Here is a 41,707-nt window from a genome sequence, read left to right on the forward strand (position 1 = left end):
ACGACTCGTCACCGAACCGCACCGCGGTCCGATCACCAAACCGCGCAGCAGCATCATCGAACCACGCCGACAACGTCGAATCCACACCACGATCGATCTGACCAGCACTGAAGCGGGACAGCAGGTTTCGTTCTCCATCGACCAAGATGTCAACGTCACCCACCGCTACTGTGGGATCAGCAGTCACCGCACGGAAGGTCCGTACCAGCCGATCACCGAATTCCACAACGGTCGACTCGTCGAACAGATCCGTCGCATACGTCAAAGAGGCGGACATTCCGGCGGGTGCGCCGGCCTCGTCGGTTCGTTCGGTCAGGGTCAACTGGAGGTCGAATTTCGCCAACGCAAGATCGGCACTTTCGATCGACACTTCGAGGTCGCCCAGTTCGAGCGTTGTCTGTTCGTGGTTCTGGAATGTCAATGCCACCTGGAACAGCGGATGACGAGCCTGCGAACGAACCGGATCGAGAACCTCCACCACACGCTCGAACGGAACATCCGCATGCGCAAACGCCCCCAGATCCACCTCACGCGCCGACGCCAACAGATCCTTGAACGACATCGACGGATCAACCTCGGTACGCAACACCAAAGTGTTGACGAACATACCGATCAGATTGTCGAGCTGCGCCTCACCGCGACCCGCGATCGGTGTACCGATCGCGATGTCGGTCGTTGCGGACAAACGAGAAAGTACGACGGCGAGCGCTGCGTGAACAACCATGAACGGTGTCGAGTTACTGCTGTGCGCAATCGAATTGACAGCTTCGTGCAGGGTGGCGTCGATATCGAACTCGACCTCGGCTCCGCGCCCTGAAGCGACCTCGGGACGCGGACGATCGGCAGGCAGATCCAACTGCTCCGGAAGATCCGCCAACGCATCCGACCAGAACGCAATCTGCTGCGCGATCACGGACCGCGGATCCTCCTCGGACCCGAGAACCTCACGCTGCCACAACGAGTAATCGGCATACTGCACCGGCAACGGCGTCCAAGCCGGCACCGACGCTCGTGTACGTGCTTCGTAGGCAACCATCACGTCACGGGTCAACGGACCCATCGAGAAACCGTCGGTCGAGATGTGATGCACGACAAACACCAGGACGTATTCGCTGTCGCCGACTTTGAAGAGCTTGGCGCGCAGCGGGACTTCGGACGTCACGTCGAAGCCGACCGTCGCCAGCTCGGCGACGCCCGCAGCCAGGCGACCTTCCGTGATCGACACGGGGCTGAGATCGACGACAACGTCTTGGACGTCGAGGACGTCCTGATATCCGACGCCGTCGACGTCGGGATACACAGTTCGCAGTGATTCGTGTCGGCCCACGACATCGATCACGGCGGCGTCAAGAGCTGCCACATCGAGGGCGCCCGAAATCCTGATCGCTGCCGGGACGTTGTTCACTGCCGACGCGGGTTCGAACCTGTTCAGGAACCACATGCGCTGCTGCGCCAACGAAAGTGGGATCCGAGCTGGCCGGGGCTGCTGCACCAGTGGGGCGGTGGCGCCCGAACCGGCGTGCAGCTCGAGCCGGACGGCGAGTGACTGCACGGTCGACGCTTCGAAGAGCGCACGAACCGGAACGCTTGTGTCGAGCGCCTCTCCCAGCCGAGCGGCGACACGGGTCGCGATCAACGAGTTGCCGCCGAGTTCGAAGAAATCGTCGTCGCGGCCAACCTGTGCGACTCCGAGAACTTCGGAGAACACCTGCGCGACAGTCTCTTCGACGGTCGTGATCGGCGCCCGGTACACCTTGGACTCGAACACGGGCGAGGGCAAAGCCTTGATGTCCGTCTTGCCCGCGGTGGTCAACGGAATCGAATCGAGTACCAGTACCGAGTCGGGGACCATGTAGCCGGTCAGGAACGTCGACACCGACTCGATGACCTGTGCGGGATCCACCTCGGCGCCGGCCTGCGGCACGACGTATGCAACGAGACGATCTCCGAAGTGATCGTCGGAGCGAACAAGAGCAACAGCTTGCGCAACTCCCGTGCAACGGGTCAGCGCGGCTTCGATCTCGCCGAGTTCGATACGGAACCCACGGATCTTGACCTGGAAGTCACTGCGGCCCACGTACTCCACCGCGCCACCGTCGATCCACCGGACCACGTCACCCGTACGGTACAACCGCTCACCCGGCGCTCCGAAAGGGTCTGCGACAAATCGACCCGCCGTCAATGCCGGCTGTCCCAGGTATCCACGAGCGACCTGAACACCCGACACGTACAACTCACCCGCGACACCAACCGGAACGGGCTGCAAGCGGCCGTCCAGTATCCGCGCGGCCATACCCCGAATCGGGCCGCCGATGTTCATGCGATCAAACGCGGTCAGCGCATCACTGATGTTCGAGGCGACCGTCGACTCCGTCGGACCGTACGCGTTGAAGAACCCACGCACACCGCCATCCGGAAGCGGCACCGCCCACTTGGCCACGAGAGACCGCGAACTGGCTTCGCCACCCACGACAACCACCCGCAACGCGTCAAGTCCGCTCGGATCCACCGATGCCAAAGCAGCAGGCGTGACAAACGCATGCGTCACGCCCTCCGACCGCAAGATCTCGGCCAATTCCGCGCCGCCGTACACCGTCGTCGGCGCAATCACCATCGTCGACGCCGCGCCGAATGCCATCAGCAACTCGAGAACCGAAGCGTCGAAACTCGGCGAGGCGAAATGCAGCGTCCGAGCATCCGCGGTTAGCGAATAACGCTCGACCTGCTCGGCACAGAAGTTCGCCACACCGGCGTTGGTGACCACAACGCCCTTGGGCAGACCCGTGGTACCGGAGGTGTAGATGACGTACGCAGGCTGCCGCTCGTCGATCGCGCCGCGTCGATCGGAGTCGCTCACCGGCGCGCAAGATTCGGCCACACACGCCGCGACTGTCGTCTCGTCGTCGAGAACAATCCACGTCAATGCCGACGGCAATCCCGCCTCGACGGCACTGAGCGTAAGACCCAGCACCGCACCGGAATCGGTGATCATGTGGGCGATACGGTCAACCGGATACGTCGGGTCGACCGGTACGAATGCCGCACCGGTTTTCGCCACGGCCCACAGAGCGAGAACCGAATCGGCCGAACGCGGAATCGCGATTGCGACCCGATCCTCCGGCCCGACGCCCTTCGCAATCAGAACACGAGCGAGTCGCGCCGACCGCTCGTCGAGCTCGCGGTAGCTGATCGACTCGCCGCCGAATCGGATCGCGTCCGCCGACGGATCCGAAGCGGCCGCTTCGGTGAGTATCTCGACCAGAGTTCCCGAGACCGACTGGCCTCCACGAACATCGACCAGCGCACCCCGCTCGGCCGCATCGAGAATATCGATGTCACCGACGACAATCGAAGGAACCGACACAACAGTCTCGAGGATACGAACCAGACGGCGAGCAAATCCCTCGACCGTCGAAACGTCGAACAGATCTGCAGCAAACGTGAATTCGGCCGAGAGCCCTTGCTGGATCCCGTCTTCGCCGATCGACTCGGTTACTGCCAGTTCGAGGTCGAACTTTGCAGTGGTTGTGTCGATTTCGGCGGCCTTGATCGCCAGTCCCGGCAGTTCCAATGCCGTTTGCGCGAGATTCTGCAAGGACAGGACAACCTGGAACAGCGGATGTCGGGCCTGCGACCGGGCCGGAGCCAGGACGTCCACCAACCGCTCGAAGGGCACATCCGAGTGAGCGAAGGCTCCGAGCGCCGAATCACTCGCCGCGGCGAGCAGATCCGTGAATGCCCGGGCCTGGTCGACCTCGGTGCGCAGCACAAGCGTGTTGACGAACATGCCGACGAGATCGTCGAGCGCCTCGTCGCCGCGACCGGCAACGGGAGTGCCAACGGCGATGTCCGACGTCCCGCTCAGTCGGGCCATCAGAACGGCAAGCGCCGAGTGCAGTGCCATGAAGAGCGTTGCGTTGTTCTCACGTGCCAGCGCGTCCAGTCGACGATGCACATCCCCGGAGATCTCGAACGCGAATCGTTCGCCGCGCATCGAGGCCACGTCGGGCCGAGGCCGGTCCGACGGAAGCTCGATCACATCCGGTAGGTCAGCCAGAGTCTCGGTCCAGTAGGAGATCTGCTGCGAGATCAGTGATTTCGGGTCGTCTTCGAACCCCAAAACCTCGCGCTGCCACAACGAATAGTCGGCGTATTGCACAGCCAACGGCTGCCACGCCGGCGCAATCCCGTCCTTGCGTGCCGAGTAGGCAATCATGACGTCGCGAGCCAGTGGCGCCATCGACCAACCGTCAGCGGCAATGTGATGAACAACGATCGCGAGGGTGTGCTCGGTGTCGCTGACCGTCAACAGGCAGACACGGATCGGCACGTCGACGGTGACGTCGATCGCCGAGGATCCGATTGCAGCGACTCGACTCTCGAGCTCGTCCGAATCCGAGACCGCTTCGACGGTCAATCCGACGAAAGCCTCTGAAAGCGACAGAATCGACTGCTTCGGTCCGGAAGCCCCGTCGGGGTAAACGGTTCGGAGAACTTCGTGCCGAGCCAACACGTCCTCGAGCGCCATTTCCATCGCGGCCGTGTCGAGATGGCCAGTCAGGTGCAGTGCGAAAGTGATGTTGTAAGCAGCGGAGTCGGTATCGAAACGGTTCAGGAACCACATGCGCTGCTGCGCCAACGACAGCGGAATTTCCACTGGACGCGTCTGCGCGACGAGGGCCTTCTGCCCGCCGCTACCCGCGTGCGACTCGATATGTGCAGCGAGCGCCTCGACCGTGGAAACGTCGAAAAGCGTCCGCACCGGCACGGTGGTGTCGAGCGCCCGTCCCAACCTCGAGGTGACCTGGGTGGCCACCAGGGAGTTGCCACCGAGTGCGAAGAAGTCGTCGTCGAGCCCGACTCGTTCAACACCGAGAACGTCCGCAATCACCTGCGCGACAATCTCTTCCACCGGTGTGGTGGGCGCACGGAACTCGCGGACCTCGAACGTGGGAACTGGAAGTGCGCGGCGATCCAACTTGCCGTTGGAGGTGAGCGGGATTTCCTGCACGATCATGAACGCGGAAGGAATCATGTACTCGGGAAGCTTCTCCGAGACGGCAGACGTGAGCACCTCGGTACTGACGGACGTGTCACCGTCTGCGACGACGTACGCGACCAGTTGATCGCCGAGTCGTTCGTCGTTGTGCATCAAGACGACGGCTTGCACGACCGACTCGAGCGACACGAGCGCGGCTTCGATCTCACCCAATTCGATACGCAGCCCACGCAGTTTCACCTGGAAGTCGCTGCGCCCGACGTACTCCAACTGCCCCAGATCATTCCACCGAACGAGATCGCCTGTGCGGTACATCCTGGAGCCAGGGTCGCCGAACAGATTTGCGACGAACCGTTCTGCTGTCACGTCGAACCGACCACCGTAGCCGCGCCCGACACCAACACCTGCAACGTACAGCTCGCCGATCAGTCCTGCCGGCACCGGATGCAGACGAGAATCGAGTACAAACAAGTCGATGTTCGGAATTGGCGTACCGATAGGCACACCGGCACTGTGCTCGGATGTCGCAGACAGTGCAGATACAACATCCGAAGCCTCAGTGGGCCCGTAGCTGTTGACGATTCGCACTCCCGCCCGCATCAGATGCGAAAGCCTGGAGAGTTGGATCGGCTCGCCGCCGAGGAAGGCTACATCCAGTTGCGTGAGCACCCCATCTGCATCTGCGTCGGAAAGTGCGACAAAGGCGCTCGGCGACATATTCGCGACACGGATGCCAGCTGTTTCGACGATTTCCAGAATTGCGTGCGGGTCGAAACCATCTCCACTCAAATGAAGCGGTACTCCACTACCGAGCGCTGCCCATATGTTCTTCTGTGTGAGGTCGAAGCTCGGTGAGGACGCAACGAGGATCGGTCCGGCTTCGGGCAGCTCCGACCGGTACCACGCGACAGTGTTCTCGATACCTCGCATCGGTACCATCGTCGGTTTGGGACGTCCCGTCGAGCCGGACGTCGAAATCACATATCCGAGATGATCTTTCGCACCCGCGATAAGCCAGGGGTCGTCATGCCGCTGAACGCCGGCCTCCGGTGGAAGGTCAGACTTCACAACGAGTACCGGGATGTCGAGGTCGATGACGTCGACGGTCACGACACACACCGCATCGGTGTCTTCCAGAATCGACTGGGTGCGCTCCTGCGGGAAGGCCGGGTCGATGGGTGCGTACGCGGCTCCGACCTTCCATACACCCAGCATCGCCACTACCCATTGCCACGACCTGGGAACGGTCAACGCCACTACGTCGCCGGGACACACACCGGTCGCTGTCAATTCCAAGGCGAGGAGACCGGACCGTGTGTCCAATTCCTCGTAGGTCAGTGTTCGATCGTCATCCGACACCGCGACGGCGTTCGGCTGAGCGTCTGCTGCCCGGTAGAAGGCCGACAAGATCGACAACTGTGGAGCGCCACTGCGCGTTCCCGCCGACCAGTCGAGCACTCTTGCCGATTCGTCTTTCCCGAACACGGCGATATCGCCGACCTTGGTGTTTTGATCGTCAACGACGGCATTCAGTACGCGGATAAAGCGCTCCGCGAACTTCACCATTGTCGAAGCATCGAAGAGATCGGTCGCGTACGTAAGCGTCGCGTCCAGGCCTTCGAAGTCCGTTGCGCCCTCTTGCCCTTCGGACACCATCAACTCGATGTCGAACTTCGCGATCGGCACCTCGAGTTCTGCGGCCACGGCCTTCACGCCGGAGAACTCGAGCTCACGCCGTCCACTGATCTCCGCGGTCAACGCAACCTGGAACAGAGGGTGACGAGCGCGTGACCGCGGCGGATTAAGAGCCTCTACCAGGCGCTCGAAGGGAACATCCGCATGTGCGTACGCAGACAAGCCCGAATCACGAACTCGCTGAATCAGATTGGCGAACGATTCATCAGGATCGACCTCGGTGCGAAGCACCAGGGTGTTCACGAACATACCGATCACGTCGTTGAGTGCTTGATCGTTTCGCCCACCGATCGGGGCACCGATCGCGATGTCGGAGGTACCACTGATCCGGCTCAGCAGCGTTGCATATGCCGCCTGCAACACCATGAACAGCGAGACGCTCCTCGAGCGCGCCAACTCGTTCAACTTGCGCGTCGTGCGTTCGCTGATCTGAAAATGGTGCTTGGCACCATGATTGGACGCGATGGCAGGACGAGGTCGGTCGGTCGGCAGATCCAACTGATCCGGCAAATCGGCAAGTGCCCGGCGCCAGAAGTTGATCTGGCGAGACGACTCCGAGCGCGGGTCTTCGTCGGATCCCAGTGCTTCGCGCTGCCACAGGGCGTAATCGGCATACTGAATCGGCAGCGGCGTCCACGCCGGCGCCGACTTCTCACTTCGCGCCGAGTATGCGACGAGAAGATCACGTGCGAGCGGACGGAACGACAGTCCGTCCGCAGCGATGTGATGGAGAACCATCACCAGGACGTAGTCCGTCGGAGACACCTCGAAGAGGGCGACCCGTACCGGGATTTCGAGCGTAACGTCGAAGCCGCGGGACGCCACGTCGAACAGGGCAGCCTCGAGATGCGAATTTCGAATCTTGACGGGCTTCAACTCCACCGCTGCACGGTCTACCGGCAGAACCAGCTGTTGCGCAGTTCCGTCGACATCAGGGTAAATCGTCCGCAAGGACTCGTGCCGCGCGAGAAGGTCCATCACCGCGGCATGCAGAGCGGACGGGTCCACCGAACCAGTGAGCCGGACCGTGAACGGAAGGTTGTACGCGGGCGTCGTCGGATCGAGACGGTTGATGAACCACATGCGCTGCTGCGCAAGCGAAAGCGGGACAACGTCAGGCCGAGGCTTTGCGATCAGCGGGGTGAGCTGCCTGGCGTTACCCGCCACTGACTCGGCACGGGCCGCCAAGGTAGCGACCGTGGTGGACTCGAAAAGCTCTCGAACGCCGAGTTGCACTCCCAGTGCCGAGCCGACACGAGTCACCAATTGTGTTGCAACCAGGGAGTTTCCACCTAGTTCGAAGAAGTCGTCGTCGATACCGACGCGCTCGACTCCGAGCACGTCGGCAAACACGTCCGCAACGATGCGTTCGATTTCGGTGCGGGGCTCGCGGTACTGCTTCGCACTAGCGAACACCGGCTCGGGTAGCCCGGAACGATCCAATTTGCCACTCGTGTTGAGCGGCAACGCATCGAGCACCATCAGCGCGGCCGGAACCATGTACGACGGGAGGCTTCGACCGGCAAACTCACTGAGGACCGCAGCATCGATGTTTCGGCCTGGGCCCGGCACGACGTAACCGACCAGTTGATCACCGGTCGGGGTAACGGTCACCAAGACGACAGCTTGGGAAACGTCAGGGTGAGCCAGAAGGACGGTCTCGATCTCGCCGAGTTCGATGCGCTGCCCACGGAACTTCACCTGGAAGTCGGTGCGCCCGATGTAGTCGAGATTTCCGTCCTCACGGCGTCGGACGAGATCGCCGGTGCGGTACATGCGCTCGCCGGCTGTGCCGTACGGATTGGCTACGAACCGATCCGAGCTCAGATCAGGGCGACCCACGTACCCGCGCGCGAGTTGGACGCCGGCGAGGTAGAGCTCGCCCGGCTGACCGATGGGCGTCGGGCGAAGTTGCCCGTCCAGTACGTGTGCCTGGGTGTTCCACTGCGGCATGCCGATCGGCACGGAGGTAGTGTCCGAGGGCACGGCTTCGTAGTACGTGACCGACACTGCGGCTTCAGTCGGACCGTAGAGGTTGTGCAGTCCGGCCCCACAGAGTTCACGAAAGGCCGAAGACGTCTCGGGCGGGAGTGCCTCGCCGATGACGAACACGTGGCGCAACGAATTACAAGATCCGGCAGGTGCATTCGCTGTGAACAGCGTGAGCATGGATGGCACGAAGTCGGTGATCGTGACGCCGAGTTCGGCAATCTTGTTTGCCACGTAGATCGGATCCCGATGGCCGTCCGGAGTCGCGACTACCAGCGTGGCGCCGACCTGCAACGGCATGAAGAATCCCCACAGCGACACGTCGAAAGTCGTAGCGGTCTTCTGCAGGTAGATATCCGATGCAGAAAGCCCGTACTCGGCGTTCATCCACTGAAGCTGATTGTTGATCGCTGCGTGAGTGACTGCGACACCCTTGGGTCGACCGGTCGAACCCGAGGTGTAGATCACGTACGCAGTGTTCGAGAAATGCAAGGGAGACAAGCGATCTGCGTTGACGATCGGCCTGCTGTCGAGCTGTCCGTAGTCGAGAGTGTCGATTTCGATCACCCGCGTACCCTCGGGCAGATCCACGTCGTCTCGAGCAGTGGTCACAACACACGTGGGCTGCGCCGACTCGAGGATGTAGGCGGTGCGGTCGGCGGGATGGTCGGGATCCACCGGCACCCAGGCTCCGCCAGCCTTGGCAATCGCGTACAGACCGACCATCAGGTCCAAAGACCTGCGAATCGACAACCCCACAAGCGATTCGGGCCCAACACCCATCCCGATGAGCTGACGGGCCAAACCGTTTGCGCGGGCATCGAATTCGGCGTACGTCAGGCTGTCGCCTTCGAAAACCACAGCGGTGGCTTTGGGAGTCCGCGCAACCTGTCCCTCGAATGCTTCGGTAATGGTCTGCGAGGCAACCTGGAAGCCGGTGCGGTTCCACAAAGCGACCTTGTTCCGCTCCTCGTCGGTTGCGACAGGGAGATCCCATACTTTGCGGCTCGTTTCGGCCGAGACGAACTTCTCGAGGAACTCCACGAACCGTGAGTGATTTCGCTGGGCGTCAGCGGGCGCGTACAGATTGGGATTCGACTCGAAATCGATGTGCGTGCGGGTATCGCCGACGCTCTGGTAGAGGTTGACACCGAGGTCTTCGATCAAACCCGTGGACAGGATGTGAAGCTCGCCGACGAGGGGCCCGAACGCCAACTCGGTGGAAAACATCATGATGTTGATCCAGGGACCGAAGAATCCGGCCCGGCCCGGCCCGTCACCGCCGCGGACCATGTCCTCGTGTCGGTACCGCTGGTGGCGCAACGCGCCGGACATTTCGTTCCTGACGTCGTCAAGAAGATCCTGGACGGTGGTAGCCGCAGTGACGGTCAGTCGCAGCGGAACGACGTTGGAGACCATGCCACCGGATCGGCGCAGCACGGCTGTCGTTCGACCGGAAACGGGCAGACTCAGCGACACGTCCTCTCGTCCGGTCATCTGAGCGAGGTACGCCGCAAAAGCCGCGACGACCGTTCCGGCAACCGTGGTCTTCTCCACGCGCTCGAGGAACCGCCCGAGCAGCGCCTCGACGTGGTTGGACAGCGCGGCGCTGTCGATCCGACTGACCGGAGCCGGCGCGGCACTTCGACCCGCGAGGCTCGAGATCTCGTCGAGATTCTCGATCTTGTCGGCCCAGTACTTGCGATCGGTCTCGAAACGACTCGACTGGCGGTACTTGTTGTCCACCTCGTAGACGTTCCAGAGATCGGAGGCCTCGCTCGGCTCCGGTTCGCGACCCTCCACACGCGCCGAGTACAACTCCGCCACACGAGTGACGAACGTCGATGCACCGAAGCCGTCGAGAATTGTGTGGTGGACCCGCGTGTACCAGTAGTAGCGGTTCTCGCCGAGACGCAGGATCGTGGCAGAGATCAGTCGGTCCGTGAGCATGTCGATCGGCCGACTGCGATCTGCTCGCATCCACTGCATCGCCGCGTCGTGTGAGTCGTCCTCACTCCGAAGGTCGACGTAGCCGACCGAATCATCAAGTGTGGGGTCGATGATCTGGTACGGCTGAGCGTCGATCTCAAAGATCCGGACGAAGGCCGACCCGATTTCGCGGCCGGCGTCGGCACACGCCTGACGAAGCACGTCGAGCGCCAGCGCTCCACGGAGTTCTACGTACTGCGCGATGTTCACCGGAACAGAGGGATCGAGATGCTGAGCGAACCACATGCCGAGCTGCGCTGCAGAGAGTGGGAATGCGCCTGATTGCTGAACGTCCTCCGGCGAGCTGCCGACCTCCGGCTTGCCGCTCCCCAATTCTCCGTTATTCAGCGAATTCACGCCCACAGCCTCTCTTCCACACCATTGCGCACCCGCCTGAATCGAAGTCCAATTCACAGCAAGTACCGATCCCGTTCGCCCGCAGCGAGCCAGAACCACCCATTATCTCTGATGCGTCAAAGCCACAGCAAAGCAACACCACGCATATCGGGCGGCCCGGTCCGGATTGTTACAATGTCCACGATCACAGACGCAGCGCGGACTCCGCGGTTTTGCTACCCCCAATGCATTAGATGCAAACCAACCGGCCCCCACGCGCAACTGAACCGCAGCCTGCCGAACTGGCCCGGCCGACGGCCCAGAGTCCGAGACAGGCGATCTCGTTCCGATCCCCGAAAACTCTACAGGCTCGCCACTTGCCACCAGTCCCGGCGGTATCTCGTGACAATCGCACCGCCGAAGCGACAAAGCGACCCTGTGGGCAATCGCGGCGGCAATTCAAGTCTTCCACTGTTTCCTGCACACACCGTCCTGCACACAAATCGGAAAGCGGCCTTAGCGACATGCGTCAATAGTGCCGCGCGTAGTCAGTACATATATGCGCCCGTCGATGCCGGCGTCGCGTATACCCCTGCGTGATTGCGCGCTAAGGGTCCGCCGTGGCTAGCCTCCGATTAGGGTCCTCCAAATGAGATCCCAACGGATCTCCGCTATCGTGGGCTGGACACTCATTAACTGGATGACAGATACTGGAAGGTGAATCAATATCCCGAAATACTGTCGCATTAACCCAACAGATGCGTACTACGTCTACAGTCGACATCCTGACATCTATAGCCTGCAGGTCTTCGATTGCGATGACGGCGGTAATGCGCCATCAGCGAGGCAAATTCGCGAGCATCTCGCACAGCGAATAAACAGAATTCCCATTCTTGGAGAACATCTCGAAGACGATCCCGCAAAATTAGACTACCCTTACAGGGTCGCCGACTCCAATGGCATCGATTCGCATATTAACGAAGTCTTCGTCCACGGGAAAACGTTGAGTGAGTGCATGCGCGATTTTTCCCAACTAATGGAGACTCGGCTGGATCCGTATAAGAGCTTGTGGCAGGTTCACGTGCTGCGCGAAATCGTGGATGTACCAGGATCTCGCGGGCCTGCAACCGCATTGGTTTTCCAGTTTTCGCACTGTGCCACCGACGGACTTGGATCAGTCGACCTGGTTCGTGGACTGCTGGCATCGACTCAAACTGTTTGTGAACCCGCGCCCGATGACTTGGCTTCCCGCCCGCGCCTCCGCCACTCGATGTTCGGAGCGGTCCGGGGCTCTTACAACTTGCTGCGACTTGCTTCGCTCACAGCAGGCAACTACGTCCGGTCAAGGACATCGAAGGCCGCCGAAACAATAGAGTTGCCGATCCCTGGATTTCTCGCGGGTCCATCGCTCGGGAGACCAATGTCGCGAACATTTCCACTGGCCCTCGCCGATCTTCGAGTACCTGGTTTCACAGTCACGGAAACTCTCGCAACCGCGGTCTCCCTCGCAATCGAGCGCTATGCAAAGGCCTTCGAACTACCCATTGCGGCATACCGATGCAATGTCCCGGTCGCGCTTCCCCCACGTGCCACCAGCCGTGATCTCAATCGGATCTCCCCCTGTGCGATCGATCTCCACCTGCTTACTGAAGATTTGACGCTTCGAGCGAGCTCGATCAGTCAAGAGCTGAAGGACGGAAAGCAGGCCGCAACTAGCACCGCCGCGGAGAAATTCAGATCATTTGTGGACCAAGTGCCTGCGCCGGCTCTTCGCATCTTCACTCGGATTGAAGCGCGAAAGCTCGAGGTCCCTTGTGAACGAGTTGGTGTGCACACGAAGCTGGCCAGCTATCGCGCGGGTCCAGCAGATACAACTCTTGCCGGCGCACCGGTACTGTTTGCCGGTTCGTTGCCGTCGATAGGTTTCAACATTCGACTTGCTCACAACGCAATTGGGTTGGGGGACACAGTTGGCTTTTCTATAACCGCAGCACCCGAGGCGATTCCTGATATCGAATTCTACGAGAAGACCGTCAGATCATCGATCGTTGACGTAGTCACAGCGCTGCGCCTGGGTGTGTCATCTGACAGCAGCCAAGACGAGTATGGCCGTACAAACCCGGTATGAACGACCATATACTTCGACTGAATCCCGCTCCCTTACCTCTGGTCGGCTAATCGGGTAGGGCCACACCAGTCACACTCTTCAGGTGTTCACTGGTGACACCTGGAGCCAGCTCTACAAGCTCCAGCCCGTCCGCGGTGACGTCCAGCACCGCGAGGTCGGTGATGATCCGGTTGACGACGCCCTGACCGGTGAGCGGCAAGGTGCACGCCTCGACGATCTTGGGGTTACCGTCGCGATCGGTGTGCTCCATCACCACAATGACACGTCGGGCTCCGTGGACGAGGTCCATCGCTCCGCCCATGCCCTTCACCATCCTGCCTGGCACCATCCAATTGGCGAGGTCGCCGGTCTTCGACACCTGCATACCGCCGAGCACCGCGGTGTCGATGTGACCGCCGCGGATCATGCCGAACGAGAGGGCGGAGTCGAAGTAAGCAGCACCCGGGTTGACGGTTACGGTTTCCTTACCGGCGTTGATGAGGTCGGCATCGACCTGATCGTCGGTGGGGTACGGTCCGGTGCCGAGGATGCCGTTCTCACTGTGGAGAACTACCTTGACGCACTCCGGCAGGTAACTGGGGATCAGCGTCGGCAGGCCGATACCGAGGTTGACGTACTCCCCTGGCCGCATCTCGGCAGCAGCGCGAGCGGCCATCTCGTGGCGAGTCCAACCGATACGGGTTTCCTCTGAGCTGCTCACTTGGTGCCTCCTGAGACGGTCCGCTTCTCGATCCGCTTCTCCTGTGGGCCCGTATGCACGACGCGCGCGACGAACACTCCAGGTAGGTGCACGTGCGCGGGGTCGATGTCGCCCGGCTCGACGAGGTTCTCCACCTGTGCGATGGTGATCCGTCCCGCCATGGCGGCAAGCGGGTTGAAGTTCATCGCCGTCTTGTTGAAGACGAGATTGCCTTCGGTGTCGCCGTAGTCCGCGTGCACGAGCGCGAAGTCAGCGGTGATCGCCTCTTCCAATACATACGTGCGGCCACCGAACACTGCCGTCGCCTTCGGCGGAGACGCCACGGCAATCGAACCGTCGGGGTTGTATCGCCACGGCAAGCCGCCCTCGGCGATCGGTGTGCCGACCCCGGCAGGGGTGTAGAACGCCGGAATGCCGGTGCCGCCTGCTCGCAACCGCTCGGCCAGGGTCCCCTGCGGCGTCAACTCCACCTCGAGTTCACCGGCGAGATACTGGCGGGCGAACTCCTTGTTCTCCCCCACGTACGACGCCGTCACCCTGGCGATCCGGTGCGCGCCGAGCAGGATGCCGAGACCGTAGTCGTCGACACCGCAGTTGTTGGAGAACACCTCGAGATCGGTGGCATCGCCGTCGGCGATCGCCGCGATCAGCGCGTCGGGAATACCGCACAGCCCGAAGCCGCCCACTGCGAGCCTGGATCCGCTCGCGATGTCGGCAACTGCCTCAGCTGCCGTATTCACGACTTTGCTCATCCGTTAGTTCTCCTTCTGATGAAAGACTCCGGCTCGGTGAAGAAGCTTCTCGGCGTGACGGAGAACGGGAGCGTCGACCATCTTGCCCTCGAACGCGAACACACCACGTTCAGTAGACACCGCGGCAAGCACTCGTGTGGCCCAGTCGATCTCTTTTTCCGAAGGCGCGAAGGCTCCGCGAATGACCTCGACCTGACTCGGGTGGATCGCAACCTTCACGTCGAAGCCGACTGCGACGGCGTCAGCGGACTCGACGCCGAGGCCGACGAGGTCCTTGATGTCGAGGTAGACGGAATCGACAGCCAACCGGCCGTAGCTCTTCGCAGCGAGGAGGGACGTAGAGCGAACGTGCTTGGCAACGTCGCGGTACGAACCGTTCGGGTGCCTGCTCGAATTACCGCCGAGACCTGCCACAAGATCCTCGGCACCCCACATGACACCGATGGCGTTCGCAGCAAGCGCGATGTCGGCCACGGCGAGGGCTCCTCGCGGGGACTCGACGAGCGCAACCACGTCCGCCGGTGCGAGCGAGAGGACGTCCTCGGCCGATTCACACTTGGACAGCATGAGACGCGAATAGTGTGTGCCGTCCAGCGCGATCAGATCGAGTTCGTGATCAGGTGTACCGACCGGATTGACGCGCACGACCGTCCGCTCCGGATCGAGAGGCGTGTCGATCAGGGCCGCACGCGCAGCTTCCTTGTCGGCCGGAGCCACACCGTCTTCGAGATCGAGGATCACGACGTCGGCGACAGCGGCGGCCTTCGCGTAACGCTCGGGTCGATCCGCCGGGCAGAACAGCCACGCCGGCCCCGGCGGCGTCCACGTCATGAGGACACCTCGGCCGGGCGGAGCTGCACCAAGGTCTTGCGCGTGGCGAGTGCCACGACGTCACCGTGCTGGTTGCGTCCGGTGTGCACGAGCGTCACGATGCCTTCGCCCGGACGGCTCTTCGACTCACGCTTGTCCGCGATGAGCGTCTCGGCGTACAGGGTGTCGCCGTGAAAGAGCGGCTTCGGGAAGCTGATCTCGGAGAAACCGAGATTGGCGACGATGGTGCCCTGCGTCAACTGCGCGACCGAGAGGCCAACGATTGTCGAGAGGGTGAACATCGAATTGACGAGCCGCACACCGAATTGAGTGTCCTCGCTGTACGCCGCATCAAGATGCAGCGCCTGCGTGTTCATCGTCAGAGTCGTGAACAGGACGTTGTCAGCCTCGGTCACCGTTCGACCTGGCCGGTGCTCGTAGATCGCGCCGACCTCGAACTCCTCGAACCAGAGTCCGCGCTGAGTGATCTTCTTGGGGTTCGTCACAACCCTGCCTCACGAGCGATGAGCATCAACTGCACCTCGGTGGTTCCCTCTCCGATTTCGAGGATCTTGCTGTCACGGTAGTGACGCGCGACGGCGTACTCGTTCATGAAGCCGTATCCGCCGTGGATCTGGGTGGCGTCGCGAGCGTTGTCCATGGCAGCTTCGGAGGAGATGAGCTTGGCGATGGATGCCTGCTTCTTGAACGGCTTGCCCGACAACATGAGTGCGGCCGCGTCGTAGTACGCGGTACGTGCGACGTGTGCACGAGCCTCCATACGCGCGATCTTGAAAGCGATGGCCTGGTTGTGTCCGATGGGGCGACCGAACGCCTCGCGCTCCTTCGCGTACTTGATCGACTCGTCGACGCAGCCCTGGGCGGCACCGACGCTCAACGCGGAAATGGCGATGCGGCCTTCATCGAGGATGCGCAGGAAGTTTGCGTAGCCGCGGCCGCGCTCACCGAGCAGATTTTCTTCGGGGACACGAACATCGGCGAATGTAAGGGGATGGGTGTCGGACGCGTTCCAGCCGACCTTGTTGTATGCCGGTTCGGCCGTGAAGCCGGGCGTCGTGGTCGGCACGAGGATCGTCGAGATCTCCTTCTTCCCGCCGTCCTTGACACCCGTGACCGCGGTGACCGTCACCAGCTTGGTGATGTCGGTGCCCGAGTTGGTGATGAACTGCTTGTTGCCGTTGATGATCCACTCACCGCTGTCGAACTTCGCGGTGGTCTTGGTTCCGCCGGCGTCACTACCCGCACCGGGTTCGGTCAGGCCGAAGGCAGCCAAGGACTTACCGCTGGTGAGCTGCGGAAGCCACTCTTGCTTCTGTGCCTCGTTACCGAAACGGTAGATCGGCATGGCACCAAGGGACACACCGGCTTCGAGAGTGATCGCGACGCTCTGGTCGACCTTGCCCAGCTCTTCGAGCGCCAGGCAGAGTGCGAAGTAGTCGCCACCCATTCCGCCGTACTCCTCGGGGAAGGGCAGGCCGAACAGTCCCATGTCCGCCATCCCGGCAACTACCTCGTACGGGAAGGTGTGGTTGGCGTCGTGCTCGGCAGCAACCGGTGCCACGGCGGTCTTGGCAAAGTCGGCGACGGTCTTGGCGAGCTGCTGGTATTCGTCCGGAAGCGCTCCGGTGGCAAGGTAATCGGACATCAGGCGTCTTCCTTCTGCGTCGTGTTCTCGGTCTTTACTTCTGCAGTCTCTTCGTCTTGGGCAGGTACCACGCGGGCCAGAACCTGATCCACCATCACCTGATCGCCCTGACGGACAAGCACTTCCACGATCCCGTCGATCGGGGACGTCAAGGAGTGCTCCATCTTCATGGCCTCGACCACGACGAGTGGTTGTCCCGCGCTCACTGCTGCGCCGTTCTCGACGTTGACTGCGATGACGGCACCGGGCATGGGGCTGGCGATTTCGGCGTCGCCGGCGTGCTTGTCCTCACCGCGAACGCTGACCTCGGCGACCTCGCGCACGTGCCAGGTTCCGCCGCCTGCCAGCCACAAACCACCGTCGGTCTCGGCGACGACAAACGTGCGTCGGCGTCCGTCGATCACTACCGCCAGTTCGGATCCCGTCAGGGTCGCGCTGAATGCTCGCGGCTGTGAGCCTTCGACCTCGACCTTCGCCTCGGCCGGAACGCCGACGATCGCAACGTGCGCCGTTCGGGTGCCGGCGGAGAGCCTGATGCTGGTCGGAGCGGGGATTCCGACGCGCCATCCGCTCGGGACGTCCCAGGGATCAACGGATTCCGAAGTTGTCCACCGCGAGAGCCAGCGATAGGCCGCGGCAGCAATGAGAACCTCGTCGGACGCGTCGGCCGCAACGAAGTCTTCGACGCGACGATCGAGGAGACCGGTGTCGAGGTTGCCCGCGATCACATCCGGATCGGCGAGGAGGAATCGTGCGAATTCGATGTTGGTCACGACTCCGAGCACTGCGGTGTCACCGAGTGCGCGATCGAGCTTGCGCAGTGCGCCTGCACGATCGGGAGCGTGGGCGATGACCTTGCTGAGCATCGGGTCGTAGTCACTGCCGACGACGGTGCCCGCGAGCAGTCCGGAATCGACGCGCACGCCGGAACCTGACGGCTCGACCAGATCGACGACGCGGCCGCCGGTCGGCAGGAACCCACGGCCCGGATCCTCCGCGTACACACGAGCTTCGATAGCGTGCCCGGTCAGTGTGATGTCGCTCTGGGAGAAGGCCAACTTCTCCCCTGCTGCCACACGAACCTGCCATTCGACCAGATCCAGCCCGGTCACCATTTCGGTGACGGGGTGCTCGACCTGCAGGCGGGTGTTCATCTCCATGAAGAAGAACTCGTCCGGCTTGTCGGCGGAGACGATGAACTCGACAGTGCCGGCGCCTGTGTAATCGACGCTTCGAGCGGTGTTGCACGCTGCCGCGCCGATCCGGTCACGGGTCACCTGATCGAGCAGCGGCGACGGAGCCTCTTCGATGACCTTCTGGTGACGCCGCTGCAGGCTACATTCGCGCTCACCGAGGTGAACGACGTTGCCGTGCTGGTCGGCGAGAACCTGGACCTCGATGTGCCGGGGCCGCAGTACGAATCGCTCGAGGAACAGGGTGTCGTCGCCGAACGACGACGCGGCCTCACGGCGGGCACTGCGAAGAGCCTCGGCCAGATTGGCCGGGTCCTCGACCAGGCGCATTCCCTTGCCGCCGCCACCCGCCGAAGGCTTGACCAACACCGGGTAGCCGATGTCCTCGGCCGCTGCGATCAGTTCTTCGTCGGTCAGATTCGGGCGAGCGATACCCGGGACCACCGGCACGTCGAACGCGGCAACCGCATTCTTCGCGGTGATCTTGTCGCCCATCACCTCGATGGCCCGCTCGGAGGGGCCGAGGAAGGCGATTCCGGCGGCCGCGCAAGCAGCCGAGAACGCCGAGTTCTCCGACAGGAAGCCGTAACCGGGGTGAATACCCTGAGCACCGGTGGACTTGGCAGCGTCGATCACCTTGTCGATGACGAGGTAGCTTTCACGCGCCGCGGCCGGTCCGATGTTGACGGCAGTGTCCGCCTCGCGGACGTGGCGAGCATTCGCATCGGCGTCGCTGTAGACGGCGACGCTGCGAATTCCCAACTCACGCAGCGTGCGGATCACGCGAACCGCGATCTCACCGCGGTTAGCCACGAGAACAGTATCGATAGTGCGCAACTCAGTCATTTCGCTCACATCCGGAAGACGCCGTAGGAGACCGGCTCGATCGGCGCGTTCGCGCACACCGAGAGAGCCAGGCCGAGAACAGTTCTGGTATCTGCGGGGTCGATGACACCGTCATCCCACAGCCGCGCAGTGGAGTAGTACGGATTTCCCTGAGCCTCGTACTGCTCGCGGATCGGCGCCTTGAAGGACTCTTCGTCCTCGGCCGACCACGGATTACCCGCGCTGTCGAGCTGGTCACTACGAACGGTCGAGAGCACCGACGCGGCCTGCTCGCCGCCCATGACCGAGATGCGCGCGTTCGGCCACATCCACAGGAAGCGAGGCGAATACGCGCGTCCACACATGGAGTAGTTGCCGGCGCCGTAAGAGCCGCCGATGACAACCGTCAGCTTCGGAACTCGGGCACACGCAACTGCCGTGACCATCTTGGCGCCGTGCTTGGCGATGCCACCGGCCTCGTAGTCGCGTCCCACCATGAAGCCCGCGATGTTCTGCAGGAACAGCAGCGGCACACTGCGCTTGTCGCACAGTTCGATGAAATGTGCTCCCTTCATCGCGGATTCGCCGAAGAGAACGCCGTTGTTGGCGATGATGCCGACCGGATGTCCCTCGATGTGGGCGAAACCGGTGACGAGCGTCTTGCCATATTCAGCCTTGAACTCCTGGAATGCGCCACCGTCAACGAGCTTGGTGATCACCTCGTGCACGTCGTACGGAGTACGGGGATCGGTCGGAACGACGTCGTAGAGCTCGCTCTGGTCGGCAACGGGCGGAACCGTGGAGATGACATCCCACGGGCGCTCGGAGCGGGGGCCGAGTGTGGCAATGATGTTGCGCACGATCCGAAGTGCGTCGCGGTCGTCCTCGGCCAGGTGGTCGGTGACGCCGGAAACCTTGGAGTGCAGGTCGCCGCCGCCGAGTTCTTCGGCCGTCACGATCTCGCCGGTAGCAGCCTTCACGAGCGGCGGGCCGCCGAGGAAGATGGTGCCCTGGTTGCGGACGATCACTGCTTCGTCGCTCATCGCGGGCACGTAGGCGCCGCCCGCGGTGCACGAACCGAGAACTGCGGCGATCTGGGGAATCCCCTTGGCGCTCATGGTCGCCTGGTTGTAGAAGATCCGGCCGAAGTGCTCACGGTCCGGGAAGACCTCGTCCTGGCGCGGCAGGAAGGCGCCGCCGGAGTCGACGAGGTAAATGCAGGGAAGGTTGTTCTGCAGCGCAACTTCCTGCGCGCGCAGATGCTTCTTCACCGTCATCGGGTAGTAGGTGCCGCCCTTGACCGTCGCGTCGTTGGCAACGATGACGCACTCACGACCCGACACACGGCCGATACCGGTGATGACGCCGGCGCCGGGGCATTCGTCGTCGTACAGGCCGTTGGCCGCCAGTGGGGACAACTCGAGGAACGGACTGCCCTGGTCGAGCAGCGAGTCGACGCGATCTCGCGGCAGCAGTTTCCCTCTGCTCACGTGGCGCTCGCGAGAGCGCTCGTTGCCACCCAGCGCTGCTTGCGCCAGTTTCTTCTTCAGTTCGTCCACCAGAACGGTGTGATCGGACCGGTAGCCCGATCCTTGCGTGATTCCACTGGGAGTCATCCCGCCGCCTTCGCCATGAGTTAATGCTCGATAACTGAAACTAGATTAACTATGATTAACTGAGTTGTCCAGAACACAAGCGAAGAAAGATCGAGAGAATGACCTCTGAGCAGGTAGCAGCTCCGACGCGACGCGATCAGATGAAGGCCGACCGTCGACGTCAGCTCTTGGACGCCGCCGCACGGTTGATCGCCGAACGCGGATTCGTGAGTGTGCGACTCGAAGACCTCGGCGCGGCCGTCGGTATCAGCGGCCCGGCCGTGTACCGGCATTTCCCCAACAAGGATGCCGTCCTCGTGGAACTTCTCGTCGGCATCAGCACACGCCTGCACGAAGGCGGTTCTGCGGCAGCGGAGGCAGCGGACTCACCGAGCGCTGCTCTCGACGCATTGGTGGAGTTCCACCTCGACTTCGCACTGGGCGAGCCAGACCTGATCCGCATCCAGGACCGCGACCTCGAAAGCCTGCCGGCCGACGCGCGTCGACAGGTACGCCAGACGCAGCGCAAATACGTCGAGGTGTGGGTCGGGGTGCTCGAGCAACTCGATCCCCAACTCGATCAGGCGGACGCACGAATCAAAGCGCATGCAACTTTCGGTCTGATCAACTCGACCCCTCACAGCGCCAACCCAGCTTCGCCGGCACGCGCACGTCGCGTCCTGCGGGATATGACACTGGCCGCACTGCGCACCCACTGAAACCGGACACGGCACAATCGGTGGCAGACTGGTTACACCAGCTAACAGATGAGGGTGCCGAACGTGGAAGACAGCAGTGGGGTCAGCAGGGCCGATTTCGCCGAGCTGCGGACCGAGTTCTCCCGCTTCATGATGTTGTACCAATTCGGAATCTCCGAACTGATGACCAAAGTGAACATCCTCAAGGACGAGTTCACGCACATCAATCAGTACAGCCCCATCGAACACGTGACGTCACGGGTCAAGTCGCCGGACAGCATCCTGCGCAAGGCTCAACGACTGAACATCCCGCTCACGATCGACGACATCTCGAAGAACATCTTCGACATCGCCGGAGTACTCATCACCTGCAGTTTCATTTCCGACACGTACCGCATAGCCGAGATGCTCACCAGCCAGACGGACCTTCGGGTGATCGAGCGCGAGGACTACATCGCCGATCCGAAACCCAACGGCTACAAGAGCTTGCACTTGATCGTCGAGGTGCCGGTTTTCATGAGCGACCGCGTCCGGCACGTTCCGATCGAACTCCAGATCCGCACCATCGCGATGGATTTCTGGGCGAGCCTCGAACACAAGATCTACTACAAGTACAACCGCGAGGTTCCCGTCGAACTCCTCGACGAACTCACCGAGGCTGCGGCCGCGGCACACCGTCTGGACGTGAAGATGGAACGCCTCAACGACGAGTTCGCGAAGATCAAAGCGCTACCGCATCCTGACGACGAAATCCTCGAGCAGGATCTGCCGGCACAGTTCCTCGAGGCCTTGCATCTTCAGCGACGGGCGCTCTGAATTTGCGCGCCCCTCCCCTGAGCGAACGCGCCTTTCGGCGCATCTGAGGCGACGAGAGTGCCGTTCGCTCACAACTGGGGTCGGACAACTAGGGCAAACCAAAAGTGCGCCCTCCCGAACTTCGGGAGGGCGCACTTCTCGAATTGCGTTGGCTTGCTATTTCTTGCCAGTGACGGCGCTGTAGCCGATCGAGAGCACGGCCGCCGCGGCGATGCTGATGATCCAGCGGATCCAGTCGATTCCACCCGTGTCGCCCTTGTCCGAGATCGCTCCCCAGACCCAGTACCCGATAAGCGCTCCGGCGATACCCAGCACGACGGTCACGATCATGCCGTACTGCTGCTTACCTGGCAGTACGAGACGAGCCAGGATTCCGATGACTGCGCCGAAAATGATGGTTCCGATAATTTGCCCCATGACAGCCCCTCTCACACGTCGTGCATGCACGCGGACGGAAGATCACCGCTCAGGGAAACAATAACCACCGTCACACACAACTGTCGCTTGTTGACCGAATTGTTGTCCGAGATGCAACCTGGACGTGTTACACGCAGGACATTCGCGAGTTATTCTTTCGCAATCAAGCAGACCTAGCGTTCTCATCCATGCCCACTTCCGTAAAACTGCCGAACAGCGAGCTCGCGCGACTCGCCAACAAGCCGCCCTGGTACCGATCACTGTTCGTGCAATTGATCGCCGCTATCGTCATCGGCGTTCTCATCGGCTGGTTGTGGCCGGAATTCGGCGCGAATCTCAAGCCCCTCGCCGACGGCTTCATCAAGCTGATCAAAATGCTGATCGCGCCGATCATCTTCTGCACCGTCGTGATCGGCATTGCTCACGTCGGGGATCTGAAGGCCGTGGGGCGTATCGGCGTCAAAGCACTCATCTACTTCGAGGTCGTGACCACCTTCGCCCTGTTGTTCGGGCTGCTCATCGGAAATCTGATGAAGCCGGGTGCGGGATTCAACATCGATCCGGAGACGCTGGCGAACGGTGCGGACGCCGTGGCCGCCAAGACCGGAAGTGGCGAACTTCCCCACACCGTGGAATTCCTGCTCAACATCATTCCGGTGTCGATAGTTTCGGCCTTCGCCGAGAACGCACTCCTCCAAGTCCTCTTCTTCGCCGTACTGTTCGGGCTCGCCTTGGCCAAGGCAGGTGAGAGTGGACCACCAATCGTGTTCGAACTCGTCGATCGTCTGAGCCATCTGTTCTTCACGATCATCGGCTGGATCATGAGACTGGCGCCGTTGGGCGCTTTGGGCGCGATGGCGTACATCGTCGGCCAGTACGGGATCGCTTCGCTCGGAAGTTACGGAAAGCTGATCGCTGCATGCTATCTCGCGGCCGTCCTGTTCATCCTCATCCTGGCGGCGATAGTCAGGTACTTCGCGGGCGTGAATCTGTGGAAGTTCGTCAAGTACATCAAGGACGAACTCTTCCTCGCGTTGGGAACGGCGTCGACCGAAGTAGTTCTGCCCCGAATCATGGTCAAGCTCACCAACGCCGGATGCTCGCGCACGACAACAGGATTGGTGGTGCCTACCGGCTACTCGTTCAATCTCGACGGCGCCACACTGTACCTGTCGATCTGCATGCTGTTTCTGGCTCAGGCACTCGGCGTGGACATGACACTCGGTGAACAGATCACTGCCGTCCTGGTACTGATGCTCACATCCAAGGGAATGGCCGGGGTACCGGGATCTTCGTTCCTGGCGCTGTCCGCCACCGTGGCCGCAATCGGTCACGGCGCAATTCCGGTAGCCGCAGTCGCCCTCCTACTGGGCGCCGATCGAATCATGGACTCGATGCGGGTGTCGGTGAACCTGCTCGGGAACTGTGTCGCAACCTTCGTGGTCGCCAATTGGGAGGGGCAGCTCGACAAGGAGCGCATGCGCCGCGTGCTCGACGGCGAAGACGTTCCGCCGCTCGAGGAAGTCGATCCGCTCACTGGGAAAACTGTTACGGCACCCGAAACCGAAGGAATCCTGACACGGTAGGTGGGTGCCGGCTGCGGTTTGCACATCGGAAATCGGTGCTGAAGAGTCGCGGGGGCCGACTTCACTGGAAAATCCAGACCGACAGCTACAAAAGCAAAAATTTGCAGATGGCGGCAACCTTGCCGTCAAGGGTCCGTTGAATCTACAAATATGGCACTTGCGCTGCACCGACTCCACTTCACTGAAAAGCGACTTGCGACATCTAGATATTGCCAGGCGGTTGCCGCAGTGGCGATTCACAATTCAGCGAACGGGCAGCATTATATTTGCGGGAATTAAAAGGACTAAAGTCCGGTGTTCAACCGACGAATAGACTCGGGTGGGTAAAAATCAATCAGTTCCGAAAGCCTTATCTGCATGCATTTATGCCGTGCTAGCTGCACTTATGCTGATAGTTTCCCACAATAAGCTGTTGCGGGATTGATCATATGGCCATCAGTTCAAATTGTCCGAATGGTCACCTATTGCTATCGTAACCTTTGCGAAGGACTGGACCCAATTGCCCAGCAAAGGAATACAGTGACCGCATCCATGCAGGATATTGAACACTTGTCCACTAATCGACTTTCGGTGGTTGTTCCGGTATTCAACGAAGAGAACGCGGTTTCCGGCTGCATCGAGCGTCTACTGACCCAGTCGGAAATCGATGAGATTCTGATCGTCGACAATAACTCGACGGACGGCACTGCATCGATCATCCAAGAGTTCGCCCAGAAGTACGACAGAGTCAGATATGTCTTCGAAGCCCGCCAAGGCGTGGTACACGCCCGGAACGCGGGCTTCGACGCCTCGACCGGCAACATCATCGGTCGTATCGACGCGGACACACGGGTACAACCGGGATGGGCAGATGCGGTCAAGGGTTTCTTCCAACGCAGCACCGCTCATTCAGCGGTTGCCGGACTCACCTACCTCTTCGAATCGCCGTTTGCTCGAATCCACCGCTACGCACTGGACCGGCAGGTGAAGCAGGGAAAGTTCGATTGCGAACGTCAAGTACTCGCTGTCGCCGGAGCGAACATGGCGATCAGAAAGAGCGCATGGCTGTCCGTCCGCGAGCAAGTCAGTGACCGGCCGGACATCCACGAAGATATCGACCTTTCGCTGTGCCTTCGGGAGGAGGGGATGACAATCGGGCAGATCGCGGACATGCGAGCAGAAACGTCCGGCCGACGCGGCGAAACCCCTCCCTTGGAGTACCTGAAGTACAACCAGGCATCCGAATCGGTTCTGCACCTTCACAACATCATGAATTGGCGCCTCAAACTGACAATCTGGGGCGACTCGATGCGCCACGCACTGGCGTGGCCCGTCTACCGTCTGTACAACTTCGAGCAGGAGCGCTTGGAATTCAGACGTTTGTTCGCCAAGCCGCAAGGTCGAATCATGCCGGTTCACCAGTAGCCGATCGAGTTCCGCTACTCACCACAGATTCGAAGTGATAGCGCAGTAGACGGTCTCGCAGCTGATCCGCACGATCGTCCGCCGTGTCCTCGGCGAGGTGCACCGCCACGCGCTTTCCATCGATGACCGTCCGGCCGCGAAGGCCGAGTTCGACCAACTCTGCGTCGACCACCCGCCTTGTTGCATCACGAATCAGCGGAACCTTGAACACCTTTCCGACGGCAGTGAGTGGAAGCTCGTCGATTTCATGAATGAAGACCGGAGCTGCCGCCGGTTCAGGCGCGCGGCCTCGGGCCCAGGTGAGCAGGGAGTCGGTGTCATGTGGGGCGTCACCTCTCAGCACGACGTAGGCGACCGGGACCTCTCCGGAATGTGCGTGGGGTCGTCCCACCACCGCCGCCGCGTCGACGTCCGGATGCTGCAGGAGGACCTCCTCAACGGTTCGCGGGTCGATATTGTGCCCGCCCCGGATGATGAGATCTTTCGCCCGCCCACCGAGGCTCACGAATCCTTGTCCGTCGACAGATCCTCGATCGCCGGTCACGAGCCAGCCGTCGAAAACCGATCCCGAGGAATCCAGTCTGGCGCCCTGCGAATGGCGTCTCAAGTATCCAGGAAAGACGCACGGCCCCTTGATCGCGAGGATGCCTTCCTCGCCGGCCGGGCAGTCACGAATCGGCGCACCTCCTGCATCCACGTCCACAGCCTTGACGTGCTGGTACGGCAAGCGGAGACCGGTGGTGCCGGGAACCCGACCACTCAACGGTTCCAGCACACTCGCGCACGTGGCTTCGGTCAGTCCGTAGCCCTCGATCATCGGGACACCGGTCTTCGACTCGAAATCAACACGCACTCGCGCAGGCAAGGGTGCTGCGCCGACAATTCCGCATCTCAGCGAGGAGATGTCGACTCCGGCCGGAACCTCGGGTAGGGACGAGAAAACCGTGGGAACGCCGGAAAACAATGACACTTCGAAATACTCGACGATCCGCCAGAAATCTTCGACCGCCATCCTGTCTCGATAGCCGAGTGGACCGAGAGCCACGATCGTGCCGCCTCCGGACAGCGGAGCCAAACCGGTGACGTGGACAGCGTTGACATGAAACAACGGAAGCCCGCTCAGAACAACAGCATCGACGAACTCTGTGCGCTGCGCGAGCGACCATGCCAACGAGACTTCGTTCAGGTGCGTGTGAGCGGCGACTTTGGGGACACCCGTCGTTCCCCCGGTGTGGAAATACGCCGCCACGTCGTCGAGTGTCCGACGTTCTTCGAACTCCAGGTTCGAACCTGATTGCTCGGCACACAACAGATCGAAGTCGCCGGTCGCAGTCTCAGCCGCGGACTGGGGCGGACCTCCGACAGCGAGCACCATCCGCACAGTCGGTACAGCGGCAGCGATGTCGAGCGCCTTCTGCCAGAGCAACAGATCAACGCAAGGGGCAGGGGCCAACAAGATCTCGGCCTCTGTCAGTGTGAAGATGTCGATCAGATGCTCGCGCGCGAGCATAGGGTTGACCGGGTTCACGATTCCGAGCGCTTGCGCACCCCACAGTGCGGCGTACGCGGATCCGGAGTTGGGCAACATCAGGGCCACCACTGCCCCCGACGGAACCTCCAACGCGGCAAAGAGATTCGCGGTCTTGTTCACCCGACTGAGCAACTGCGAGTACGACCAGGAATTCGGCTCTCGCCAGCCCGTTCCACCAGGCAGCAGGTGCAGGGCAATCTTGTCTGGGTGGCGTTTGGCGGATCGTTCGATCAACTCGTAAGTACTCGCCGGCAGATCCCGATCCGACAATGCGACAGCTTCGAGACCCGCCAACTCATCGGGAGCACTCATCGTGCCGCTACCACAGGATTACGCAGCATCCCGATACCCTCGATCTCAACTTCAACGACGTCACCCGGCGAGAGGAACCGTCCGCTGAAGATTCCGGCACCGGCGGGCGTCCCGGTGCAGATGACGTCGCCGGGTTCGAGCGTCTGAAATGCCGACAGATACGCGATCAATGACGGGATGTCGTGGATGAGATTACTTGTCCGGTCATTTTGGCGTAGTTCACCATTCACTCGGGTTGTAATACGCAAGTCCACTGCGGGTCCGAATTCATCGGCCGTGACAAGGCAGGGGCCGAAGGGCGCAAAGCTGTCGAAGCTCTTGGCGACGCCGATCGATGCAACGGGATCGCCTGCCATGGCTCGCTTCTGGATGTCTCGCGCCGACACATCGTTCACCACGCTCAGGCCGGCGACGTGTGACCACGCATTCTCGATCGACACGTCCTTCGCAACGCTGCCGATGACGACAGCCAATTCCCCCTCGTAGTCCACCTGTGCCGGGGCAATCCTCGGCAGCACGATAGGTGACTGCGCGGCAGTCACCGCAGAGCCCGCGGTGACTTGAAAATTGGGTTCGGTAGGGAGATTGCTGGCGGTTTTACCCAACGAAGCGAGCATGTCCAACGCTTCGTCCCCATGCGAGGAGTAGTTGAGTCCGACGATCAGCACTTTGCCCGGACGGAGCACTGGCGCAAGCACCTTCACTTCAAGGAAGTCCACCCGCCGCAGAACCGAAGCAGCATGCGCTGCTTCGATGCCCGGTCCACGAAGCAGCGCCCCGACGTCTTCGAACGGTAGATCGAGCACCGAGAGGCACCCGGGTTCGTCTTCGCGAGCAAGTCCGTTGTCGGTACTGAACAATCGCATGATGGCTCCTCGTCGTTGACAGGTGGTGAATTTCTCTTAACTCATAGTTAAGAGCATCTCATGACCAAGAGTCAAGAGCAGGCGTTAACCCATAGACTCGAAGGCATGCCTAAGAATCGACAAGACATACCCAAGGCCGAGCGTCAGGCCGAGGTCGTGCAGTGTGCCCGAGAACTGTTCGTCACCAACGGATTCAAGGGAACGAGCGTGGCAGCGGTGGGCAGAGCGGCCGGGATTGCACCCGCCGCCGTGCACTGGTACTTCCCTACCAAGGATGATCTGTTCGCAGCAGCGCTCGAACAACTCTTCACGAACGCACGTCTTGCAGTCCAATCCGATCCGGAGATCGCCGGCAACCCTCGCGGCGAGCTTCTGGCACTCCTCGCTGCGATGCAGCCTTACCGCGGCCTACATCGGGAGGCTTACGAGCGCATCGAGTCATCCAGTGCAGTCGGCGAAGCGTACGCGGAGATGCAGAACTGGCTCGACGAACACCTGCTTGCGATCATCGGCAACCAACTTCCCGCCGGCGCCGACACCTCACTGATCGCCGACACTGCCCATGTCCTCTTCGAGGGACTGCTCATCAGCTCCAGACGACTCGACCGACCGACCAGCGACCTGGTCGACTTGCTGACGGAAGCTCTTGTCGCAGCGGCAAAGACGAAAGTCCTCTGACTTTCGAGGCAAATCTTCACATTCTCTTGACTTCCAATCAAGAACACGTACCTTCTCTTATATGGCATTCAAGAGAGATGCCCCATACGAGGAGGTTTTGTCATGGCTTCACCCGACAAGCTCGCCCACATCGTCTTCAAAACAGGTCAACTCACGCAGATGACGGAGTGGTACACCCATGTACTCGAAGGCAGTGTCACGTTCGGAAATGACTTCCTTACCTTCATCACGTACGACGAGGAGCATCATCGAGTCGCATTCATCGCCAGTGGCGCGACCGACAAGCCGGAACCGCATCACAGCGGTCTGCATCATGTTGCGTTCACCTACGCCACACTCGGAGATCTGATCGGCACGTATCGCCGGCTTGCCGCGGACGATGTTCGACCCTTCTGGTGCATTAACCACGGTCCGACTACGTCGATGTACTTCGAAGATCCCGACGGCAACCACGTCGAACTGCAGATCGACAACTTCGCCACGGAAGCCGAACTCGACGATTTCTTCCGCTCGGGCGCCTTCGAGGCCAATCCGATTGGTACAGAGTTCGATCCGGACGAACTCGGTCGACGTTTCGACAACGGGGAGCCGTTCGCCGAGCTGGTCAAGCAATCATGACCGGGCCCGACTCCTCTCCGGTCGTCATCATCGGCGGAGGACCCGTCGGCCTGGCGACGGCCTTGGTCCTTGCCCGCCACGGTGTCCGGAGCATCGTGTTCGAGCAGTACTCCGGAATCAATCCGCACCCTCGCGCCCACGTGGTCAACACCCGTTCGATGGAGTTGTTCAGGACCTGGGGCATTGCCGACGCGGTGCTGCGGGACGCAGTGGATCCCATGTGGATGATGAATATCTTGTGGAAGTGCACCCTCTCCGGCGAAGAATTTGGCCGCGTGAGCATGCTGGAAGTTCCGGAAGACCAGATTCTTGCTCGCCTGAATTCTTCTCCGGTGGCAATCACCTCCTGCGCGCAGGACCGCGTACAAAAACATCTGCTCGAGGCCGTCCGTGCGACAGGGCTCACCGAGGTCCGATACGGCACCACTGTCACGGCAATCGACAACCTGAAACGACAGGTACATCTCACGACCCGGTCGCAGGACGGCACCGACACTCTCACCGCCCAGTTCGTCGTCGTGGCAGATGGTGCCACGGGCAAGTTCCGCGACTCGCTCGGGATAGGAATGAACGGACAGCCCGATCTCGGCCATCAGCTCAACATCTACTTCCATGCAGACCTGTCACCGTGGACCGATCACTCACCCGCGCTTCTCGTCTGGGCGATCAATTCCCTCTCGCCCGGCGTTTTCATCGGAATGGACGGGCGCAACCGCTGGACTTTCAACAGGAATTTCGATCCCGCTACCGAGTCGATCGAACAGTTCACGCCCGAGCACTGCCGCACGTTGATTCGCGACGCAATCGGAGACCACAGCGTCGATGTCGAGGTCTGCTCGGTGGGGACGTGGACTATGTCGGCGCGAACGGCGACAAACTATCGAAAGGATCGGGTACTGCTGGCAGGCGATGCAGCGCACCAGTTCCCACCTACCGGCGGGCTCGGCATGAACACCGGTCTAGCCGATGCAGACAATCTCGGATGGAAGCTCGCGGCAGTCGTGCAGGGATGGGCTTCTGACGCTCTTCTCGACACGTACGAATCAGACCGCCGGCCCGTCGCCGAATCCAATACAGCGCACAGTGTCCGCAACGCGATTTCCATGGCGCAGAGCGGAATCGGCCCGGGAAGCGCTGATGTGGCTTGTCAACTCGAGAGCCACGACCCGTCGGTGGCTTCGCAGGCCCGCATCAAGCTCGGCGCTTCCATTCCGCTGCAGCGCGCGCACTTCGATTGTCTGGCGCAAGAACTCGGCTACGCCTACGACAGTACGTATGATGCTCCGGTCGCCGAGTCTCACGTGCAATCGAATCGGGTAGGCGCCCGGCTCCCTCATGCGTGGGTCCAACGCGAAGGATCCCAAATATCGTCGCACGATCTCCTAGAGGTGGGCTTCACCCTGATCGCGGGTCCTGCGGGCACAAAGTGGGTGGAGGAGTTGAACCGATCCAGCACCGCAGTCCCACACTCGTCAGTCGTGTTCGGTAGCGATGCACATGCCGATACTCTGGCACTCGCCACACTTGGCCTGGACGACGATTCGGCGATACTCATCCGTCCGGACGGTCATATCGCCTGGCGCAGCGACGAATCCGACGTTCCGTTGACAGTGGGACTCGCGCGCGCCGTAGCAGGAGCCCCTACGAGACCGGCGACAACGGCATGACCGATACCCCCTCGGTCCTGAGCATCACCGACCGCTACCGTGAGGATCCTGGACGTCTGCATCTCACCGGAATCCAGGCACTTGCGAGACTCCCCATCGACCTACGCAGAATCGACCGTCAGGCCGGGCGCGACACAGCTGCTTTCATCTCCGGATACGAAGGTTCCCCACTTGCGGGCTACGACATGGAGCTCGAGCGCAATCGAACACTTCTGGACGAGTTCGACATAGTCTTCCGGCCTGGCGTCAACGAAGAACTGGCGGCCACCGCGGTGCAGGGCACCCAACTCGCCGGGATGCAACCGGACAAGCGTGTCGAGGGAATCATCGGCATCTGGTACGGCAAGTCCCCTGGCCTCGACCGCGCTTCGGATGCGTTCCGCCACAACAACATGATGGGAACACATCCCGAAGGCGGAGCGCTCGCGCTGGTCGGAGACGATCCCGCGGCAAAGTCGTCAACTGTTCCAGGCGCATCCGAGTTACTGCTGGCCGACTTGGGAATCCCGACGCTCTACCCTTCGGACCCTCAAGAGGCACTCGATTTCGGGATCCACGGAATCGCGATGTCGAGGGCATGCGGACTGTGGGTTGCACTGAAGATCGCCACCAACGTTGCCGACGGCTCGGGCACCGTGGACATCGACACGCAGCGCGTTCGGCCCGTCATTCCGGATCGTGTGGTCGACGGCGCCCCGTACCGTCACGAAGTAACCGCGCAGATTCTTCAACCAACCCTCGGAAGGCTCGAGAAAAGCCGTGACGGAGCACGATTGGAGATCGCTCGCCGCTATGCCGCAGACAACGAAATCAATCGCATCACTCACAGCACGCCGAGCGACACGGTCGGCATCATCGCACCGGGCAAGACGTTTCTTGATCTACGCCAAGCACTACGAACACTGGGCCTCGACGACGACGAGTTGGCACGGCGTGGCGTTCGTCTCCTTCATCTCGGAATGATCTTCCCTCTCGAACCAACGGTGATCGGAAAGTTCTCGGATGGGCTGAGCCACATCATCGTTGTGGAGGAAAAGCGGCCGATCATCGAAACCGCGGTGAAGGACCTGCTGTACGGCACCGAGAACCCGCCCACCGTCGTCGGCAAAAGGTTGCCGAACGGCCGACCGTTCTTTCCGCTCGACGGCGAACTCGACCCCGACTCCATCACCACCCGTCTGGCTGGTCGGCTGATTTCTTTCGGCTCGTTCCCGACTGTCGATCGTTGGCTACTGGATTCTCGCCAGTCGAGCACCCGCATAGAACTCCCACTACTCGCCCGGACGCCGTACTTCTGCTCGGGATGTCCCCACAACGTATCGACGAAAACGCCGGAGGGTGTGACAGTTGGTGCCGGAATCGGTTGCCACGGAATGGTATCCCTCATGGATCCGGTGCAGGTGGGATCAGTCATAGGTATGACCCAGATGGGCGGCGAGGGGGCACAGTGGATCGGCATGGCTCCCTTTCTGTCCCGGAAGCATCTCATCCAAAACCTTGGCGACGGCACCTTTCACCACTCCGGCAGTCTCGCCATTCGCGCCTCCATAGCGGCCGGCACGAATATCACTTACAAGATCCTCTACAACTCGGCCGTCGCCATGACCGGCGGACAGCAACCCGGCGGGGTCATGTCGGTTCACGCGATCTGTGCCGCACTGACCGCCGAGGGTGTTCGGCGCATCATCGTCACCACCGATGACACCAAGCGCTACCGCAAGGAAAAACTACCTCGGAACGTTGAACTCTGGCATCGAGACCGGTTGATAAAAGCTCAGGAAGAACTCGCGAAAATCTCGGGAGTTACAGTTCTGATTCACGATCAGGAATGCGCGACCGAACTGCGACGCAAACGTAAGCGTGGCCTGGTTGCCGAACCGGTGGAGCGCATCGTGATCAACGAGCGTGTTTGCGAAGGCTGCGGTGACTGCGGACGGAAGTCCAATTGCCTCTCCGTTCAACCTGTCGGAACGGAATTCGGGCGCAAGACGCGGATCGATCAGTCGTCGTGCAACAAGGACTACTCATGCCTAGACGGCGACTGCCCATCGTTCCTGTCCGTTGAGCCAGGTTCGAAGCTAGCAGTCCGTCCATCCTCCCAGCCGCTCGACACCCCCGATCTACCCGAGCCTGAATACGAACTCCCTTCGTCGTACACCGTCCGGATCACCGGCGTGGGAGGCTCCGGTGTGGTCACGCTGTCCCAAATCATCAGCACGGCAGCCACACTTGCCGGCAGGCACGTACGCACCCTCGATCAGACTGGTCTGGCGCAGAAAGGTGGTGCCGTTGTCTCCGACGTCAAGTTCACGCTCGACCCACTCGATCAGGGCAGCAAAGCTAGTAACGCCGAGTGCGATCTGTACCTCGGTTGCGATCTGCTCGTCGCAGCCGATACGAGGTATCTCACGGCCACGGATGCTTCACGCACCACTGCGGTGGTCTCGACCTCCGAGGTTCCCACCGGTCAGATGGTGATCGACACATCGGTGGACTTCCCTGATGTGGCGAAGGTATCGGAGAGGATTTCTCGCGAGGTCGCACAGCACAGGCTCGTGGACGCGCGTGATCTTGCCGTGAGACTTTTGGGAGAGGACCAGTTCGCAAACCTCCTCCTGACCGGCGTTGCTTACCAAATCGGAGCACTGCCGGTGTCTTCCGAATTCATCGAGGAGGCAATAGCTCTCAACGGCGTTAAGGTCGAATCGAACGTGCGCGCCTTTCGCTACGGCCGCTTGTTCATTGCAGACCCTTTGAGTTTCGAGAACACCCTTCGCGCAGCAGCGGGTACATCGAGACGACAGACACCTGCCGACAAGCGATCCGTGGCACTTGCACGAACTGTGGCAGCGACACGAGGCTCGGAACTCGAAAGGTTGATGTCGATCCGGGTAACCGAGTTGATTGCCTACCAAAGCGTTTCCTACGCGACGAAGTACACCGAGTTCGTCGAACAAGCGCGTGAGATCGAGGCACGCCGCGTCGCAGGTTCGGACGAGTTGACGCGGTCCGTTGCCCGCAATCTGTACAAGCTGATGGCGTACAAGGACGAGTACGAAGTCGCGAGACTGTCCCTCGATCCCGAGGTCCGGCACACCATTGCTGCTCAATTCGGTCCGGATGCAAAGGTTTCGTATCGCCTACATCCGCCTGCGCTGCGCGCAATGGGTATGAAGAAGAAGATTGTGCTAGGGCCGTGGTTCACACCGGCATTTCGAGCTCTTGCCGGGTTGCGACGCATCAGAGGTACACGCGCCGACCTCTTCGGGTTGGCTCACGTGCGAAGAGTCGAGCGTGAGCTGATCGTCGAGTATCAGGCACTTATCCGGAATCTGTTGAACGAACTGACAACTGAAAACCTCCACCTTGCAGTCGAAATAGCTGAACTACCCGATATGGTCCGCGGATACGAGGGCATCAAACTCGCTGCGGTCGAGCGCTATCGCTCGCGGATCGACGACTTGAGCCGAGGGTTCACTCGAGACTGAATCGTGGCCGGTGTGGCGTGTGGCGAGGGACATGCACGCCACACCGGATCTCACCACAACTTCAACGCTGTGATCCGATCTTCACTGGAGCGCAACAGCACCTTGTCCCCCGCCCACAGCTCGCGCGGAATCGCCCAAGTCGTGAACTCGTCGTCCCCGTCCTGGACGACTTGGACCTCCCAACTCCGTTGGCCGGTCCTGACATCTGTTCCGTAGACGTTGCCCTCGTCGATGATGACATCCCCGTGCCAGGCGATCTCTCCGGCGCGCTCGGCATTCGAGCGCCACAGGACCTCACCGGTGAGCAGGTCCACGAACTGGACCTCGGGCTCGGGACCGGAACGGGTCACAGCGACCACGCTGCCGATCACCGCCATTGACCGCGCGGTGCCGAACACCTCACTGTTGGTCCACAGCTTCTCGCCGGACTTCCGGTCGAAACCGCTGTCTCCCAGAATGATCGGAGTCGATCCTCCGGCGGGATCATCTCGGCTGTATCGACCGCCGAAATACGCTGACTCCGAAGGGAGTTCGTTCGTCCTGGCGAACTCGCGCCCGTACTGATCGAGTGCGTATTCACTTGTCGGACGGCCGTTGCCTTCGCAACCGCCGTCCGACACCACGGTCACGCCGTCAGACGATGTGTGCGCGGTCGAGCAGGTGGAGTAACCGTGCACCCACCGCTGTTCGCCGGTCTTCGGGTCGAATCCCAAGGACTCGTCGAGAGCGATCACACCCAGGTCGCCGTGAACCGACATCACCGGATCGACGTATCCGGCTTCCCACGATCCACCAACGTCGAACGCTTTGGACCAGTTCGCTTCCGGATCGTCGACAGTTCCGCTGTGCACGCGAACGTCGTTACTCTCGATATCACCTTCGAGCGCGAGGACGGTGTCGCCCGAGACAACCGCGATGATCGGCGACCACGGCGTCTTGATGTCTCGCCGCTCGCCCGTCTCGATGTCGAACAGCGAGTACGAACCACCGGATACGTACGGCCCGGAGAAACACAGCACCGAGTTGCCGAGCAGAGTCTCGGAGCAACCACCGATATCGGCCGCCGGCGTGCGCCAGCGGACTGTGCCGTCCTCGGCGTCCAGTCCGACCAATTCCGCGTCGTCCAACGAATACGCCTGACGGTCGGGCATACCGATCATCGTGACCACGAGTGGTCCGGCGTCGATGAATCCGCCCATGTCCATGTTGAATTCGGTTCCAACAAGTGGACTCCGAAATATCGCGAACTCGCGCCCGAGAATCTCGGAGGCCTCGACGCTCCATAGCGGCGACGAGATCGCTGTCGGTTCGGAACTCGTCGACGTGACCACCGTGGCGATGGCGGCAGTGACGGTGACTACGGCTGCGGCGGCCGCGATCCGAAGGCGCGATCTCGGGGAGAATCTGGTGGTCATCGAATCTCCAAGCCTTCGGTCGTCGCGAGAAACTCCAACTGCTCGAACGTCATTGGCACGTTCGGGATCGCAGCCGACGACGAAACCGAGACTTGCGTCCCACCGGGATGGGTAACGACTACCGATCTGTGGACCTTCTCCCCCCGACTCTCATCACGTTCGATTACGGATCCACCTTTAGTGGTCTCCATCGAGAGCGGGTGTCCGTCGTACGAAGGGTCGTACTTGTTCGGAGGTGCGGGCAGCGGTTGTCCGCTGGTGATCGAGATACTCAGACGCGACTCGTTGCTGCCCGATCGTGCAACAAGATCCTGGCACGTGGTGGTGTTGTCGTATTCGGCCAGAACCAGATCACCCAGCTGGCTGCCGAGGTCAGGCGCTCCTGGAGGTGCTGCGCGCCAACCCGATCGGAGCGCTTCACCGAGCGCGTCTACGATTCCTCGATCCAGTTCCCGCCCAGATGACTCGTCCGCCCAACCGCCGCAATCAGTCTGAAGCGGTGCAGTGCCCGGCGGAGCAGGCGTCGTGATTCGTAGTTGCGGCAGGCTGACCAGAGAAACCAGCTCGTCGATGGTCAGTGGAAGCGCGCCACTTGCCTGAACTTCGGCGCCGACCCGGTCGGCAGTGTCGTCGGTATAGGCGTGAACTCGTGTGCCATCGATCCCGTAAAGGAACGCCGAACGAGAAAGAGTGCGTTGTCCGTTGGTTTCACTCCACGTGTCCTGCACGTCTACCACTGAACGATCCGGAAGGAAGCGGCGTTCGACGAGAGAGCCTGCAACACAGGGAGGAATCGGAGCCGTACTGCTGCTGACCGAAACCGTCAACCCACCACTGACTTCGCCGCGAAGTAGCGTCGCCGACGCATCAGTGGAAGCCAAATCCTCGATCGCCCATCCCTCGGGCAGATCGTCCGAACTCGACGGTGCCGAGATCGGACCGAACTGTAGTGATCGACTCGGGCTGGCAAACTTGATCTCGACGCCGTCCGGAATCGCGTCGGCGACCGCCGCCGACATCGATGCAGCCTTAGCTCCGGAGAACCACGGAAAACGTGGGTCGTCGTACGCGTCGTCGCCGCCTGTCGACATGAAGATCGAGATTCCGTGTTCGTCGTCCGGCGCTTCGACACTCTCACAACCCGGAATGGTGGTCGGGTACACCGCGCTCGGCGTGACGTACGAGAATTCAGGCACGTCCTCCGGCGGAATCTCCTCCGGTGTGGACGTCATGCTGATCGGGGAAGTCGCAGCTACCGAGATGTTGTCGGACTCCGAGCCACTCCACCGATCCACGAACCCGGCAACCACTGTGCCGCCGGCGATCAGTGAGACGACCGTCAACGCGAAGGTCCACTTCTCCGCACGCTTCGAATCGGTTTGCTCGTTCGGCACGAGTCCTCACAGTCATCGTCACGGCTCGCCCCCGGTGCGCGTCGCCTCTGGAAGTCCTGTCGCGATCACAGCGATTTCTGTTACCAACCGGATGGTTTCCTATGGTGTCAGCGCCATCCAGACACAAATGAACGGGGTGCCAGTTGCTCTGCAACCGGCACCCCGTTCTGACGGTCTGAGTGCTACACCCGCACAGGCACCTGATTCGGGTCTGGATCGGAATCCGGATCCTGCTCGATCGGGATCCGCCGAATCGCTTCACCTTCGATGTCGACGTTCGGCAGGATCTTGTCGAGCCACGCGGGCAACTTCCACGCCGAATCACCGAGAATCGACATGACCGCAGGGATCACGATCATGCGGATGATGAAGGCGTCGAAGAAGACTGCCGCCGCCAGACCGAAGCCCATCATCTTGCTTGTCGTCTCCGAGGACAGCATGAATGCGCCGAACACGGAGATCATGATGATGGCCGCCGACGCGACCACGCGAGCACCATGGGTGTAGCCGGAGATGATGGCGTCCTTGGCCGACAATCCGTGCACATATTCCTCGCGCATTCTCGTCACGAGGAACACTTGATAGTCCATCGCCAACCCGAACACCACGCCGATCATGAAGATCGGTAGGAACGAGATGATCGGTTGAGTGTGCTCGATCAGCCCGAAGTCGCCTTCCTGGAAAATCGCCACCGTGGCGCCGAAGGTCGCACAGACGGAGAACAGGAATCCGAGAGTTGCGGTCAGCGGCACCAGGATCGAGCGGAAGACGACCATCATGATGATGAACGCCAACCCGACCACCACGATGAGATAAGGGATGAGCGCGGAACTGAGCTTCGACGACATGTCGGCAACGATCGCGGTTTGACCTGCTACGCCGAGTTCAGCGCCTTCCGATTTCACCGTCGATCCGTAATCCCGGATCTGATTCATCAGTTCGTGGGTTTCGGGTCCGCTCGGCGACATCTGCGGGGTGACCGCAATCAGCGCAGAGTTGGCGCCCGCCATCGGGTTTGCCGCGTCCGGTCCGTTTCCGACCCACATCAGCTGATCCGGCGTTGCGACGTTGTCGAGGCCCTTGATGTGCGCGACAGTGCCTTCGGCAATCGCGGTGATGTCGGTACCGTCGGGCGCATCGAGCACGACGAACAACTCACCGTTGACGCCTTCACCGAACCCTCGTTGCAGGAGCGCCAGTGCAGGACGCTCTTCGTCCTGAGTGAAGGAGAGTCCGAGTTCGAGCTTGGTCATCGGAATAGCCGCGATCACCAGCAGAACCAGCGCGGCACCTGCGATCGGCCACGGGTATTTGGTGACTATCTTGGCCCAGCGATGTCCGTTGGATTCCATCGTCTCGGGCTCGTCACCGTGGCGAAGCCCTGGAATACGAGGCGAGAACGCGAACCGGCCGAAGATACCCAGAACAGCGGGGATCAACGTGATTGCGCCGAGGACGGCGATGATGACGGCAACCGCCGCCGAGATTCCCATCTGGGTGATCATCGGAACCCCGACCACCGCCAGGGCCGCCAGCGCGACCACAACCGTCAGGCCGGCGAAGACGACAGACGAACCGGCAGTACCCACTGCGCGCCCGGCCGCAGCTTCCCTCGTTCCGCCTAGATTGAGCTCACTGCGGTAACGCGAAACGATGAACAACGCGTAGTCGATCGAGACTGCGATGCCGATCATCGTGACGATTCCCGTGACGCCTTCGTTGATGTCGAAGAAGCCCGAGCCGAGTGTGACCGTCAGAGTGGCCAGCGCAATTCCCAGAATTGCAGTGAACAACGGAATGAAGGCCGCAATGAGTGCGCCGAACGCCACGATCATCACGATGAACGCCACCGCGAAGCCGAGCATCTCCGACAGACCGCCTGCGGCCTGTACCTGCATCATCGAACCGGTGCCTTCGACTTGCAGGCCACCGGTGCGGAATTTTGCCATCAAGTCGAGGAAGGCCGTCTTGTTGGCCTGCGTCTGATCCTCGATGCGAATCGACTGATTGAGCTGGATCAGCCCGACCTTGCCGTTGTCACCGAGAACGGCCGACGCCACCGCCGGATTTGCCTCCGCGAGAGTCACCGGATTGACGATCTTTTCGGGATCGACGATGTCCGGCAACGCCTTCGCCTGAGCGATCAACTGGTCGATCTGATCGCTGTGCGCGGCAAGCCCGTCGTCTGCCGCGATGAGAATGCTGGTCGACGCCTGAGTTTGCTGCTCCGCGGCAGCTGCAAAGTTCTCGTTCATCAACTCGGTCGCACGCTGTGAATCCGTGCCCGGAAGATTGAATTCTTTGGAGAATGTCGGATTTGTGGCGCTGATAGCGCCCCCCACCACCGCGATCACGATGATCCACGCTGCCACCACAAGATACTTGTGGCGGAAGGCAAACTTCCCCAACCTGTAAAGATACGTAGCCAACGTAGGCCTCTCTCGCCGTGGACTGGTCTGTCCGAAGAACACGGAGTCTTTCGGTGCCAAGGACATACGGTACGGACCGATCGGCCCGTTGGCACCCGGTATATCAGCGAAAACGGCATATCCGACGCGCCTTCGTCCCGTTTTCAGACCGCTCGGTACCGTGGACACGACACGGGCAGGCGCCTCACCAGAGCAGACGCCACGTAGTACGAAAGGCAATCCCATGAATCACGGCCAGGCCGTCGATCGCGATCTCCTCCTTGCCGGCCAACAACGACTCGACGCGCTGGGCCCACGATTGACAGGATCGCCTTCACACCACGCGGTGGTGGAAGAAGTCGCGAACGAACTGACCGAACTGGGCCTCGAAGTCCGGCGTGATTCACACACTTTCGAACGCTGGGATCTACCGGACACATCTGACGGACTTCGCATCGAACTGCCGACGGGACCGATCAGCGTTTCGTCCGCATTCCCCTACTCCGGATTGACCGGGCCACAGGGAATCTCCGCTCCCCTGGTCTACGTCAGCGCGCGACGCCCCAAGTGGTCGGCGGCCAAGGGCGCGATCGCAGTGATCGAGGTCCCGCACATCGATCTTCCCCGCAAGCTACTGGTCAGCGAGTGGGGCCCGATCGCCACCGACGAGACCCTTCGAAATCCGGTTCTCTCCGCGACTCTTCTGGGCCCGAAGCTCGACAAAGCCCGCAAGGCCGGTGTTCTCGGCGTGATCGCGGTGTGGCGTGATATCACTCCGGACAACGCACTGGGACAATATCTTCCGTTCACGCAGCCCTACCACGACATCCCCGCCGTCTGGGTGGCCGGCGACGAAGGCGCGAAAGTTGTCGCTGCAGCTCGTTCCGGTCAGCGGGCGACTCTGGTACTGGATGCGACTCTGCATCCGGACACCCGGACTGACACGGTGTGGGCGGTGTCCCCCGGAACCTCACCCGAAGAGACGATTCTGCTCATCACTCACAGCGACGGAACCAACGGCGTCGAGGAGAACGGCCATCTGGGAATGTTGGCGTTGGCGCGGCACGCCGTGGCGCAGCCGCATCGACGGTCGTACGTTTTTGTCCTGACGACCGGCCACCTTCGCATTCCAGCGGTGTCCAAGCACGGACAGGCAACGTCCACCTGGCTCGAAGCGCACCCCGAGATGTGGAAAGGCGAAGCTGGTCAGGCGCGCGCAGTAGCGGGGATCGCAATCGAGCACCTCGGCGCACTGGGTGATACCGAGGACAACTCGACCGGTAGCTATGCGTTGGAGACCACTCCGGAACCGGAACTGCTGTACGCGACGAGTCGGGAAGTACACGACATCGTTGTACCGCTGTGGCGCGACATCGGGGCGGGCGATCGCCGAATCGTGGCGCCAGGACCGGTCATTCATTTCGGCGAGGGCGAACCACTGTTCGAGCGGAAGATCCCGGCGGTCGCCTTGGTGACAGCGCCGCAGTACCTGCTCGCTCTGCGTGAGGCCGACGCCGCTACGCATGTCGATCTCGACGCGATGATCAAGCAGATCGAGAGCTTCCGGGATCTCCTCGACACGTTCGATGCGACCGACACCGCGGCTTTCGGTCCGATGGTCTCGCGTTCGGTGTTCGCGAAGTTCTCGGCGCTACTTCAGTTGATGCAGATTTTGTCGAAGGCCAAGAAATAGTGCTGTGCGCCTTTATTAACCGCCCGCGGTTAATAAAGG

Annotated in this window: 24 protein-coding genes; 10 read left to right on the forward strand and 14 right to left on the reverse strand. The window is 61.2% G+C overall.

What is annotated here, in order from left to right; all coding sequences use genetic code 11:
• Positions 1-11,029: amino acid adenylation domain-containing protein (locus ACWF6P_RS30770; RefSeq protein WP_452623565.1), on the reverse strand; the 11,029-nt coding region annotated here is incomplete at its 3' end.
• 778 nt (positions 11,030-11,807) lie between these two features.
• Here ACWF6P_RS30770 and ACWF6P_RS30775 point away from each other — a divergent pair.
• The gene (locus ACWF6P_RS30775) at positions 11,808-13,136 is read left to right on the forward strand and encodes a wax ester/triacylglycerol synthase domain-containing protein (RefSeq protein WP_452623581.1); all 1,329 of its coding nucleotides are present in this window, start codon (positions 11,808-11,810) and stop codon (positions 13,134-13,136) included.
• A 46-nt stretch (positions 13,137-13,182) separates the two neighbouring features.
• Here ACWF6P_RS30775 and ACWF6P_RS30780 read toward each other — a convergent pair whose 3' ends face one another.
• Genes ACWF6P_RS30780 through ACWF6P_RS30810 form a run of 7 tightly spaced genes read right to left on the reverse strand, consistent with a single transcriptional unit; the run spans position 13,183 to position 20,698 of the window.
• Entirely contained in the window at positions 13,183-13,791 is a 609-nt protein-coding gene (locus tag ACWF6P_RS30780) for a 3-oxoacid CoA-transferase subunit B (RefSeq protein ID WP_452623582.1), read from the reverse strand.
• A gap of 41 nt (positions 13,792-13,832) precedes the next feature.
• Positions 13,833-14,588 (reverse strand): CoA transferase subunit A, encoded by a 756-nt coding sequence (locus ACWF6P_RS30785; RefSeq protein WP_007730192.1) that lies wholly within the window; start codon positions 14,586-14,588, stop codon positions 13,833-13,835.
• A 3-nt stretch (positions 14,589-14,591) separates the two neighbouring features.
• Complete coding sequence (locus ACWF6P_RS30790) at positions 14,592-15,419, reverse strand: HpcH/HpaI aldolase/citrate lyase family protein (RefSeq protein WP_452623566.1); 828 nt, start codon at positions 15,417-15,419, stop codon at positions 14,592-14,594.
• On the reverse strand, positions 15,416-15,904 hold the full coding sequence (locus ACWF6P_RS30795) for a MaoC family dehydratase (protein WP_003942078.1): 489 nt from the start codon (positions 15,902-15,904) through the stop codon (positions 15,416-15,418). Before ACWF6P_RS30795 ends, ACWF6P_RS30790 begins: the two co-directional genes overlap by 4 nt.
• Positions 15,901-17,064 (reverse strand): acyl-CoA dehydrogenase family protein, encoded by a 1,164-nt coding sequence (locus tag ACWF6P_RS30800; protein ID WP_452623567.1) that lies wholly within the window; start codon positions 17,062-17,064, stop codon positions 15,901-15,903. Before ACWF6P_RS30800 ends, ACWF6P_RS30795 begins: the two co-directional genes overlap by 4 nt.
• Positions 17,064-19,103 carry an acetyl-CoA carboxylase biotin carboxylase subunit gene (locus tag ACWF6P_RS30805; RefSeq protein ID WP_452623568.1) on the reverse strand — a complete coding sequence of 680 codons (2,040 nt, stop codon included), beginning with the start codon at positions 19,101-19,103 and terminating at the stop codon, positions 17,064-17,066. Before ACWF6P_RS30805 ends, ACWF6P_RS30800 begins: the two co-directional genes overlap by 1 nt.
• Before the next feature lie 5 nt (positions 19,104-19,108).
• Positions 19,109-20,698: a carboxyl transferase domain-containing protein gene (locus ACWF6P_RS30810; protein WP_042453308.1), complete on the reverse strand. Its 1,590-nt coding sequence runs from the start codon at positions 20,696-20,698 to the stop codon at positions 19,109-19,111.
• Positions 20,699-20,796: 98 nt separating this feature from the next.
• Here ACWF6P_RS30810 and ACWF6P_RS30815 point away from each other — a divergent pair, with 98 nt between their 5' ends.
• Positions 20,797-21,396 carry an SACE_7040 family transcriptional regulator gene (locus ACWF6P_RS30815; RefSeq protein WP_003941968.1) on the forward strand — a complete coding sequence of 200 codons (600 nt, stop codon included), beginning with the start codon at positions 20,797-20,799 and terminating at the stop codon, positions 21,394-21,396.
• A 48-nt stretch (positions 21,397-21,444) separates the two neighbouring features.
• Positions 21,445-22,191 carry a GTP pyrophosphokinase gene (locus ACWF6P_RS30820; protein ID WP_452623569.1) on the forward strand — a complete coding sequence of 249 codons (747 nt, stop codon included), beginning with the start codon at positions 21,445-21,447 and terminating at the stop codon, positions 22,189-22,191.
• Positions 22,192-22,347: 156 nt separating this feature from the next.
• Here the strand turns inward: ACWF6P_RS30820 and ACWF6P_RS30825 are convergent, their stop codons facing one another.
• Positions 22,348-22,608, reverse strand: a complete 261-nt coding sequence (locus ACWF6P_RS30825) for a GlsB/YeaQ/YmgE family stress response membrane protein (RefSeq protein ID WP_003942027.1) — start codon at positions 22,606-22,608, stop codon at positions 22,348-22,350.
• Positions 22,609-22,796: 188 nt separating this feature from the next.
• Between ACWF6P_RS30825 and dctA the strand changes: the two genes are divergently transcribed.
• Positions 22,797-24,194 carry a C4-dicarboxylate transporter DctA gene (gene dctA / locus ACWF6P_RS30830; RefSeq protein WP_452623570.1) on the forward strand — a complete coding sequence of 466 codons (1,398 nt, stop codon included), beginning with the start codon at positions 22,797-22,799 and terminating at the stop codon, positions 24,192-24,194.
• Positions 24,195-24,725: 531 nt separating this feature from the next.
• On the forward strand, positions 24,726-25,598 hold the full coding sequence (locus tag ACWF6P_RS30835) for a glycosyltransferase (RefSeq protein WP_452623571.1): 873 nt from the start codon (positions 24,726-24,728) through the stop codon (positions 25,596-25,598).
• On the opposite strand, the gene ACWF6P_RS30840 is transcribed toward ACWF6P_RS30835, so the two are convergent.
• Entirely contained in the window at positions 25,579-27,441 is a 1,863-nt protein-coding gene (locus ACWF6P_RS30840; protein WP_452623572.1) for an acyl-CoA synthetase, read from the reverse strand. The genes ACWF6P_RS30835 and ACWF6P_RS30840 overlap by 20 nt on opposite strands.
• On the reverse strand, positions 27,438-28,307 hold the full coding sequence (locus ACWF6P_RS30845; RefSeq protein ID WP_452623573.1) for a fumarylacetoacetate hydrolase family protein: 870 nt from the start codon (positions 28,305-28,307) through the stop codon (positions 27,438-27,440). Before ACWF6P_RS30845 ends, ACWF6P_RS30840 begins: the two co-directional genes overlap by 4 nt.
• A 105-nt stretch (positions 28,308-28,412) precedes the next feature.
• Between ACWF6P_RS30845 and ACWF6P_RS30850 the strand changes: the two genes are divergently transcribed.
• The 4 genes from ACWF6P_RS30850 to ACWF6P_RS30865 all read left to right on the forward strand — a co-directional run bounded on the left by ACWF6P_RS30850 (position 28,413) and on the right by ACWF6P_RS30865 (position 34,758).
• Entirely contained in the window at positions 28,413-28,985 is a 573-nt protein-coding gene (locus ACWF6P_RS30850) for a TetR/AcrR family transcriptional regulator (protein WP_452623574.1), read from the forward strand.
• Between the two features lie 102 nt (positions 28,986-29,087).
• Positions 29,088-29,603: a VOC family protein gene (locus ACWF6P_RS30855; protein ID WP_452623575.1), complete on the forward strand. Its 516-nt coding sequence runs from the start codon at positions 29,088-29,090 to the stop codon at positions 29,601-29,603.
• Entirely contained in the window at positions 29,600-31,270 is a 1,671-nt protein-coding gene (locus tag ACWF6P_RS30860; protein ID WP_452623576.1) for an FAD-dependent monooxygenase, read from the forward strand. The genes ACWF6P_RS30855 and ACWF6P_RS30860 overlap by 4 nt, the downstream gene beginning before the upstream one ends.
• Positions 31,267-34,758 (forward strand): indolepyruvate ferredoxin oxidoreductase family protein, encoded by a 3,492-nt coding sequence (locus tag ACWF6P_RS30865; protein ID WP_452623577.1) that lies wholly within the window; start codon positions 31,267-31,269, stop codon positions 34,756-34,758. The genes ACWF6P_RS30860 and ACWF6P_RS30865 overlap by 4 nt, the downstream gene beginning before the upstream one ends.
• Before the next feature lie 50 nt (positions 34,759-34,808).
• On the opposite strand, the gene ACWF6P_RS30870 is transcribed toward ACWF6P_RS30865, so the two are convergent.
• From ACWF6P_RS30870 to ACWF6P_RS30880, 3 genes are all read right to left on the reverse strand, one after another.
• Entirely contained in the window at positions 34,809-36,173 is a 1,365-nt protein-coding gene (locus tag ACWF6P_RS30870; protein WP_452623578.1) for an outer membrane protein assembly factor BamB family protein, read from the reverse strand.
• Entirely contained in the window at positions 36,170-37,567 is a 1,398-nt protein-coding gene (locus ACWF6P_RS30875) for a hypothetical protein (protein WP_452623579.1), read from the reverse strand. The genes ACWF6P_RS30870 and ACWF6P_RS30875 overlap by 4 nt, the downstream gene beginning before the upstream one ends.
• A gap of 182 nt (positions 37,568-37,749) precedes the next feature.
• Positions 37,750-39,996 carry an MMPL family transporter gene (locus ACWF6P_RS30880; RefSeq protein WP_452623583.1) on the reverse strand — a complete coding sequence of 749 codons (2,247 nt, stop codon included), beginning with the start codon at positions 39,994-39,996 and terminating at the stop codon, positions 37,750-37,752.
• Positions 39,997-40,219: 223 nt separating this feature from the next.
• Here ACWF6P_RS30880 and ACWF6P_RS30885 point away from each other — a divergent pair, with 223 nt between their 5' ends.
• Entirely contained in the window at positions 40,220-41,668 is a 1,449-nt protein-coding gene (locus ACWF6P_RS30885; RefSeq protein ID WP_452623580.1) for a hypothetical protein, read from the forward strand.
• Positions 41,669-41,707: the final 39 nt, after the last annotated feature.

The sequence above is a fragment of the Rhodococcus sp. NPDC055024 genome, from assembly GCF_053608585.1.

What these genes read in the sequence shown, in the direction of transcription:
- ACWF6P_RS30790 (WP_452623566.1), bottom strand. Translation starts at nt 15,419, where the DNA reads ATGACGTGGACGCCGCCGGGGCCGGCGTGGCTGTTCTGCCCGGCGGAT.
- ACWF6P_RS30815 (WP_003941968.1), top strand. Translation starts at nt 20,797, where the DNA reads ATGACCTCTGAGCAGGTAGCAGCTCCGACGCGACGCGATCAGATGAAG.
- ACWF6P_RS30860 (WP_452623576.1), top strand. Translation starts at nt 29,600, where the DNA reads ATGACCGGGCCCGACTCCTCTCCGGTCGTCATCATCGGCGGAGGACCC.
- ACWF6P_RS30865 (WP_452623577.1), top strand. Translation starts at nt 31,267, where the DNA reads ATGACCGATACCCCCTCGGTCCTGAGCATCACCGACCGCTACCGTGAG.
- ACWF6P_RS30840 (WP_452623572.1), bottom strand. Translation starts at nt 27,441, where the DNA reads ATGAGTGCTCCCGATGAGTTGGCGGGTCTCGAAGCTGTCGCATTGTCG.
- ACWF6P_RS30835 (WP_452623571.1), top strand. Translation starts at nt 24,726, where the DNA reads ATGCAGGATATTGAACACTTGTCCACTAATCGACTTTCGGTGGTTGTT.
- ACWF6P_RS30780 (WP_452623582.1), bottom strand. Translation starts at nt 13,791, where the DNA reads ATGGCCGCTCGCGCTGCTGCCGAGATGCGGCCAGGGGAGTACGTCAAC.
- ACWF6P_RS30805 (WP_452623568.1), bottom strand. Translation starts at nt 19,103, where the DNA reads ATGACTGAGTTGCGCACTATCGATACTGTTCTCGTGGCTAACCGCGGT.
- ACWF6P_RS30885 (WP_452623580.1), top strand. Translation starts at nt 40,220, where the DNA reads ATGAATCACGGCCAGGCCGTCGATCGCGATCTCCTCCTTGCCGGCCAA.
- ACWF6P_RS30855 (WP_452623575.1), top strand. Translation starts at nt 29,088, where the DNA reads ATGGCTTCACCCGACAAGCTCGCCCACATCGTCTTCAAAACAGGTCAA.
- ACWF6P_RS30800 (WP_452623567.1), bottom strand. Translation starts at nt 17,064, where the DNA reads ATGTCCGATTACCTTGCCACCGGAGCGCTTCCGGACGAATACCAGCAG.
- ACWF6P_RS30810 (WP_042453308.1), bottom strand. Translation starts at nt 20,698, where the DNA reads ATGACTCCCAGTGGAATCACGCAAGGATCGGGCTACCGGTCCGATCAC.
- ACWF6P_RS30850 (WP_452623574.1), top strand. Translation starts at nt 28,413, where the DNA reads ATGCCTAAGAATCGACAAGACATACCCAAGGCCGAGCGTCAGGCCGAG.
- ACWF6P_RS30870 (WP_452623578.1), bottom strand. Translation starts at nt 36,173, where the DNA reads ATGACCACCAGATTCTCCCCGAGATCGCGCCTTCGGATCGCGGCCGCC.
- ACWF6P_RS30785 (WP_007730192.1), bottom strand. Translation starts at nt 14,588, where the DNA reads ATGAGCAAAGTCGTGAATACGGCAGCTGAGGCAGTTGCCGACATCGCG.
- ACWF6P_RS30845 (WP_452623573.1), bottom strand. Translation starts at nt 28,307, where the DNA reads ATGCGATTGTTCAGTACCGACAACGGACTTGCTCGCGAAGACGAACCC.
- ACWF6P_RS30820 (WP_452623569.1), top strand. Translation starts at nt 21,445, where the DNA reads ATGAGGGTGCCGAACGTGGAAGACAGCAGTGGGGTCAGCAGGGCCGAT.
- dctA (WP_452623570.1), top strand. Translation starts at nt 22,797, where the DNA reads ATGCCCACTTCCGTAAAACTGCCGAACAGCGAGCTCGCGCGACTCGCC.
- ACWF6P_RS30825 (WP_003942027.1), bottom strand. Translation starts at nt 22,608, where the DNA reads ATGGGGCAAATTATCGGAACCATCATTTTCGGCGCAGTCATCGGAATC.